Below are 45,289 nucleotides of genomic sequence, written 5' to 3'. Positions count from 1 at the left end.
CATGTGCCCGCCCCCTGAAAATCAATCTCGTTTTCAGGGCCTTGCCGCACATTTTTTTGCCTTTGTCAAGGCTTTTTTTCTTTTGGAATTTATTGGTTAACTTAATGGCATTGCTCAAATTGAGACGTATTTCGACATGGTTCTACCTGTCACCGGGGGTCGTGGTCATCAAGCGGTACAACTCCGTATCCCTGGGAAACTCGTTGGCGAAGGGGACGATGGAGCCGCCCACGCGGATCAGGCCGTGGCCTGCCTCGGCGCTGGTGATGTAGGACATTTGATTGGTGGAGATATTCAGCAGCTTGGCAAGCTCGGCCCGGTCGGTGGCCGCCTGGTTCAGCAGCACCAAAAACTCACTGTTGGCGAACATAAGCCGGGCGGTGTCGGAGCGCAGACATTCCTCCACATTCTGCGTGGCGGCGGTCATGGCGGCGGCGTATTTTCTGAACCGCTTCCAGCACTTATACAGGAATTGCGCGGAGTAGTAGTAGCGGAAGAAAAGGTAAACCTCGTCCACGAATACCCATGTGTATTTCCCTGCCAGACGGTTTGCGGCCACGCGGTTCTGAATGGTCTCCAGTGTGACGTTCAGCGCCGTGGGCTTGAGCTGCTCCCCCATTTCGTACAGGTCGAAGGAAATGATCCGGTTGGCAATATCCACGTTGGTCTCGTGGGCGAACATATTCAAGCTGCCCTCCACAAACAGCTCGGAGGCCAGGGCCAGTTCCTCCGCCTCCCGTTCCGGCTGGCGCTTCAACTCGTTTCGCCAATCGGACAGGATGGGCTGCCGGGACTTGCCGCCGCTGGCGATCAGCTCATGGTAGACATTGGCGGTGCAGCGGTCAATGATAGACTTGTGGAAAGCCCCCAACTGGCCCGCGCCCATCTGCTGTTCGCAAATGCTCATAAGCAGCTCGGACTTCATGGCTACGGGGTTTTCGCCGGTGCCGTAGCCCCTGGTAATCTCCAGAGGGTTGATGTGGTGGGGGCTGTTGGGGGAAATCTCGATCACGGCCCCGCCCAGGGCACGGGTCAGGTCGCCATATTCTCGCTCGGCGTCGATGATGATAATATCATCACTGGTGGACAGAGCAATAAAAGTAATGGCCTCCTTCATGCTGAAGGATTTGCCGGAGCCGGACACGCCCAGGATAAAGCCGTGGGGGTTCAACAGCCGCTTTCGGTTGCAGATCAGGAGGTTTTTGCTGACGGCGTTGACGCCGTAGTAGATGCCCCCGGCATCCTGTATCTCCTGGACGCGGAAGGGCATGAGGACGGCGGCGCTCTCGGTGGTGAGGGTACGGGTGGTCCTGACCCGGCGCAGGCCATAGGGCAGGGCGGTGTTCAGCCCGTCCTCCTGCTGGTAGCGCAAGACGGAGAACTGGCAAAGGCTCTCGTTACCGATGGCCTGCAAGGTCTCGGTGTCCGCGTCCAACTGCTCCAGCGTGTCGGCCATGTGGACCAGGGTGACATTGGCGAAGATCATGCGCTGGTCGCGGGTGCTGAGGTCGTCCAGGAACTCCTTATTCTCTGCCCGGAGCTGTTCCAGCTCATAGGGGACGGTGGCGGTAAAGTTGTTGTTGGCGTTCTGCTTCTGCTGCCAGCGGGTGATGTCGCTCTCCACGCCCAGGATGCGGGCCTGCATTTCCTTCACGGCCTCGTTGGTGGGAATGGGCAGAATGTCGATGGACAGCATAAGGTTCCGGGAGAAGTCGGACAGGTCGGTAATCATGCGGTCCTTGATGTAGCTGGCGTACTCCCGGAGGAACAGGACGCGGCCCACCTTGCCGCCCAGCTCGAAGTGGTCCGCTTTGAACTGCATCCCGTCCGGGGCGATGGCGTCCTTGAAGTGATGGCCCCGGCGCATGGCGGCGGAGAGGTCGAATTGAAAGTCCCGTTCCTCGCTGGGCCGGAAGAAGTCATGGAAGATCCGCAGGCGCTCATGGTTGTCCAGGGGCTTGGCCCCGCTGTCCAGCTTGCCAAAGCTCTTGGACAGGTCAATATCCACCCGCTTGAAAAAGGTACGGGCCTCGTCGATGCTTTTCCGGGCAAAGGAGACTGCATGGAACAGGCAGTACAACAGGAGCGGCGGATACACGTCATCCCCGCCACAAAACAGGCTGCGGCCCCCGGACGGGCCTCTGGCCGCCGCCAGCGGGTGGCCGCCTACTGCCGGGTGTCCACCGACAGCGAGGAGCAGCTCACCAGCTACACCGCCCAGAAAGCCTACTACACCCAGAAGATCGATGAAAATCCTGATTGGGAGATGGCCGGTATTTTTGCCGATAAAGGCATCACCGGCACAAGCATGAAAAAGCGGGTGGAGTTCAAAAAGATGATCGCCGCCTGCAAACGGGGCCGGATCGACCTGATCCTCACCAAATCCCTCTCCCGATTCGCCCGGAACACGGTGGACTCCCTGGAGGTGGTGCGGATGCTCCGGGCCAACGGCATCGGCGTGATTTTCGAAAAGGAAAATATCAATACGTTGACTGAGTCCAGCGAGTTCCTGCTCACGCTGTTCAGCGGCTTTGCCCAGGCGGAGAGCGAGTCCATCAGCAAAAACGTGATCTGGGGCATTCAAAAGAGCCGGGAGGCGGGGAACGTCCCCTTCCAGTATCAGAAACTGCTGGGCTACCGGCGGGGGCCTGACGGTCAGCCGGAGATCGTGCGGTCGGAGGCGGAGGTGGTGAAACGCATCTACCGCCGCTACTTGGACGGGTGCAGCTTGGCACAGATCAAGAGGGAGCTGGAGGCGGACGGCGTACCCACCGCCAGCGGCATCCAGGGCTGGACGTATCAGGTGGTGCGCAATATCCTGACCAATGAGCGCTACATTGGCGACGCCCTGCTGCAAAAGACCTACACCACCGACTGCATCAGCAAGACGGTGAAGAAAAACCAGGGTGACCGCCCCATGGTATATGTGGAACGGAACCACCCCGCCATCGTCTCCAAGGCTATGTTTTATCAGGTGCGGGAGGAGATGGCCCGCAGGGCCAGCAAGCGGAAGGTGATGCAGAAAACAGGTAAGACCGAGCAGGGCAAATACTCCGCCAAATACGCCCTGTCCGAGCTGCTGGTGTGCGGGGAGTGCGGTACACCGTACAAGCGATGTAGGTCGGCTTGGCGCGATCCAGCAGGATGAGGAGCAGCGGGCCGGACAGGAGGCCAGACTGCGGGAGCTGGCGGAATGGCTGAAAAAGCAGAGGTCCGAATTTACTGAATACGATGATACCATCACCCGCAGGTATGTGGAGAGGATCACTGTTGTGGATGCCGAAACCATCCGTATCAAATTCAAATATACCAACGTTGAGATCGACAGGACGATTAGAAAATAACAGGAGAATACACCATGGAAATTTACATCACGGGAGACCTCCACGGGGATCTCCGCCGTTTCCAGCCGGAAATCTTCTACGAGCAGGAGGGCCTTACAAAAGAGGACCTCGTACTGGTGGCAGGTGACTTCGGCTGTGTGTGGCACGGCGATGAGCGGGATGACGAGGGCCTGGACTGGCTGGAGAGACGGCCCTTCACCACGGCCTTTGTGACCGGGAACCACGAAAACTACGACGCCCTGCGGAAATATCCGCTGGCGGAGTGGCGAGGCGGAAGCATCCGGCGAATCCGTCCCTCGGTGATCCTGCTGGAACGGGGCCAGATATTTGACCTGGGTGGAAAACGATTCTTCACCATGGGCGGGGCCAGCAGCCATGACATTCAGGACGGCATCCTGGAGCCGGACGATCCTCTGTTCAAGAAAAAATGCAGGGAGTTGGACGCCAGGGGCGCGATGTACCGGGTGAACCACCTGTCCTGGTGGAAGGAGGAGTTGTCTGTGTCCACATTGTCATTAATGGCAATCAGCCGCACTCCCCTTTGGCGAAGAATTTCCATTACCTGACCGACTTTCAGATAGTCACGTCCGAGACGACTCATGTCCTTGACGATGATACCTGTTCCACTTATCGGGGGAAGAAAGGTTGCTCTGCACACTATATCCGGGCCGTGGTCCTGGAACGGCTGGTGCTTCAAAACCTGCAAAGGGTAGTGGCCTATGCCCAGGAGGACGAGGACGAGTTTGTACGGCGTGTTATGGAGAACAAGACCGCCGTACAGCGGGCGGAGCAGGAGCAGGCCAAGCGAACCCTGGAAAAGCAGGAGCGGCGGATCAACGAATTGGACGCCATCATTCAGAGGCTCTACGAGGACCACGTTATGGGCAAGCTGAACGCCGAACGGTTTGCAAAGCTGTCCGAGGGCTACGAGAAGGAACAGGCGGACTTGAAGCAGTCTGTTGGAAACCTCCGGGCTATCGTAAATGCCGCCGAAACCCAGGCCGTCAATGTTAAGAGCTTTCTGAAAATTGTAAAGAAGTACACCGAGCCCACTGAACTGACCCCAGCAATACTGCGGGAGTTTGTAGAGAAGGTGGTGGTTCACGCTCCGGACAAGTCCAGCGGACACCGTGTCCAGCGGATTGACGTACATTACACTTTCATTTTGTGAGATCGACTTGTCCCCGGAGTACAACAAGTATGAGAAAGAGACAACCGCATGACGCTCTCGCATCATACGGCTGTCTCCCGCCAGGAAAACTTCTTTATCGGGGTTCCCCTTAAGGTCTCCGCTTTCTTTCAACATAATTAGATTTCCTATATTATTGTTCGGGAGTGATATATTCGGGTCCGCAAGCCAAGAGAATCTGCCAGTAAAATATACTAAATACAGTTCTATCTGAGGAAAATTACTGTTTTCAAATGTCAGCTCAAGAGACAGCCTCCAACGCGCACTTTACCTTGCACAATTTCCAAGGGGCATCCTGCTTAATACGTATTTTTTGCGTTAGGGCGTCTTCAGTATAGGAGCAGAACCTAAAAGCGTATTCATTCTTTTCCGGCGTCCCTTGATGAGAATGAAGGATCGCCATTACAGATTCAGGCTCTGCGGCCCCGCACGTTACCAGGGCATGGCTGAGGTTTGAACGCAATGAGCAGAAATCCCCGTCTTGAAAATCAGGAGACAGGGCAACTTTCATCAGTTTTTCCAGCAGCGAGAGAAATCTAGGTTCACGCAGCGTAGAAATTGCCTGTGTTGGTCCACTGAGGGAATCGATGCGTTTCTCTGGAATCGTCTGATTCTCTTCGGCTAATCTGATATACTCACACAGCGCTATCTCGCTTCCAAGGGCAATCAAATGCGCCGTTAGCTCGGAGGAAGGTGTGACCTGGAATTGCCGCTCCATTGCGGCGCGTAAATGGGCTTTCGAAAGATCGGGGCAAAGCCGTTCTATATTCAGTAATGTGTTTTCATCCGCAAAGGGAAGTAGCTCTTCCTGAATACAGTGGGCACCAAAAATCTTGTATAAATACTCTATGGCGGCTGTTTTTGCTGACTCGTCTTCTTTTACAGCTTCAACAGCGGCTTGTCGAATCTCCTCACAGCCATAATTCATGCAGTATTGGATATGATCCCGCAGAACAAGTCCGTGGACTTTTTGTGCCTTGATGTTTTCCACGATACGTTGCAGAAGCGTTTCCACTGGAAGATGTGCTTTAAGAAACGAATACTTTTGAGTGTCATCATCTTCGGAAAAGCAGAAATACGGAAGCTCTGACATCTGCAAAAGGATCTGTTCCTCTGGTACAAGTTCCAAGTATACGGTGAGGGAAACCACCGCGACAATAAAGCGGGGGGCTTGAGCTGATGTCCCGCTGTATGTGACAGCGTTTTCCAAAAGTCCCTGCTCATACAGGGGCTGAATCATTTGACGCAAGACTGATTTTTGCTCATCTGAAACCTGAAGGTTTTTCACGTTCCGGATGGATAAATATGCCTCCAATATCACAAACCGATTCCAGCCAAGCGATTGAATGGCATCCTTCGCTTTTGTCGATTCTTGAACATGACGATGCAGACCGTAATTCAGCTTCATGAGCAAGGAGTCGAATTCATATTCTCCAGGTAAATAGATCAGGTCTTTCACTGTGGGATCTGGAAGCTGTGCCTTTTGGATGGAAAGCGAAAGTAGTTCCTCCGCTTTTGCTTTGTCAAACAGGATATTAAAATATTCATGCCTCCGTGTCTGCTCCAATCTTTCGTAATCAATACGAGGCATCCTCTCCGGGAGGGCGACGCCGTCAATTTGCAGAATCAATTCTTTATATTTCTGGTATTGCGCGTCGTCGGCATGTCTTGCCACAAGTTCCTGAAACAGCGTGTGGTCTTCCAGCTTCCCATTGCGGTATGCTTTGGCTGCATATGACAGATTTTCCGGCTGATAGAATAGTGCGTCCAAATCATAATAGCGCTCCGCAGCGCCGCAAAGTTCAATCACAGCGTTTTCGATGGTGCCGGTCACTTCAAAAAAGTGAGCAATAGCGCGCATCTCCCTTTGTGAACAGTGCCTTGCCAAGGAAATGTAACAATTGATTAGTACCTGGTAATACTCCGTTTGACCCTGGGAAAATTGTTCTTCCGCCTTCACACAAAGGGCTTCAAAAACCTCATCCTCTTCATATATGCACATTGGTCTTTTCTGCGACAAATACTGGAGGGCCGTCTGGATGCTCTCCGGCTCTGTTAACGCCTTCAGCCCATCCACTAAGGCGATTGTTTCATTGGATATTCGGTTATTGCCATGAGTAAAAGCGATGCCGTCCAGGAAAAATTGAACATGCGCGTTATGCTGGCCGGAGCGGGTTAGCAGCTGATACATTGCCCAACGGACTTCGGAATTAGAACAATCGCCGTACTTTGTGGTCAATTCAGTTGCAATCTCAGGTGCAACCAGCCTCAGGCTCGACAGGGCTTCCAGAGCGTTATAACAAAGCCCTTCATTGCCGTTGACAGGAGATGTACAGCAAGCCAGCAGAGCCTGCGCTGTTTCAACCTGACGGCCAAAGAGGCGAGAGAAATGCCTTAGCAGGTGAAGCGCGGAAATCTGAGACACTCTATGTACTGGATGACGGATTTTATCCAGCAGGAACTCCAGCGACTCGTCACAGCAGGCAAACATAGCCAATTGTTCCAAATTTAACAGGCTGTCGCTGAGCCAGAGCATCTTTTTCTCCCGCTCCAGAAAGATTGTCTTAAAAATACTCACCCGAACATCTAACTCCAAGTGGTCCGGTTCAAACTTCACCAGTGCGGAAGGGGCATGCTCCAGGGTCCAAGATTTTACATCCCATTCCTGCACAATACTGGCAAAAAATCCAAATGTATTCACCCAGGACATTTTGATACCCTGCCCGTCGCTGAAATATTGGATTGCTTCTTCCTGCGGCAGGGTGGAGAGAAATTTTGCGGCTAAATATTCCTTGAAGTTATTGTGAGAAAAACACCAGCGTGTTCCTCCTTTTCGGAGCAGGCCGCTGTATTTAAGCAGCTTACGGTCCTCCAGTCCGAAAAGCTCCTGATATTCTACGACGTCATCCAGAGCTGATCTTTGCATCAGCTGCATGGCAAACGCGGCTTTTTCCAAGAGAACGAACAAATCCCGCCGCCGCTCTTCCAGGTCTCCCTGAAATTTCTGGTCATCCAATTGGAAACTCTCCGTGATCAGATAGTCCATGACTTCCGCTTTGCCGGGCAGTTGGCCGTACTTTTGATAGAGCCGGACCAATCTCGTTAAATAGAAGGGATTTTGCAGAAGATATCCGGTTTCAGACTGTTTGGCAGCCTCTATAAAACGATCTATATCGACAGCCTGCCTGGATAAAAATTCCTGAATATCGGTGTCCGTCAAGTCGTCCAAATCATAGACTTGGAAGCCCCGAAAGGTTTGAGACCGGTTTTCAACTTCCGCCTTGCAAAAATTGCTGCGGGAGGAAATGACCACTTTGACAGACGGATGATCCCTTAGAAAGGACTGAAGCCTCCGCATAAACTCGCTGCGCTCGTTTTCCTGCATCTCATCGTAGCCATCAAAAAGCAGCACAAGATATTCCGGCGGCAAGACCCGATAAGGTTCCGGCAGAAGCGCGCAAATGGTTTCTCCGCAATATGGGCCCAAAGAGTAAAGGAACGGAAACAGCGGAGTTTTGGATAGAACACCAGCTAGGTTTTGAAGCTCAATACTTTTGCCATGTCCCGCGTCGCTTAGAATCAAGAGCTGATCGCTTTCCTCTAAAGCCTCTGTCAGTGAGAGTGATTTCTGTGCTTGAAAAGATCTCTCAAATGTGTCAAGCATTGCGACTGCGTGGGGAACAACCTTCCGCGGAATATAGTCACTTGGTATGTCGTAGAGCTTTTTGGAAACCCTGTCCGGCGAAACATAAGGAACTGTTGAGCCGCAAGGCACCAGTGCTTCTATTTCCTGCAGGATTTGTTTCGTATTTTTTTCAATTCGTCGATTGCCGCTGTGGAGCACCCGTTCTCCTATACTCATTTGTTGGAGCACGCAAGATTCTAATTGGGTGACATAGCCTAAAAGTATTTTTTCTACATCGCTCCTATAGGGCAGAGTGTCGCTATTCGCTTTGAAAAAGGCCTCGATGAATTCCGCTTTCTCCTCAGATGAAAATAGAGAGTTCCCTAAAACATCTGACTTCTTTCCGGCAAGATAGGGTTCCACCTGATCTGCGATTGGGGCCAGTTCTTCCGAGAGCGATGAGAAGTCAACAGTCCCGCATAATTTTTTCAATTTGTAAGACTTATAGAATTTAGGCCCTGCCTGGACTGCGTCTCTGATTCCAGATGCTAAGGTCACAAACGAACCCAAGTGTCCTGCTATTTCCAGAATACCCATTCAAATATCCCTCATTTCTAATCTGCGGAACAGAAACAGTCTGTGTAATAAAGAAGACTAAACACATCGTGTCTGTTGGCCGTATAAAAAGAAAACCCTCAAAACGAGAACATCATAGATTATAGGAGATACAGACGAAAAATTCAAGGGTTCATGCTATGAAAGGATGTGCTTGTGGTCATATGTTATAATTGCTTTATTACGTTAGGGGAGGACTGAAACAATGCCGGTTCAATATCCAGAAGTATTTAAGATTAATATCATTCGACGCTATGAAAGCGGTGAAAAAATTAAAGATCTAAGCCAGGAATTACATATCTCCCAGAGCACTCTCTACCGTTGGCGCAAAGAATATCGGACCATACAGGCACCCGGCCATTCCTATACACCGGCGGAGTTTGATTCGCTTTCCAGGCGGTTACAGAAAGCGGAACATGAGCTGGAAGTTATTAGGCTTTCTAATTATATCACAGAAGAACCCCGACAGAAAAGACTTTCAACATTAGAAGAACTCTACCATCATCCAGATAATTCGTATAGTGTACATGAATTATGTGATGCCCTTAGTATCCCATGAGGCACCTTTTACAACCATATTTTTCGTAGCGCAGATCAGAGTAAATATAAAGATGAGCAAATGAAGCTTATGTTAAAGGTACAGCAAATCTTTGATGACAGCAAACAAAGATATGGAGCGGAGAAAATCCGGGTTATCCTCGCGGAAGACGGCATCCGGACGAGTGCGAAACGGATATCATCTATCATGCAGGAGCTGGGACTGAAAAGTATCCGTACAAATGCAAAGAAAGATTACAAAAAGCGCCAGAGGAATGCGAAAGAGAATTTGCTGAGGCAGCAGTTTTCCACAGACCGACCTAATCAGGTACGGGTCGGTGATTTTACCTATTTCCGAATCAATGGACATTGGCTCTATTTTTGTATGATACTGGATCTGTATTCCCGAAAGATCGTGGGTTACCAGGTATCCCAAAACCCCAGCACGAATCTTGTCACGGCGACATTTAAAGGGGCATTTAAGGATAGAGACCGCCCCGAGGGGCTGACCTTCCATAGTGATCGAGGAAAACAGTACACATCTAAGACGTTTGCCGCTCTTGAGGCAATGTGGTGTGAGGCAGTCCTTTTCTGCGTCGGGGAGGCCCCATGACAATGCCGTAGCGGAGACCTTTTTTGCCACGTTTAAAAAAGAAGAGGCGTATCGCCGTGAATACACCTCGGAGCCGAGCTTCTGCAAAAGTGTAGAGAAATATGTCCAATTTTACAATGGAGCCCGTCCTCATAGGACTTTAAAGCACAAAACGCCGCAGGAATATGAAGATGCCTACGAGGAGTCTTTTCAATAAAATTGTCCATATAGCGTTCTTCTGTTGAAAAAAGTTGTGGATTTTGGAAATTTCGGAAGTTTGACGCATGAGGCGAAAAGCAGAAAAACCCTGCATTTACAAGGCTTTTAGAGCAAAACGACTCCCGCTTTTCGATAAAAATGTTCGAAAAGCGGGAGTCGTTCAATCTGTCTGCTGCCGCTTGAAATACTGAGCTACCTCGTCGCCGAAGCGTTTGATGTGGAGGAGCATATAGGCACCGGCACCGTCCTCGTCCCGCCGGGTTAGATACCCCATGATTATGTGGTGCTGATTGATTCTCTCCTCCAGGGAGGACTCCGTGACCATGGAGGACACATACGTCCACTCTGCGACCCGGAGAATCTGCCAGGCCCGTTTCAGCGACGGGCTTCCCGCGGCGTCCATGATTAGCTCGTGAAACTCCATATCCAGGCGCACAAACGCGCCCAGATCGTGGTTTTGATCCATCTCCTGGAGAAGCTGTTCCATCTGGAGGAACTGCTCCTCGGACGCCAGCTTAGCGGCACGCCGCGCCGCGTACTCCTCTAAAAAGGCGCGGATATCGAAGATGTCCTGAATTTCCTTTACCGACAGGTTGCGTACGAAGGTCCCCGAATAGGGCCGCTCCTCCAGGAGACCGATGGCCGAGAGCTCCAGCATAGCCTCGCGCACGGGTGCCTGAGACACGTTCAGTTCTCGGGCCAGGCGCGTCTCCACGATTCTGTCTCCGGGACGGTAAACCCCTTCCACAATCTGCTGCTGGATGTAATTTTTGATATTGCTCCGCATGGTTTCCTTCATGGCAGGCCGCTTTCCAGCGGCTTTTTTTGTTCTCATGTAATCGTCCTTCCCATTCGGAGATGCCACGGCGGGCACCTGTTACTGCCATTGTATAAGAAAACCGGTCAAAATGCAATCGCCTCTATGAGAAAGCCGGCGTACCCGGGCGGAAAATCGATTTTATGGAATTGAGGTCAAGCAAATGCTTGAATGGGTTGCTGCGTGCGCACGTGTTTTTGGACGTATTGACATAAATTTGTTAATATTTCAGTGCTCTTTTTACAAAAAGAAGAAAGCGATTCGACAAAATCTTGACAAAGTCGCAGAACGTGCTATTATGTTTTATAATAGATAATCGATTATTTGATATCACAACTTGCTCCCGCGAGAAAATCTAAGAGGAGGATACAGAAACCTATGCGCCAGTTATCGTCAAATGTGTATACTGAAACCGAAATCCGGGGGTGCGATCCCAGCATCGTCCTGACTCGGGAGGGTGCCGTCTTCATTGACACCGCCCAGTGGATTACCAACCTGGAGCAGATGATCGCCTTTGCCGAGGAAAAGGCCGGGACGATCAAGTACCTGGTCAACACGGAGAGCCATGTTGACCATATCTTCGGCAACCACTGGCTGAAAAAGGCCGGAGCCACCATCATCGGCCAGGAGAAGATTTTGGACGGCTTCTTCAAGATTCCTCCCGCCTTCCATATGGCGACACACGAGTACAACGTGGACATCATCCGGCGGCAGGACCCCGGCGCCTTGGACCGGATGCCTTCCGAGGAGGAGTATCTCGTGGCGAAGCCGGACATCACCTTTACGGACAAGCTGACCTTTAGGCTGGGAGACCATACGTTCCGCTGCGTCCATACGCCCGGCCACTCCCCGGAGCAGACCAGCGTTTATGTGCCGGAGGAGCGCTGCGTGTTCGTGGGCGACAACATCTTCAATGACTGCCAGATTTGGTTGCATAGCGTGGATTTCGACGATCTTTTCCACAGCCTGGACTGGCTTCAGGGACTGGATGTGGACTACATAGTGCCCGGCCACGGCCCGGTGCGGGGCAAAGAGTGCATTGTGGAGAACAAACAGTTCCTGCACGCTTGGTTGGACGCCGTGGGCGAGGGAATTGTCAAGGGCTGGAGCAAGGAGGAGTGCGTGGAGCGCATCAGCTTCGCGGATCGCTGTCCCGTGGACATCGGCCAGTCGGAATGCATGGAATACGTCCAGACCAATAACGTTCGGAGATGCTACGACTACCTCACGCGCAGTGTGGAGCGTTAAGGAGGGGACCATGATAACAAAACGACCCGCCGCGATCATTGGCAAGGGCATGATCGGCATCAGCCTCGCTGTGCTCTTTACCGGCAACGGCATTCCCGCCATTGTCCTGGCAAAGAACAGCGAGGCCGGGCTGGAGAAATACCGGACCTATTACCGGGACCTGATTGCCCAGGGCTTGGTGACGGAGAAGCAAGCCGCCGCCTGCGAGAAACTGCTGTCCTTTACAGAGGACTACGCCGGACTGCGTGAGGCGGAAATCGTCTTTGAATGCGTCACGGAAAAGCTGGAGGTTAAGCACGAGGTCTACCGGAAGTTGGAGGAGGCCTGCCCGGAGCTAAAGGCCGTCGCCTCCACCACCTCCGCCATCTCCCCGGCGGATTTGGCGAAGGGGATGCGGCGGAAGGAAAAGGTCATGGTGGCCCATCCCTACAACCCGCCTCATGTGGTGCCCTGCGTGGAGCTGGTGAAAAACGATTTTACCGACCAGGGGGCCATCGACGCCGTGGTGGAGCTGCTGGAGTACTGCGGCAGAGAGGTTTGCAGAATGAACAAGGCGGCTCCTGGATTCATTGCCAACCGGCTCCAGCACGCGCTGTACCGGGAGGCGGTGTACATGGTGGAGCAGGACATCTGCTCCCCGGAGGACATCGACAAGTGCATCCGCTCGAGCTGGGGGCCCCGGTATACCTCTATCGGCCTGTTCGACCATTTCGATTATGCCGGACTGGACTTGATCGCCAACATTGAGCGCTATCTCTATCCCGACCTGTGCGATACCAAGGCGGTGCATCCCTCCCTTCAGGAGCGGCTGGACCGGGGAGATCTGGGCTATAAGACCGGCGTGGGATATTACGACTGGCGGGAGCGGGATATGGACACTTTCCGCAAGAAGACCAGTGATCCCTATCTGCGCTTTTTCAACTGGAGGCTGCCGGAGGAATGAAAGCGTTGGTGAAAACAAAAGCCGGCCCGGACGGCATGCGCTGCATGGAGATTCCGGAGCCGATTCCCGGCGGAGACAACCTAAAGGTAAAAGTCTTCGCATGCGGGATTTGCGGGACGGACATTCATTTGCTGCACGACAGCTATCCGTGCCGCCTGCCGGTCGTTAGGGGGCTTGAGTTTTCTGGAGTTGTAACGGAGGTTGGGGAAAATGTGAGCTAATTCCGGCTGGCGACAGGGTGGTCACACTGACCGCGACGGATACCTGCGAGGAGTGCGAATGATGCCGCCAGTATGGACATTGATATGGATAGGAATCTGTGGATTGCCCACTGGGGCGGCTGGTGCGTTGGGAAATGGGATCTCCGCACAGGGGAGCTCCTGGAAAAGGCGGAGGTGCCGGCATGCCGGGCGGTCGGCTGCGCCTTTGGAGGAAAATTGTTACGTGCAGCGAGACCCTGCCGTCAGACGGCGGCGAACAGCCGGACGCAGGGTGCGTTTTTGTGGCGCGCGGCCTTGGCACGAGAGGGCTTCCCTTCCACCGCTTCAAGGGAGAGGGAGGCAGGCGGTAATTCGCTTTTGGAGAAAAGGCACCGCCTTTTGCTTGGAGACAATATTGAGTTTCCGGCGGGGAGGCGCGCCCGCTCCGGTGAGCGGGCGCGCGGGGAATTTCCCGCCGGTGAATGGGAGGGATTTTATGGCAGACGCGGTTAAGATGGAGCATATCTGCAAAAGTTTTTCCGGAGTCCATGTGCTTGAGGATGTTGAGTTTTGTCTGAGGAAGGGTGAGATCCACGCACTGATGGGGGCGAACGGTGCGGGAAAGTCCACATTGATCAAAATCCTGTCCGGCGCCCACAAGAAGGACAGCGGGACCATCCTGATTGATGGGGAAGAGGCAGACATTCAATCGCCGGTGAGCTCTAAGGCCCACGGCATCCAGTGCATTTATCAGGAGCTCTCTCTGGCGCCCGATCTTTCGGTGGCCAACAACATCTTTCTCGGACAGGAGAAGATGAAGGGACGGCTGCTGGACCAAAGGGGGATTAACCGGGAAGCCGCCCGCATGATGGAGGACCTGGACCTGCACGTGGACGTGCGGATGCCGGTGAGCCAGCTGGGCATTGGCGAGCGGTTCTTCACGGAAATCTGCCGCTGCCTGGTGGGAGATGCAAAAATCGTCATTCTGGACGAGCCCACCTCTGCCATGACGCCCAAGGAGTACAAGCACTTTTTGACTACTATAAAGACGCTTCGCGAGAGGGGCATTTCCATCATATATATCTCCCATCACCTGGATGAGATTTTCGACATCTGTGACCGCGTCACGGTGCTGCGGGACGGCAAAAATGTGACGACCACGGACATTGCCGACTTGACGATGCAAGAGCTGATCTTCCAGATGATCGGCAAGGACGTTGTCAGCGGCAGGCGGATGGTTCAGGAGCGGGATTTCGGAGGCTCACCGGTGATCCTCCGGCTGGAGCATGTAACGACCCAAAAGCTCAAGGATGTGTCTTTGGAGCTTCATGCGGGGGAGGTCCTGGCGGTGTCCGGTCTGCTGGGTGCCGGGAAGACGGAGCTTGCCGACGCCGTTTTCGGCGAGGACAGCCTTCTGTCCGGGCAGATTTATTTGGATGGGAATCCGGTTAAAATCTCTCATCCCCAGGACGCGATGCGGCTTGGCATTGCCCTGGTCAACGAGGACCGCAAGGGTAAGGGGCTGTTTCAGGACAACTCCATCAAGCGGAACATCTCCATCTCCAGCCTGGAGCAGATGCTGCAATACAGGGTGTTTGTCGACCGGAAAAAAGAGGCCGCGCTGGGAGCGGAGATGACGGAGAAGCTCTCGGTAAAGTGTGCCGGGCCGGAGCAGTTGGTGCGGTATCTCAGCGGCGGCAACCAGCAGAAGGTGGTCCTGGCCAAGTGGCTGCTGCGGAATCCCCGCATTTTGATTTTGGACGAGCCCACCCGTGGAATCGATGTTGGCTCCAAGGATGAGATATACAGCATGATTGCCTCCCTGGCGGAACAGGGAATCGCGATTTTGCTGCTCTCCTCTGAAATGCCGGAGGTGCTGTCCATGGCACACCGGATTGTGGTGCTCAAGGACGGCGAGGTAAGAGGCGAGCTTCCGGGGAATGGTACGACGCAGAATGAAATTCTAATGATGGCGGCAGGAGAATGAGCGCTATGGTAAAAGTAAAAGAATTCGTGAAGAAAAATACGCTATTTATTGTCTTTTTGGTCATCTGCGCGATTTTTTCCGTTGCGACAGATAGCTTCCTGACAGTGAGCAACATCACGGACGTTGTTCGCACTAACACCATCAACGGCCTGCTGGCCGTGGGCCTGACCTACGTGATTCTGTCCGGCGGGATCGACCTGTCCGTAGAGGCCACCGTCTGCCTGGCGGGACTGGTGGCGGGATATCTCAGCCCCATGCCAGTAGTGGCTGTTCTGGCGGGCGTTATGGTGGGCGTCGCGATCGGCCTGTTTAACGGCTTGATGCTGGAGAAGAGCGGCGTCCAGCCCTTTATCTTCACCTTGGCCATGAGCCGGTTGCTCCGGGGCGTCGTGCTGGCGATTACAAAGGGAAAAAACTACTACACCATCGATTCCAGCTTCACGGCAATTGTACGCAGCAGCGTTTTCGGTATTCCCTCACTGATCATCATGTTCGTTGTGATTGTGGTTATCACGTACTTCGCGTTGAACCGCGCCCGCTATGGCCGCTATATCTACGCGGTGGGTAGTAATGAGGAGGCGGCCCGGCTCTCCGGTATCCGGACGCACCGCATCAAGGTCTCCGCCTATGTAATTGCCGGGATGCTGTCCGGCTTGGCCGGTGTGCTCCTGACCGCCCGCCTGTCGGGCGCGGAAACCAACGCCGGCGACGGCTGGTCGCTGGACGCCGTCTCCGCCGTCATCATCGGCGGAACCAGCCTGCGCGGCGGCCGCGGCGGCATCCTGAATACGCTGCTCGGCATATTCATCATCGCGGTGCTGAACAACGGCATGACCTTAATGGGGGTGCCTACCAACTACAATCAGCTGATAAAGGGGCTTTTGATGCTGGTTGCCGTCCTTTTGGACATGAGCAACCGCAAGAAATCTTGATTGCGATGCTGTGCATCTGATCAATAAATCAAAAGAAGGAGAATTGTATGAAAACGACGAGGAAAATCTTGGCCATGGTTCTGTCTCTGTGCATGGTATTGGCTCTGGCCGCCTGTGGGAACTCCGCGAAGGACACCGCCCCCGCAGAGACACAGACGCCCGCCGCCGACGCGCCGGAGAGCGGCGGTGGCAAAACCTACCACATCGGTATGGCGTTGGACACGTATTCCAACGCGATCAATGCTGAAATCGCCCGGATCTTTGAGGAAGTCTGCAAGGAGCGCGGCTATGATGTGACAATCACCGACGCCGAAGGCGATTCCTCCAAGCAGCTGGCAGATATCTCCACCCTGGTTCAGAAAAAGGTGGACGGCATCATCGTCCTGCCCGTCAGCAGCAACTCCGTAGATGAGGGCATCATCGCGGCCTACGACGCCGGAATCCCCATTGCCACTGTCCTGCGGGATACGCCCAATGTGGCCGATAAGTACGTCTGCTTCTCCGGCACCGACGACGTGGAACTTGGATCCATCGGCGGCCAGTGGATTGTTGACGCCACCGGCGGAGAGGGCAAAATCGTCTATATCACCGGCCGCACCGGCGTCTCCACCGCCGAGAACCGTACCGTCGGCTTCCACCAGGTGGTTGACCAGCATCCCGGCTTGGAGATCGTTGCGGAGCAGGACGGCAACTACAACCGCTCCGACGCCATGACCATTATGGAGGCAATTTTGCAGGCTAATCCCGAAATTGACGCCGTCTGGTGCGCCAACGACGAGATGGCCGGCGGCGTTTGCCAGGCGATTTCTGCGGCGAACCGACAGGGCATTCTGGTGGGCGGAGCGAACTTCCAGTCCGACGCATATGATCGCCTGATGTCCGGCGAGCAGGCCGCCGATATTACCACGCCCTGCGCCATGGTCATTCCTGCCATCGACGCCATTGTCACGGTGCTGGAGGGCGGCACGGTGACGGAGAAAACGCAGTACTATCCCCTTGACCTGGTTACCAAGGAGAACGCCGATCAGTTCAAGGACCAGCTCTATTGATGCGGTAAACGCAAAGGGCCGGCGGGGATCCCCGCCGGCCCTCTCTCGTTTGAAGGTTTGTTTTTGCCAATTCCCGCGCCAGCCGGCTTTGCGGCCGGTTTTTCGATATCGCCGCTTAGGAGGAAGCGCTATGTCTAGCTGCGCTGTCACGCTGACGGCAAACGCAGACGTTGTTCTGGAGTGGAGGAGCCACGTGATCTGGGTCGATGCGCTGCACGCCATCTTTTGCTGTGCCACCTTCCTTTTGCAGAGGACGACACGAATGGCTATCTGGACGCCGCTTTCCGCGCCGCCCGGATCATAGACCTGCCGGACATCCGGCTTTTGACCCGGCCCCTCCAGCGGGAGGAACTATAAAGAAGAAGCCGCGTGTGTCAATCACACGCGGCTTCCGTTTCATCCTGCCCGTAAAACATGGTATCCAAAATCTCCTCCCCCGTGATCGCTCCGAAGCAGTCCCGCAGCGGATACCGCTCCAGCACCGCGGCGATATCCTCCCGGCGGAAAAGCACACCCTCAAGCTCCTTCTCCAATGGCTCCAGAGAACAGCGGGAGAGAAAATCCCCCCGGAACGCGGCCCCAGTGATCCGTCCCTCCTTCACGGAGACCCGGGCCTCCAGGCTCCCGCCGTCCCAGCGGCGCTTGTTCACCATGTCATAGGCGGGTGAGCGTCCAAAGTTCCACTCCCAGGCGTCATACCGGCTCCGTTTCAGCGCTTCCACAGCCTCCAGCTCCTCCGGCGACAGGGCCCCGGTCACAAAGCCCTCTCCCGCCAGGGCCGTTTTCAAATAAGCCCAAAAGGCCGGCAGATCCATATCCTCCCGCAGAAAATCCCGGATGTTCCCCACCCGGCTCCGGACGGACTTGGAACTCTTGGAGCGGAATTTCTCCGGGTCCGCCCGCAGAGCCCCCGCCACCATGTCCGGGTCCGTGTCGAAGAGCAGCGTCCCGTGGTGCAAAATCCGGCCGTTCAGCAGCCTCTGGGCCGTACCGGAAACCTTCCTTCCCTCCACCAGGATGTCGTTCCGTCCGGAGGCCTCCGCCCGGAGGCCCAGGCCCTGAAGGGCGCTGGTCACGGGCTTGGTAAAGCGCCCCATGGTCAGGTTCTCCGCCTCCCCCGCGTCGGTGATAAAGGAATAGTTCAAATTCCCCAGGTCATGATACACCGCGCCGCCGCCCGTGGTCCGCCGGACTACCCGGACGCCGTGGGCCTCCACAAAGGCCCGGTCGATCTCCTCCTCCGCGTTCTGGTTCCGGCCGATCACCACCGTGTTGTCATTCTGCCAGAGAATGAGGTAGTCCCCTTCTATCCTATGGGCCAGCACATATTCCTCAAAGGCCAGATTGTAAAAAGGGTCCTGGGAACCCGTCTCTAAATAGGTCACGCGCATATCCATGGGTCTTCCTTCTTTCTCAAGGCTGAACGCCTCGGATAAAGCCGTCCATCAGTCCCGTCAAATGCTCCTCGATGGTGGCGGCCGCCGCTTTTATGTCCCGGTTTGCAATTTCCTCCAGCAGCCGCTGGTGCCCCTGTTGGAGCTGCTTCAAGCTCTCCGCGTCCGTCAGGGCGGAGACGCTGAACCAGTTCCGCATGTTGCACTGCTCCCATAGCCGCAGCAGCACATGGTTTCCCGTCGCATTGATAATAGCCCGGTGAAAATCCGCGTCACGCCCGGTAAAGTGCCGCAGGTCCCCCTGCCGGGCGCAGTCGTCCATCTCTTCCAAGATCGCTTGAAGCTGGTCTGTCAATGCGCCCAAAGCCTCATCGGACAGCTGCCCGATTGCGTCCCGAATGCTCTTGGACTCCAGGCAGATGCGGACGCTGTAATTGTCCCGGATGTCCTTTTCCGTCAGGGTTCGGACCCGGGAGCCCTTAAAGGGCACCGTCTCCACCAGGCCCTGGGCCTCCAGATCCCGGATGGCCTCCCGAACGGGCCCCTGCGAAACGCCCAGTTCTCTGGCCCAGAAGGTCTCGATGATTTTATCGCCGGGGCGGAGCTCCCCCTCAAAAATCGCGTCCCGGATGGCACTGCGGATCTCCTCGCGGAAAACCTTGCGCTGTGGAGGCGAGGCGTTTACTCTCTCCATATCGAACCACCTTATTGATAATTGATAATTCTATTATAAGGTCCGCCCCGCCGAAAGTCAACCGCCCCTGGTCTTTTCACATATCCCACAAAAGAGCGTTCGAGATTTCGTCATATTATAAATTATAAATTATTGATAATCTATAATATGCGTGTTAGAATGAAACCATCTTGAAAAGCGGAGGTGTCCCTTCTATGATCGACAAACAGACCGGTCTTTGGATCTACAACAAGATGAACGAGATCCGGGACTTCGAGGAGACGGCGTGGACGCTGTTCACGGAGAATAAGCTCCGGGGCTCCGTTCACCTTTACACCGGCGAGGAGGCTGTGGCGGCATCCGTGTGCGCCCAGCTGACGGACGAGGACCTCATCGCCTCCACCCACCGGGGCCACGGCCACTGCATCGCCAAAGGTGCGGAGCTGGACCGGGCCCTGGCGGAGCTGATGGGCAAGTCCGACGGCTACTGCAAGGGCCGCAGCGGCTCCATGCACATCGCGGACTTCTCCAAGGGCAACCTGGGGGCCAACGCCATTGTCGGCGGCGGCATCCCCATCGCCACCGGCGGCGCCCTGGCCCTGAAGATGCAGAAAAAGCCCAACGTGGCGGTGGCCTTCTTCGGCGACGGCGCCAGCAATCAGGGCACCTTCCATGAGTCCATCAACCTGGCCGCTGTGTGGAAGCTCCCCTGCGTCTACGTGGTGGAGAACAACCAGTTCGGCATGACCGTCCCCGTGTGGCAGTCCACCTCCGTGGAGGACATCTCCGTCCGGGGCGCGGCCTACGGCATCCCCGGCGAGACGGTGGACGGCAACGACGTAGTGGCCGTCTACGAAGCCTTCGCCCGGGCCAAGGAGCGTGCCCTTAAAGGCGGGGGGCCCAGCATCATCGAGTGCAAGACCTACCGCTGGCGGGGCCACTGGACCGGCGACCCGGAGGTCTACCGCACCCGGGAGGAAGTGGAGGACTGGAAGGAGAACCGGGACCCCATCAAGCGCTTCCGGGACTACCTCATCAAGCACAAGCTGGCCTCCAAAAAGGAGCTGGGCGAAATTGACCAGGCCGCCGCCAAGAAGATGGAAGCGGCTGTGGAGTTCGCCATGAACAGCCCGGAGCCCGATCCGGCCCATGTTCTGGACGACGTGTTTTATGAAGGGTAAGGAGGGATTTGACAATGGCTAAACTGACTTACGCCCAGGCGATCCGGAAGGTAATCCAGGAGGAGATGCGCCGGGACGAAACCGTCTTCGTCATGGGCGAGGACGTGGAAAAGCTGGGCGGCGTCTTCGGCACCACCCGGGACCTCTATAAGGAATTCGGCACCGACCGCATCCGCAACACCCCCATCTCCGAGTCCGCCATCGTGGGCGCGGCCCTGGGCGCGGCCTGTGCGGGCATGCGGCCCGTGGCGGAGCTGATGTACTGGGACTTCGCCTTTGTGGCGGCGGACCAGATTTTCAACCAGATGGCAAAGACCCGCTATGTCTTCGGCGGCAACGCCAAGATTCCCATGGTCCTCCGCAGCCAGCAGGGCACGGGCCGGGGCAATGCCGCCACCCACTCCCAGTCTTTGGAGAGCATCTTCATGCACATTCCGGGCCTGAAGGTGGCCTGCCCCTCCACCCCCGCCGAGGCCGCCGGCCTCCTCCGCACCGCCATCCGGGACGACAACCCCGTCTGCTTCTTCGAGCACAAGGCCCTCTACATCACCAAGGGCGAGGTACCCGACGACCCGGAATTCATGATTCCCTTTGGCAAGGCCGACGTGAAGCGGGAGGGCACGGACGTGACCATCGTCGCCAACCTCCTCTACGTCGGCCGGGCCCTGGAGGCGGCGGACGAGCTGGCGAAAGGCGGCATCTCCGCCGAGGTTATCGACCCCCGAACCCTGGTGCCCTTTGACTATGACACGATTGCGGACAGCGTGAAGAAGACGGGCCGCCTGGTGGTGGTACATGAGGCCCACCAGACCAACGGCTGGGGCGCCCAGGTGGTGTCCCAGGTGGGGCAGATGGTCTTCCCGTACCTGGACGCCGCCCCGGTGCACATCGGCGCCAAGGCCTGCCCCCTGCCCTTCAACCCCGGCCTGGAGGCGGCGGTTATCCCCAGCGTGAAGGAAATTGTGGATGCCTGCAAAGCCGCGTGCTACCGCTGAGAAAGGAGCTCTGACTTATGGCAACAATCGTTATCATGCCCAAGCAGGGCCTCATGATGGAGGAGGGCACCATCACCAGCTGGCTGAAAAAAGAGGGCGAGGCCGTTACAGCCGGAGAGCCCCTCTTTGAGATGGAGACCGACAAGCTGACCATCACCATGGACGCGGAGGCCTCCGGCACCCTGCTGAAAATCCTCCACCCCGAGGGGGACGTGGTGCCCATCACCCAGCCCATCGCCGTCCTGGGCGAGCCCGGCGAGGACGTTTCCGCCCTGGTGGGCGGGGACGCGGCCCCCGCTCAAGCCGCCGCTCCGGCGGAAGCTGCCCCCGCCCCGGCCGCGGAAGCTCCCGCCGCGCCCGCCGTGGAGCGGGCTCCCGGCGAACGGGTCTTCTCCTCTCCCCGGGCCCGGCTCCGGGCGGAGGAAAACGGCGTGAACATCGCCGCCGTCCCCGGCTCCGGCCCCGACGGGCTGGTCATTGAGCGGGACGTAAACGCCTACATGGCGAACAAGCCCGCCGTCACTCCCCTGGCGGCGAACATCGCCAAGGCCCAAGGTGTGGACCTCTCCGGCGTCACCGGCACCGGCTCCAACGGAAAAATCAAGGTCTTCGACCTGCCCGGCGGCTCTCCCGCTGCGGCTCCCGCCGCCCAAGAGTCCCCTGCGGCTGTCCAGCAAAGCCGGGACACTCGCACAGAAAAAATGTCCGGCATGCGCAAGGCGATTTCCCGGAACATGCTGGCCAGCAAGGAAACCAACGCCCAGACAAACCACCGGATCAAAGTGGACATGACCGCCGCCATCGCCCTGCGGAAGCAGTACAAGGACCTGGGAATCAAGATCTCCTACAATGACATCATCGTCCGGGCCTGCGCCAAGGCCCTGGCGGATATGCCCATTGTCAACGCTTCCGTGGAGGGAGACAGCATCCTGTACCACGACTATGTGAACGTGGGGACCGCCGTCTCCGTCCCCGGCGGGCTGATCGTCCCGGTCATCAAGGACGCGGACATCATCGGCCTGAGCGGCATCGCCGCCCGGTCTGCCGAGCTGATTGAGAAGGCCCGTGACGGCAAACTCACCGACGCGGACTATCACGGCGGCACCTTCACGGTCTCCTCCCTGGGGATGTTCGATCTGGACGACTTTGTGGCCATCATCAATCCGCCGGAGTCCGCCATCCTGGCGGTGGGCAAGATCGCCAAGACCCCGGTGGTGGTTACCAATGAAGAGGGAGAGGGAGAGGACGCGATTGTTATCAAGTCCATGTGCGCCCTGTGCCTGAGCTACGACCACCGGATCATCGACGGGGCCGAGGCTGCGAAGTTCCTCCAGAAGGTGAAGAACTACCTGCAAAACCCCGTACTGCTCATTTAAGGAGGGCCGACATATGCAGAAATTTGACGCGGTCGTCGTGGGCGGCGGCCCCGGCGGCTATGAGTGCGCCATCCGCCTGGCCCAGAACGGCCTGAACACCGCCCTGGTGGAGGAGGCGGAGCTGGGCGGCACCTGCCTAAACCGGGGCTGCATCCCCACCAAGACCCTCCTTCACTCCGCCGACGTGTACTATGAGGCGAAAAACGGGGCCGCTTTCGGTGTCACCGCCAGGGACGTGTCCTTCGATTACGCGAAAATTATCGAGCGGAAAAACGCCGTCTCTAAGCAGCTGAGCAACGGCATCGGCTTCCTGGAAAAGAGCCACGGCGTTACCGTCATCCGGGCCCACGCCACCCTCACCTCCCGGACCACTGTGGAACTGGACAATGGCGAGACTCTGGAGTGCAGACACCTGATCGTAGCCACCGGCTCCAGCCCCGCCCGGATTCACATTCCCGGCGTGGACCTCCCCGGTGTGGTGGATTCCACGGGCCTCTTGAACATGACCGCTTGCCCCAAACACATCGTCATCGTGGGCGGCGGGGTCATCGGCATCGAGTTCGCCACCTTCTATTACCGCCTGGGCGTGAAGGTCACCGTGGTGGAGATGCTGGACCGGGTGCTGGGACCCCTGGACAAGGATATCACGGACTTTGTGGAGGCCGAGCTGAAAAAGAACGGCGTGGAGCTGGTCCTGGGCGTCAAAGTGGAATCCATCGAGCCCGGCCTGAAGGTGAATTACGCCTCCGTCAAGGACGGGGCCAAGGGCACGGCGGAGGGCGACGTGGTCCTCATGGCCGGAGGCCGGATTCCCAACACCAGGAGCATCGGCCTGGAAACCCTCGGCGTAAAGATGGACCGGAAGGGCTTTGTGGAGATCGACGGCCTCTGCCGGACCAATGTCCCCGGCGTGTACGCCATCGGCGACATCAACGGCAAGATGCAGCTGGCCCATGTAGCCTCCGCCCAGGGCCTGCTGGCTGCCGACCACATCGCCGGAAAGCCCTGCAAGCAGCTGAATCTGAACCGCATCCCCTCCTGCGTCTACTGCAATCCGGAAACGGCCATGGTGGGCCTCACCGAGGAGCAGGCCCGGGCCGCAGGCAGGGACGTGGGCACCGGCGTGTTCAATCTCTCGGGCAACGGCAAAGCCCTGACCATGGGGGAGAACAAGGGGCTGGTAAAGTTCGTCTTTGATAAAGCCACCGACGAAATCCTGGGCTTCCATGTCATCGGCCCCCGGGCCACGGACCTGGCGGCGGAAGTGGCCGCCGTGATGGAATGCGAGGGCACGATTTCCGAAATCGGCAGCACCGTCCACCCCCACCCGACGGTGAGCGAGGTGGTCATGGAGGCGGCCCACGCCTGCCATGGAACCTGCGTCAACGCGCCGAAGGTTCGCAGATAAGTGGAACAGGGCTCCGGCAAAGGCCGGGGCCCCGTAAAAATACGACAACCATGCCTTAAACTCGTCCAGCGAAATGACCTCCCGGTCACAGTCCCTCTTACTGGTTTTTGCCGCTTTGTGCCAGTCGGCAAACTGCTCCTCCGTGAGCTTCCCTGCCTTGATCCAGGCGAAGCGGCGACGGTACTCCCGGAAAACCTGATCGCTCCTGCGGCTCTCCGCCGCCTCTGAACGGGTGCGGTGCTCCGGCAGAGTTTCCCAGATGCGCTGGGACGGCTGCAATACTCCGCTGTAATCCGCCCGGTGATGGGGGAGTACCTCCCGCAGTTCCTGCATCGGCGAATAGGGATTTCCCGTTTGACGCACTTCCGGAGAGAGAAGTCTATCAAGTCACGGATGTTCGGAAAAAGAAGCAAAAAGCTCTCTATGACGCGCTGGCGGATGTGGCAGCTCTGGCCCAAGCCAAGGTGCTCTACGAGGAAGGACTGTCCGGCATGGAAACGGAGTTCTCCCGGTACATGGAGGCAGAGGCTGTTCTGGAGCAGGGCGGTGTTCCTCGTGAACAGCTCACGGCGCAGAGGACGGTATCCGTAAAACAGCTGCAAGAAGAACCAACAATCGGCAGACTGTCAGACAGAATTGGGACAAGCAGATGCCCAGCATGATATAACTGGGCATGCCCGTTTGATTTAGATTAGATGGTACCTGCTCCGCAGATACCGCTTCGGGCTTAGTTTTCTCAATAACGTTTACCGTTTCAAGTTCTCCGATCATGGTCTGATACCCCTGCTCTGGATGCTGGAGCAGAACCCCGGCCTTCGCACCGTCTGCCTCTGCCTGGATCACGACGAGGCGGGCATCGAGGCCAGCGGACGGCTGGCAGAGCTCCTCCATGAACACGGCTATGACAATGTGGGGATGCTCCAGTCCGAACACAAGGACTGGAACGAGGATCTCAAGGCCCGGCGTGGTCTCCCTGCTCAGGAGGCGGAGGAGCATCCCCAGCTCATTGCCGCTTCGGAGGTCTGCGGCAGGATCGGAGTCTACATGGAGGAGTGTGTCATTCCAGAACGGGTAGGCCGTGAGCTGACAAATGCGCTCTGCGGATATGAGATGAATCTCCGCAGGGACTACCCGGAGGGAGCCATGACCTGCATCGAGCTGGCCTCCGCGCTGGCTCTGTACGCCTATGGCCGGGGGCTGCGTCAGCTGAGTGAACCACATAGCAGTGAGGAACTGTTAGAGCAACTGCGGAGCTGTATCCATCCCCACCAGAATCGGAGCAGCTTGAACAGCCGCACCGCTGTGTTGGCGGAACAGGCTCATGCTGTTTTGAAGCTGGCCTCCAAGCCTGGCATCCGCAGTGAGGCGGAAAAACGACAGCTGACGGAAGGCTGGCTGGAGCTGGCGCTGTCCTGCGCAAAGATATCCGTCAAGTATGAGGCGGACGTTTTGAAACAGCAGCAGAAACAGGAACAAGCGGCACTGCAACAAGAAATGGGGTGAATTTATGACGCCGCAGACGATCATGTTAATTTTACTGGCGGGCGGGATGCTTCTGCTCATCGCCGCCGCCACGCACTTCTCCGGAAGTGGGAATCTGGACAACATCAAGTCCAAGACGGTTGGCGACGGCCAGCATGGAACCGCCCGCTGGGCCAACAGGAAGGAGATCCAGCAGACCTACCGGCACATCCCCTTCCATGTGAGCGAGTGGCGCTCCGGCAAGAATCTGCCTAAAGCACAGGGGCTGGTGCTGGGCTGTGTCGGGAAGAAGAACGCCGTCACTGCCCTGGTGGACACGGATGACATCCACTGCCTGATGATCGGCGCGTCCGGCGTGGGCAAGACGGCGTTCTTTCTCTACCCCAACATGGAGTACGCCTGCGCCAGCGGGATGAGCTTTCTGGCCCTTGATACCAAGGGCGATCTCGCCCGGAACTATGGAGCCGTGGCCTTACAGCACTATGGCTACAAGGTGGCGGTAATCGACCTGCGCAATCCCACCAGGTCTGATGGATACAACCTCCTCACACTCATCAACCGCTACATGGATATCTGCCGGGAACAGCCGTCCAATCTGGCGGCGAGGGCAAAGGCGGAGAAGTACGCTAAAATCCTGGCCAAGACCATCATAAACCCGGAAGGAGACTCTTCCAACTACGGGCAGAACGCATTCTTTTACGATTCAGCGGAGGGGCTGCTCACTGCGGTCGTTCTCCTGCTGGCGGAGTATCTTCCGCCCACAGAGGAGGCTCCCCAGGAGCGCCGGCACATCGTCAGCGTGTTCAAGCTGGTGCAGGATCTGCTGGCGCCCAGCAAGACCAAAGGCAAGAACGGTTTTCAGGTTCTGATGGACTCTTTGCCCGACACGCACAAGGCACGGTGGTTCGCCGGAGCCGCTCTCAACTCGGCGGAACAGGCCATGGCCTCGGTCATGTCCACGGTGCTGTCCAGGTTGAACGCCTTCACCAGCAGGATATTGTTGACGATGGTGACGATCACGATGGACAGCTGCGTCAGAAAGCTGGACGCGCCCAGCGCCATGACCTGCTTCAGCAGCCTCCAGTCCAGCCGGAAGCTGCTGAGGGATATGCGGAAAGACCGGCTTCTGGTCAGATAAGCCGCGCAGATGCAGAAGCTGACAAACTGTCCCAAAATGGTGGCATAGGCCGCGCCCTTGATGCCCATGTCCAGTACGAAAATGGCCACCGGGTCGCCGATGATATTCAGCACCGCCCCCGCCAGCATGGCTCCCATGGCGTACTTGGGACTGCCATCCGCACGGATAATGGAGGCCATCGTATTCTGTGCAAGGGCCAGAGGTATCATCGTATAAATGATGAATCCATAGTCGTGGGCCAGCGCCAGATTTGCGTCAGTCGCGCCAATCAGCCGAAGGAGGACGTCTCCCCAGATGTAGCTGATGAGAATGAGCGTCGCACCGCCCAAAAAGGAGCAGAGGATGCTGTTGCCCACGCTGCGGTGAATGTGTTCGGTTTCGTTTTTTCCCAGGGATACGCTGAGAGCCGCCGCCGCGCCGTCGCCGAAGAACAGCGAAATGCCCCAGCCGATGACTGTGACCGGGAAGATCACACCTGTGGCGGCATTGCCCAGGTAGCCCACGCCGTTGCCCACAAAAATCTGGTCAACGATGTTGTACAGGCAGGAAATAATAAGGGAAAAAATACAGGGGACAGTGACCTTTAAGTAACCGTTCATAACAAATTGGGAAAGGAGCCGTCATGGAACAGACCGTACAGCGGGAACGGAAGATACGCATCATCCCCGCCACGAAGCCGGTATCAACCTCTGGACGGGCCTCCGGCAGCAAGCAGCGGGTGGCCGCCTACTGCCGGGTGTCCACCGGCAGCGAGGAGCAGCTCACCAGCTACACCGCCCAGAAAGCCTACTTCACCCAGAAGATCGGTGAGAACCCCGATTGGGAGATGGCCGGTATTTTCGCTGACAAAGGCATAACCGGCACAAGCATGAAAAAGCGGACGGAGTTCAAGCGAATGATCGCCGCCTGCAAACGGGGCCGAATCGACCTGATCCTCACCAAATCCCTCTCCCGCTTCGCCCGGAATACGGTGGACAGCCTGGAAATGGTGCGGATGCTCCGGGCCAACGGCATCGGTGTGATCTTTGAAAAGGAAAATATCAATACGCTGACGGAGTCCAGCGAGTTCCTGATCACCCTGTTCAGCGGATTTGCCCAAGCGGAGAGCGAGTCCATCAGCAAAAACGTGATCTGGGGCATCCAAAAGAGCCGGGAGGCAGGGAACGTCCCCTTCCAGTACCAGAAGCTGTTGGGCTACCGGCGGGGGCCTGACGGTCAGCCGGAGATCATCCCGGAGGAGGCGGAGACGGTAAAGCGTATCTTCCGCCGCTACTTGGACGGGTGTAGCCTGGGCCAGATCAAAGCGGAGCTGGAGAAGGACAAGGTTCCCACCTCCTGCGGGGTTCAGAGCTGGACATATCAGGTGATCCACAACATCCTGGTCAATGAAAAATACATTGGCGACGCCCTGCTGCAAAAGACATATACCACCGACTGTATCAGCAAGACGGTAAAGAAAAACCAGGGAGAGCGCCCCATGGTGTATGTGGAGAACAATCACCCGCCCATCATTCCGAAAGAGATCTTCTATCAGGTACGGGAGGAGATGGCCCGCAGGGCCAGCAAGCGGAAGGTGATGCAGAAAACGGGCAAGACCGAGCAGGGTAAATACTCCGCCAAATACGCCCTGTCCGAACTGCTGGTGTGCGGGGAGTGCGGTACGCCATACAAGCGGTGTAGCTTGTTCCATTGCCCATCCTCCTAATTTTCACCGCAAAGCTGCTGCCCCTGCCCACCTCGCTGTCAACAGAAATATCGCCGCCCACAATATCTACCACACGCTTGACCAGGGCCAGCCCCAGGCCGTTGCCCTGCGCGGCGTGAGAGGTGTCGCCCTGATAGAACTTCTCGAAAATGCGTTCACCTACCTCTGGAGGGATACCACAGCCAGTGTCCGTGATCCGCACCACAGCAAAGTCCTCCACCCCCTCCAAGCTGACCGCAACACGCCCGCACACCGGAGTGAATTTCAATGCGTTGGAGATGAGATTATTCCATACCAGCATCAGCAGCTCCGCATCGGATTCAATCAGCACATCCTCCGCCAAATCAGTTTCCAGCTCAATATCCTTTCCCTCCCAGGCATCCTCAAAAGATAAAAGGCACTGGCAAAGCTGTTCTCCCAGATCATAGACCGTTTTTTCCGGGTAAATCTGTTGATTTTCCAGCTTGTTCAGCTTCAGAATATTTGTGATGAGGTCCGACAGGCGGCAGGATGCGTCCACAATCGTTTTGGCGTATTCTGCCCGCTGCTCCTCCGGAAGATTTGCCTGCTGAAGCATGACCGCGTAATTCTGAATGACCGCCAGAGGTGTTTTCAATTCATGGGAAACATTGGCGATAAAATCCGTGCGCAGCGTCTCGATGCCGGACAGTTCCTGTACCATGCGGTTAAAATAGTTAATGGTGACATTAAAGCTATCTTGGGCGTTCAGTCCCCGGACCGGCTGGATGCGTACCGACAGATCGCCAGCCATGACCTTCTCCGCAGCGGCGGCAATCCGCCGGACAGGCCGCGTAACGGTATACCAGCGCCGGACACCGTCAATCAATGTGCAAAGCAGACTGATGAGCACCACATTGCCAAAGGTGAGCTTTGCCGCGCTTTCGATATTTTCCTTGGAGAACACGACTCCCATGCTCCGCTGCATCTCAAGCAGGAACAGCTCCAGACAGCAGGTGGCCACAAAGGAGATCAGCAGAAAAAACGGAACACAGTTCCAGACCGAACGGAGCAGGAGAAGAATTCGGTCTTTCCTCATTTCAACACCGCCTTATAGCCCAGTCCCCGCACGGTGACAATTTCAAAGGCATCACAACCCGAAAACTTGTCCCGCAGCTTGGTTATATACACATCCACAGCCCTGGGCGCGGTGGACGTCTCCACATCCCAAAATTCGTCCATGAGCTGTGTGCGGGTGAACGCCTTTTTCGGGTAGGAGAGCAGCTTATAGAGGATGTTAAACTCCCGATGGGTAAGGGGGCTCTCCGTTCCATCCAGATAAGCCGTGCGCTCGTCCGCGTCCAATACCAGACCGCCTGCCTCCAGCCTGTGGCTGCTGGCGATCCTGGCCCGCCGCAGCAGCGCCCCGATCCGGAGAAACAATTCATCCAAGTGGATGGGTTTCACCATATAATCGTCAATGCCCGCTCGGTAGCCCCGTTGCTTGGAGGCGAAATCATCCCGCGCCGTCATGAACAGGATGGGGACGTTGGTGTCCAGCTCCCGCACGGTCTGGGCAAATTCAAAGCCATCAACGCCAGGCATCATGATATCGGAAATAATCAAGTCAAAGGCAGCGGCATACATGGCGTCATAGGCATCGGTGGCGTTCAGGCAACCGGCCGCCTCATAGCCGCTCTGATTCAGGAATGTGCAGACCGACCGGTTAAGTTCCTTGTCGTCCTCAACCACCAATATTTTGAACATAAGCGTTCCTCCACAAGCTGTTTTGCCTATTATAGCATAGAACTGTTAAAGTTTTGTTTGCGTTTTTTACGCTTTTTCAAAAATTTATAAAAAATCTGACCTGCGCCAAGCGGAATGGCACAGGTCAGACCGGCTGTCAGGGTTCTTCTATCTTTTTACCTGCCGCTATCCGGGCTGCCTGCTCAGATGCGCGTTTTTCCGTCTCCGCCCGGGCGCTTTCCTCACGGGCCGCCTGCTCCGCTGCCAGCCGCTCCTTGGCCTCCTCAACGGTCTCGCCCTCATGGGTCAGGTACTTTGCCACAAACCAGTCCTCTACCTTTTGAAACCCACCGACGGCCCCCGCCTCAATTTTCTTGTAGCCGCCCACCACGCCGTCCTCGATCTTCTGAAATCCGCTGGTGACAATTTCTGCAATCTCCCCATTTGCGTTTTTCAAATCTGCCATTTTGATTTCCTCCTGGTATATTCAATCATTTTTCCGAAAATGGGTAGCCGCTGTAATCATAGCGGCAACAGCCGCAAAAGCGGCGCCGATAGCTGCGGCAATAGTAAACGCTTTTTTCATGAGTACTTCTCCTTTGTTATTTCAAGCCCTTGCAGACGGGAATCAGGCACAACAGCAGAATGATGCCAACAATTCCCACCGCAATGCCAGGGATCATCATGTTCCAAACCATGGTCATGCACATTCCAATGCCGAATACGACGGTGGAAAAGATACCAAACAATGTAGTCGCAATAGCTTTGCCGCTGAATACGATGGCAGGCTTGCCGTCCATTTTGCGGCGGACGAGCAGCATAACCAGCAGCACCACCAGCCCTACGGCCCCTATTACAACGCCCTGAGTCATGGCGTTCCACTCCGGCAGAAGGGCCATGCACATCCCCAAGGCGAACAGGATGCCGCCCACCACACTCATCATCAGGGTCACAAAATCCTTTTTCTTCATGTCTGAAAACCTCCGGTCGTTTTGATTTCAAGTGCGGTTACACTTGTTGGACGTATCATACCCCCCGATTGTTTTTGCAAGGTTTGAAAAGTGTTTGAGAATTGTTAAAATACAAAAAAGCACCGATGTGACTGATAGAAATCACACCGGTGCTTTTCTATTTATGGCAGCAGGGTACTCTCCAGGTCCGCCAGCATCAAATCCAGCGCGGTGACGCCGCCCTCGGCGGTGTACCACACAGCGGGATGGTCCAGATACACAATGTGCCCGTTTTTGTAGGCATCCGTTCCCATGACCAGCTCATTCTCCATGATCTCCTGGGCGAGCTGTGCGCCCTCTTTGGCAAGGGCGGTGTCACGGTCCATGACAAAGATGTACTCCGGGTTTTTGTCCACGATGAACTCAAAGGACGCCTCATTTCCGTGGGTGGAGGTATCAATGTTGGCATCCACGCCCACATTTTCAAATCCGATCTCCACGCCGATGATGGAGCAGCGGCCATCGTTGCCCAGGACGTTAAAGCCGCCGCTGGTACACAGGCCCACAATAGCATTCTTGCCCTCGGCAAAGGCTTTCAGCGTCTCAAGACGGCTGTCAAATCCCTCCATCAGCGCTGCTACCTGATCTTCCAGACCAAACATGGAAGCAATGGTGGCGGCATTTTTATGGACAGACTCCACCACGCCAAGGCTGCTGTCGGTAGCCAGATAGACCACGGGCGCGATTTCGCTGAGCGCGTCATAGGACTTGCTCAGACGCCCGCCGATGAAGATCACATCAGGCTCACAGACCATGACCGCCTCTAAATCGGCTTCTTTGATAGTGCCGAGGTTGGCAATATCATCACCCGTCACATAGCTTTGCAGATAGTCCAAGTGGATAGAGGCGGAGCCGACCACACGATCTCCCACGCCCAACGCATCCAGAATGTCCAGACTGGCCATATCCAGAACGGCGATGCGCTGGGGGTCATAGGGAACTTCCAGCTCCGCAGACTCCCGATTGCCGTTCAGGCTGGTGATGGTGATGGTTTCAGGAGCGGCGGGAGTTGAGGGTGTTTCAGAGGGAGCCGATTGATCGGAAACCGGAGCTGTACTGTTCTCCTGCTGGTTCGTATCAGGCGCACCGCCGGCCTGTCCGCCGCAGGCGGCGAGGCCAAGCACAAGCATGGCAGAGAGGAACAGGGACATCAATTTTTTCATAGTGTAATTCTCCTTTTCAATAAAAGTACCGAAAAATATGGGGGCTTAATAGTAGATGGACAGCGGACGGCCCGCGATCTCCATAATCTCAAAGTCCACGCCGTACACCTGGGATAGATTTTCCTTGGTCATCACCTCCTTTACCGTGCCGAACTTGGCAATCCTGCCGTCCTTAAACGCACAGATATAATCAGAATAGAATGCCGCGTAGTTGATCTCGTGCAGCACTAAAATCACCGTCTTGCCCAGCTCATCGCAGAGGCGACGGACGATTTTCATCATGTTGGTGGCGTGGTAAATATCCAGATTGTTGGTCGGTTCATCCAACAGAACATACTCTGTGTCCTGGGCAATCACCATGGCGATATACGCCCGCTGGCGCTGGCCGCCGGAAAGCTCGTCAATAAACTGATCCTCAAAGGCCCCCAATTCCATGTAGGAGATGGCCCGGTCGATGATCTCCTGGTCCTCCGCCGTGGTCCGCCCCCCGGAATAGGGAAAGCGTCCAAAAGTCACCAGCTCCCGAACCGTCAGCTTCATCTGGATATTGTTGGTCTGTGTCAGGATGGCCAGCCGTTTGGACAGCTCCCGGCTTTTCCATTTCCCGATGTCCGAACCTTCAAAATCCACCGTTCCGCCGTCCCGCGCGATCAGCCGGGAGATGATGCCCATGACGGTTGATTTTCCCGCTCCGTTGGGTCCAATCAAAGAAATCACTTTCCCTTTGGGAATGGCGAAGCTGACCTGGTTTACCACCGTTTTCCCATCGTACCGCTTGGTCAATTCTTTTACCTGCATGGTCAAGTCCTCCTGTTGGTAAGAAGTAAATAGAGGAAATACACGCCGCCGCCCACTGTAATAAATACGCTGACCGGGATCGTATAAGAGTAGGCGTGTTCCACAAGGAGCTGACCGCCCACTAATACGATCATGCCGAACAAAGCGGAGCCGAGAATCAACTGCGTGTGGCGATAGGTTTTCAATAGCTGCCGGGACAGGTTGGCGATGATGAGGCCAAGAAAGGAGATGGGGCCAACCATGGCGGTAGCCACAGCAATGCACAGCGTGACCCCCAGCAGCAGGCGGCGGACGCACCGGTCATAGTCCACGCCCAGGTTAATGGCCTGATCCTTCCCCAGCGTAATCACGTCCAGCAGGGCCAGCTCTCTCCGAAGGGCAAAAACAATAGCCGCCAGCACGAACAGCGATATGACAATGATCTCTGAGTTGATGTTGCTGAAGCTGGCCACCAGGGTCGCCAGAAGATTGTCGTACTCATTGGGGTCCATCACGCGGGTGAGGGTACTCTGGATGCTGGAAAAGAAAGAGGATAAAACTGTGCCGATGAGCAGTACATAGAGTACATTGTGCTTTGTCTTTTTGAACAGGAAACTGTAAACCACCGTTGCCACTACGCCCATCAGCACCAAGTCCACTGCAAACGAGCAGTTTGCGTTTGCGGCCAGAATACTGCCGGACCCCGCCGCAAAGACAACGGCGGTATGGATCAGCGTATAGAGGGAGTTCATACCCAGCAGGCAGGGGGTTACGATGGTATTGTTGATAACAGACTGAAACACGATAGACGCCCCGCCAATGGCAAAAGCGGTAATGAGCATAACGATCAATTTGGGAGAGCGTATCTTCATCGCATACTGAAATAGCTTTGCGTTGTCAAAATGTACGCCCACCAGCATATACCCTGCGGCGCACAACAGGACGAGCGCGGCAAGGACCGCCAACTTCTGCCGGTTGGCGCGCACTGCCTTTGTATTCATGCCGCACCGCCCCCTTTCCTGCTCAGGCGAATTGCTTTCCGCCCATGGCTGAGACGATAGAGCAGCAGGGCCACAAAAAGGACGCTTCCAATGATGCCGACGATCAATTCAATGGGCAGCTCATACGGAAAGATCACCATTCGGCCCACCATGTCGCACACCAGCACAAATAACGCTCCAAACAGGGCCGTATCGATCAATGTACCACGGATTTTATCTCCCTTGAACATCGCCACCAGATTGGGGACGATCAGGCCGATGTAGGAGATGGAGCCTACCACCACAACGATGGAGGCGGTGATCATCGCGGCAATCGTCAGCCCCAGGAACAGCACAAAGTTATATGGAACGCCGAGATTTTGTGAAAAGTCTTTCCCCATACCCACGATGTTGAAATGATTTGCAAACAAAAAGGCCAGCACCACCAGCGGAACCGTCAGCCAAACGATCTCATACCGTCCCCGCAGGACCATGGAGAAGTGGCCTACCAGCCAGGTAGAGAGCGCCTGCGTCATTTCATACTTGTACGCCAGATAATTTGTAATGCCGCCGATCACATTGCCGAACATGATGCCCACCAGCGGAACCATCACCACGTCCTTAAACTGGATGCGCTGAATGAACCAGACGAATATCCAGGTGCCGAGGACCGCAAAAGCAAAGGAAAATATGGCCCTCCCCCATAGGGTGGAATTGGGCATGAACAGCAGCGCCAGCAGGATACCGAACTGTGCGGAGGAAATGGTGGCCCCTGTGGTCGGAGAGACAAACTTGTTCATGCAGAGCTGCTGCATAATCAGGCCCGCCACACTCATGCCGATGCCGGTACAGAGAATTGCCAGGAGACGGGGCAGGCGGGAGATCAGGAATACTTCCAAATGCTCTCGGTCCCCCTGCAAAAGCCCTGATAAATCTACGTCCAGAACGCCAATAAACAGCGACCAAACGGCCAGCACCAGGAGCAGAGCGAACAAAACAATCGTAGTCAAATGTTTTTTAATGACAGCCACCTCCGCGAAAGTTAGTTATAGCTAACTATAAGGTACAAAGGAATGCGTCAGACGGCAATCTGAGAGACTCGCCCATCACGACGCACAGCGAAGTCAGTATAACACACTGGATTAGTCATACACAACCGCATGATTGAACAAGAAAAAAGCGGACAGAATGTGAAATTTTATCTATTATCTCTATAACCATCCAAGAAAAAAGCATCATATAAAATTTCCAATTTGTCCCTTGACAAAAGTAGCTGACTGTGTTAACGTTTGCTTTGTAGTTAGCAATACCTAACCAAAGTAGCAAGACGACCTCCTACTTTCTTTCTTCCCCCAAGGCTATCTCCCCTTGGGGCTTCTCTGACCGGAAAAGTTAGCTATAGCTAACTACAGCCAAAAATATTCTATAAAGGAGTGTTCGACATGAACAAGATCGCAATCGTATTCTGGAGCGGAACCGGCAACACGGAGGCTATGGCCAATTACATTGCCGAGGGCGTCCGGGCCGCTGGCGGCGAGGCGGAGCTGCTGGGGCCTGGGGATTTCTTGGCCAGTCAGTTCTCCGCTTACAGCGCCGTGGCCTTTGGGTGCCCCGCCATGGGCAGCGAGGTGCTGGAGGAGGCGGAGTTCGAGCCGATGTTTTCCGCTCTGGAGGGTTCCCTCGGCGGCAAGCGGATCGCGCTGTTTGGCTCCTATGGCTGGGGAGACGGCCAGTGGATGCGGGACTGGTGCGCCCGCTGTGACGATGCCGGGGCCAACCTCTTGGACGAAAACGGCCTGACGGTCAACGAGGCCCCGGACGCAGAGGGCGAGGAAGCCTGCAAGGAACTGGGCCGGAAGCTGGCGGCGTGGTGAGCAAGGACATTTCCCGGACCTTTGAGGCCGTGTTGGTCCGGCATTGCGCCCCCACGCTGGCGGGGATGAAACCGGGAAGCATTTTCTGTTTTCATCATTGCTCTCTGGAAGTTTCCCGACAGAAGGTTTGCCAATGGAACAAACAGTTGGAACCCTTTGGCCTTACCGTTCAGATACTTTTGGAGCGGCCCGGTTCCGGTTCGGTAATCGTCTTTGTGTACCGGCATGACCGTTTGGAACAAATGCTGTCTGACGATGCTTACCAGAGCTTTTTGGCGGAGGCCGGATATGAGAGGACAAACCTGGACGGTCTGCTGGAACAGCTTTCATACCGTCTGCGGACGCAGCCGGAGTTTCCCCATGAGATCGGCGTATTCCTGGGATACCCTCTCCGGGATGTGATCGGCTTTATTGAAAACCATGGCCGGAACTTTACCTGCTGCGGCTTCTGGAAATCCTACGGCGATCCGGCGGAAATGCAGGTGTGCTTCGCCTGCTACCGCAGGTGCATCCAGACCTATGTAGCCATGTTTGAGCAGGGAATCCCCATTGAGCGGCTGGCAGTCCCGGCATAAGAGGTGGTGATCAAAGTGGAATTACGGGCTTCCGGGGAGGACTATCTGGAAGCGGTCCTAATTTTAGGCCAGCGCATGGGACAGGTGCGGGCCATTGATGTGTCCCAATACCTGGGCTACGCCAAGACCAGCGTCAGCCATGGACTTCGGCTTTTGCGCCAGGGCGGGTTCCTCACCAGGGACGCGGACGGCTACCTGTACTTGACCGAGGTGGGCCAGGAAACGGCGGAGAAGATCTACGCAAAGCACCGCTTCTTTACCCAATGGCTGATTGATGCGGGCGTTGCGCCGGACACCGCAGAGAAAGACGCCTGCCGCATGGAGCACGCCATCAGCGAGGAAAGTTTTCGTAAGCTGATGCAGGCGCTGGAGCATCCGCAGGAAACTCCTTAATGCGGCATGATTGAATCAAAAGTTTGAAATAGCATACGGTTCGTCTTGACTCCCCGGGTTTTTGACAGATATAATTCACTCAATCCAAGCAAACGTTCATTCCTCATATACCAGCAGTGCCAGCAAAAACGGCGGTTTTCCGTCAGGTGGAGGTGATTCCGATGAAGCAGCACCGGTTCTGGGCCTGGGGCGCCGTCTTTTGCATGGTCATGGTGATGCTCACAGGGTACAAGCGCAAGTAAGAAAAAAATCAGGAGGAACTTCTATGGATTGTGATAAGTGTGTCAAAAACCTGGCTGTCTTTGCGGGCGGGGTACTGTTCGGCTCTGCCGGACTGAAGCTGCTGTCCAGCCGGGATGCGAAAAAAGCCTACACCCACGCCACAGCCGCCGCTCTGCGGATGAAGGAATCGGTCATGGAAACCGTGACCACTGTGCAGGAGAACGCTGCCGACATATTGGCCTCGGCCAAAGACCTCAACGCCCAGCGGGCGGAGCAGGAAGCTGCGGGTGTCTCTGGACAGGCGGAAGAGGCCTGACCCATACACAGGACAGGGGGCCGCGGCCTCCTGTCCTTTGCCCTTGGAGGTTGCAATGAAAATCATCATCAAACACCAAAGCCGGGGCCGTATCCGGGTCCAGATGGCCCAGCCCCGAATGTCTCTGGAGCAGGCCGATCTGCTGGAGTGCTATCTCCAAAAGCTGCCCGAGGTTATCCGTGCTTCCGTCCATGAGCGGACCCGGTGCGCCATTGTGGAATATCAAGGTTCCCAGACGGAGATTCTTTTGGCGTTCAGCCGGTTTTCCTATGAGATGGAGAACCTCCATCCCCCTGTCAGCAGCAGCCGCGCACTGAACCGGACGTATGAGGAAAAGCTGGTGGGCATGGCAGCGGCGAAAGCTGTCTCCGTCCTCTTTTTTCCCTCTCCGCTCCGGATCGCCTATACCGTTTGGAAAGCGATCCCGCACCTGTTTCGGGGTGTGCGCTGCCTCCTGCGGGGACAGATGGTTGTAGAGGTTCTGGATGCCCTCTCTATTGGAATCTCCCTGCTCCGTGGTGATTTCACCACCGCGTCCTCGGTTCGGTTCCTCTTGGGCCTTGGCGAGCTGCTGGAGGAATGGACCCACAAAAAGTCTGTCAGCGATCTGGCGCAATGTATGTCACTGAACATCGACCGGGTGTGGCTGAGAACGCCCCAGGGGGATGTCCTTACGCCGCTGTCCCAGATCCAGACGGGCGACCAGGTGTGTGTCCGGCTGGGCGGTCTGATTCCTCTGGACGGAGTGATTACAGAGGGCGAGGTCATGGTCAATCAGGCATCTCTCACAGGGGAATCCATTCCGGTCCCCAAGCGGGCGGGCATGACTGTTTACGCTGGGACAGTGGTGGAGGAGGGCGAGTGCGTTCTCCAAGTCTCCGGCCAGTCAGGCAGCAGCCGGTATGACAAGATCGTGGCGATGATCGAACAGTCGGAGTCCCTGAAATCCACAGCGGAGAGCCGCGCGGCAAATCTGGCGGACCGGCTGGTACCCTATACCTTGGCGGGCAGTCTGCTCACTTATTTGCTGACCCGGAATGTCTCCCGCGCCCTGTCTGTTCTCATGGTGGACTTCTCCTGCGCCCTGAAGCTGGCAATGCCCCTGGCTGTCCTCTCCGCCATGCGGGAGGCCGGCGGGTTCCATGTGACGGTGAAGGGCGGCAAGTACCTGGAAACGGTTGCCCAGGCGGACACGGTGGTCTTTGACAAGACCGGCACACTGACCCATGCCTGCCCGGTGGTTGCGGAGGTCATTCCCTTCGGTGGGCAGGACGAGGCGGATATGCTGCGGTTGGCCGCCTGCCTGGAGGAGCATTTCCCCCATTCCATGGCTAACGCGGTCGTCCAGGCCGCGCGGGAGCGGGGGCTGTCCCATGAGGAAATGCACTCCGAGGTGGAGTACATTGTGGCTCACGGTATTGTCAGCGAAGTCAATGGCCGGCGTGTGATTATCGGAAGCACCCACTTTGTCTTTGAGGACGAACATTGTGCCATTCCAGAGGGGGAACAGGAGCGTTACGATTCTCTGCCAAATCAATATTCCCATCTGTATCTGGCCATCGGCGGCGTGCTGTCCGCTGTGGTCTGTATCTCCGATCCCCTGCGACCAGAGGCGGGATCTGTGATCCGGCAGCTTCGCGGGTTGGGCATCCGGCGGGCCGTTATGCTCACCGGAGACAGCGAGCGCACCGCCGCCGCCATTGCCGCAGAGGTAGGGGTGGACGAATACCATGCGGAAATTCTGCCTGCGGATAAGGCCAGCTTTGTGGAGGCGGAACGGGCGAAAGGCCATACGGTCATCATGATCGGGGATGGCATCAACGATTCCCCGGCACTGTCCAAGGCCAATGTGGGCATTGCTATCAGTGACGGCGCGGCCATTGCCAGAGAGATTGCGGACATCACCATTGCGGCGGATGATCTCCATGAGCTGGTCAGCCTGCGGCGGATCGCTGGCAAACTAACCGTGCGTATCCGCTCCAATTACCGCTTTGTCATGGGCTTCAACGGCTCCCTGATTGCCCTTGGAGCATTTGGCGTCCTGCCTCCGGCTACCTCCGCCATGCTGCATAACCTCTCTACGTTAGGCGTCAGCCTGCGGAGCATGACGAATCTGCTGGAGCCAAGTTGAAACAGCATAGGGAAAACCGGCCCCATAAGCCTTGGGGCCGGTTTTCCCTATGCTGTCAGATTGATTTCAAAGGACAATTTTCACAGCTAATGTTGTCTTTTCCACCAGCGGCATGGGCTTTGATTTTTTCAAAAGTCTCATCACTCAGATCATGCTCTACTTTGCAGGCGTCCGCCGCCGCTGTCTCCGGGGAAATGCCCAACTGAATAAAAACCTGCGTCAGCAGCTTGTGCCTGTCATAGATACGCTGGGCAATTTCTTCACCGGGAGGCAAAAGCGTAATATAGCCGTCATCGTCCATGTGGATATATCCGTTCTCCCGGAGATTTCGCATTGCGATGCTGACGCTGGGCTTGGAAAAGCCCAATTCATGGACAATATCAATGGAGCGCACCATCCCATGATCTTCCCGGAGTTTTAAGATCGCCTCTAAATAGTCCTCAGCCGATTCGTGGATATTCACAAAAAATCCTCCTTCCACGGAAACCTCTGTGCATAGGTTAGCACATTCTAACCAAAAATGCAAGTTTTTTTGAAAAGGGTCTTGACATTGGCAGTTAGCGGTAGTAAACTAAGGCCGATTTCAAGGTTAGAATTTACTAACCATGTCCCGGAGGAGGCGAGGCAATGATGCCGCTGACAATGGCAAAGGCAGGAGAAACCGCGACTATCCGCAAAATCTCCGGCAAGGACGAGGTGCGCCAGCATCTGGCGGAGCTGGGATTTGTGGTGGACAGCGATGTGACGGTGGTCAGCGAGATTGGAGGAAATCTGATCGTGCAGGTAAAGGACAGCCGCATCGCGCTGGATAAGACCATGGCAAACCGCATTATGGTTTAAGAAATCAAAAAGGAGGAGAGCAGCATGAAAACATTAAAAGATGTGAAGGTGGGCGAAACCGTGACTGTGGCGAAGCTCCACGGCGAAGGCCCGGTGAAGCGCCGGATCATGGATATGGGCATCACCAAGGGTGTGGAGATTTTCGTCCGTAAGGTGGCGCCCCTGGGCGACCCCATGGAGCTGAACGTCCGGGGCTACGAGTTGTCTGTCCGCAAGGGCGACGCGGAGATGATCGAGGTCAACTAAATTTTTTTGACCATAAGTTAGGCTTATCTAACATTTGAGAGGAGAGAATCGAAATGGACATCAAAATTGCCCTGGCGGGCAATCCCAACTGCGGCAAGACCACGCTGTTCAACGCCCTCACCGGCTCCAGCCAGTATGTGGGCAACTGGCCCGGCGTCACCGTAGAGAAGAAGGAGGGCCGGTTGAAGGGTCACAAGGACGTGGTGATCCAGGACCTGCCCGGTATCTACTCCCTGTCCCCCTACACCCTGGAGGAAGTGGTGGCCCGGTCCTATCTGGTAAACGAGAAGCCGGACGCCATCCTCAACATTGTGGACGGCACCAACATCGAGCGAAATCTGTACCTCACCACCCAGCTCATCGAGCTGGGCATGCCCGTGGTAGTGGCGGTGAACATGATCGACCTGGTGCGGAAGAACGGCGACACCATCAACCTCAATAAGCTGGGCGAGGCCCTGGGCTGTGAGGTAGTGGAGATGAGCGCCCTCAAGGGCGAGGGCGGCATGGCGGCGGCGGAAAAGGCCGTGGCCTTGGCCCAGAGTAAGCAGACCGGGGAACTGCCCCATGTGTTCACGGGCAGCGTGGAACACGCCCTGGCTCACATCGAGGAGTCCATCCAGGGCAAGGTATCGGAGGGCTACCTCCGCTGGTACGCCATCAAGATTTTCGAGCGGGATGAAAAGGTCCTGGAGGAGTTGAACCTCTCCGCCGACCTGAAAGCCCACCTGGAACAGCACATCGCCGACTGCGAGAAGGAGCTGGACGATGACGCAGAGTCTATTATCACCAATCAGCGGTATTCTTACATCAACTCTGTGGTCACCAAGGCGGTGAAGAAAAAGGCGGCAAAAGGCAGCCTGTCCGTCTCGGACAAGATCGACCAGATCGTCACCAACCGTATCCTGGCCCTGCCCATTTTTGCTGCGGTCATGTTCTGCATCTATGCCATCGCCATGGGCGGCTGGGCTATCTCCATCGGCACCATGGGGACTGATTGGGCTAATGACGTCCTCTTTGGCGAGTGGGTCCCCGGCCTGTTTGATACTATCCTGGGCGCTTTGGGCGTAGCCGAGGGCGGCTGGCTCTACGGCTTGATCCAGGACGGCATTGTGGCCGGCGTGGGCGCGGTGCTGGGCTTTGTGCCTCAAATGCTGGTGCTGTTCCTGCTGCTGGCTATCCTGGAGGACGTGGGCTATATGGCCCGTGTGGCCTTCATCATGGACCGCATCTTCCGCCGCTTTGGCCTGTCCGGCAAGAGCTTCATCCCCATGCTGGTGGCAACCGGCTGCGGCGTCCCCGGCATCATGGCCTCACGGACCATCGAACAAGACCGGGACCGGAAGATGACCATCATGACCACCGGCTTCATCCCCTGCGGGGCGAAAATGCCCATCATCGGTTTGTTCGCGGGCGCAGTGTTCGGCGGTGCGGCTTGGGTGGCGACCTCCGCGTTCTTTATCGGCATCGCTGCCGTGGTCATTTCCGGCATCATGCTGAAGAAATTCAAGGCTTTCGCTGGGGAACCCGCCCCCTTCGTTATGGAGCTGCCCGCCTACCACGCCCCTTCCGCCTCTAACGTCCTGCGGGCCACCTGGGAGCGGGGCTGGTCCTTCATCAAGCGGGCGGGAACCATCATCCTGCTCAGCTCCATCGTCCTCTGGTTCCTCCAGGGCTATGGCTTTGAAAACGGCGTATTCCAGGCCGTGGAGGACAACAACAGCTCCCTTCTGGCCTCCATCGGCAGCGGTGTTGCCATCATCTTCGCACCCCTGGGTTGGGTGGGCGATATGGCCTGGAAAGCCACCGTGGCCACGGTCACCGGCCTGATTGCCAAGGAGGAAGTGGTCAACACCTTTGGTGTACTCTATCAGTACGCCGGAGAGGCGGACCTGATGGAGGACGCCAGCGGCATCTACGCCGCCGTGGGTGCGGACTTCGGGGCCATGGCAGCCTATTCCTTCATGATCTTCAATCTGCTGTGCGCCCCCTGCTTCGCCGCCATGGGCGCCATCAAGCGGGAGATGAACAACGCCAAGTGGACCTTGGGCGCCATCGGGTATATGTGCGGCTTCGCCTATGTGGTGAGCCTGATTGTGTTCCAGCTGGGCGGACTGGTCACCGGAGAAGCGGTATTTGGCCTTGGAACTGTTGTGGCTCTGGTATTGCTGGCGGGAATCCTCTTTCTGTTGTTCCGCAAAGGTTATCAGGGCGAGGAAAGTACCCGGCGGCTGACCTCTGTGGCTGCCGCACAGTGAGGGGTAATGAAACATGACTCTTGGAGAAATTGTCGTTCTGCTGGTACTGGCAGGCGTTGTGGCACTGGCTGTCCGGTCTTTGTGGAAGTCACGCAAGTCCGGCGGAGGCTGCAACGGCGACTGCGGGAACTGTAAGGGCTGTCACTGAAAACTTCAAATTTTACAAGACACGGTGAGGAGGCATGGGCAGCGAAATCTGCTCATGCCTTCTCTCATTTGAGGAGGAACCATTCTATGGCAGAATTACGGGAAGCCCATCTTCGCTATCTGCTGGCGATCTACGAATTGGGCAAAAGCACTCCAGACGTGGGGACGCAGGCCGTGGCAAAGGCTTTGAACTGCTCGAAAGCCTCTGTCACGAAAATGATGGCTACTCTGATGGATATGAATCTTCTGGTGCGGGAGAAATACGGAAAAATCTACCTGACAGGTACCGGCTTTCTGCTGGCAAAGGATATGCTCCAGTGTATCGAGCTGATACGTGAACGGCTTCCGGCGATGGGGTTTGATTTGACCGAGGAAGAAGTGCGGGATTTTGTGCGTACAATGGTGGTAAATCTGCCTGAGCATTGCCGGAGGCGGCTGGTTGGCAGAATGTGACAGCGGGAGGATTTGAACGGTTCATTTCGGAGCATAATTTTCAGGTCAGGCAAACAGCCCCGCTTGGCGGAAGCCTTGCGTCGCTGTGCTATTTGGAGGCGAGTATTCAGAAATGACAAAGAATGTGATCCTTGAACTGCTCCTTCCCTTCCTGGGAACTTCATTGGGAGCAGGATGCGTGTTCTTCTTAAAAAGAGGAATGAATCTGCTGGTTCAGCGGGCCTTGACCGGCTTTGCGGCGGGTGTCATGGTGGCGGCATCTGTCTGGAGTCTGCTGGTCCCCGCCATGGAACAGGCGGAGGATATGGGCCAATGGGCCTTTTTCCCGGCAGTTGCGGGGTTCTGGCTGGGTGTCCTGTTTCTGCTGGTACTGGACAGGACAATCCCCCACCTGCACCAGAACAGCAGTCAGCCGGAAGGTCCCCACACCCGCTTAAAACGGACCACCATGCTGGTGCTGGCCGTCACCCTCCACAACATCCCGGAGGGGATGGCGGTGGGCGTGGTGCTGGCGGGTTGGATGGCCGGGAACGATACCATCACCGCCACTGCAACGATGGCTCTGTCCATCGGCATCGCCATTCAGAATTTCCCGGAGGGGGCGATCATCTCCATGCCCCTCCAGGCAGAGGGAGTGGGAAAAGGCCGCGCTTTCCTATACGGCGTACTCTCCGGCATCGTGGAGCCTTTGGCGGCGGTCCTGACCATGCTGGCGGCAGGATTGATCCTGCCCGCTCTGCCTTATCTGCTCGGTTTTGCTGCGGGAGCGATGATCTATGTAGTAGTGGAGCAACTGATCCCGGAGGCATCCGCCGGGGAACATTCCAACCTGGGAACGATGTTCTTCGCGGCGGGATTTACCATCATGCTGGCGCTGGATGTGGCGTTGGGATAAAAGGGGCTTGACAAATTTTCTTCTGTCTGCTATTCTATAACAGTGATATATAACGCCGTTATAAGTGAGGTATACCATGGAAGGACGGAGTGAAACTTTAACCCGTATCCATCAGGCGGCAATGGAGGAATTTCTGGAAAAGGGCTTTGCGGACGCCTCCCTGCGACAAATCGTCAAGAATGCCGGAGTGACGACCGGAGCCTTTTACGGGTACTACTCCAGCAAGGAGGCCCTGTTCACCGCCTTGGTAGAACCTCATGCGGCGGCGGTCATGGGAATGTTCATGCGGGCACAGACGGCGTTCTCCGAACTGCCGGAGGCGGAACAGCCCAGCCATGTAGGGGTAGAATCCAGTGATTGCGTAAAGGAAATGCTGGGCTATGTGTACCAGCATCTTGACCCGTTCAGATTGTTGATCTGCAAGGCCCAGGGCACTGGATATGAAAACTTTATCCACAACATGGTAGAGATCGAAGTGGAAGCCACCCAGCGTTTCATGGAAGTCCTGCGCAGACAGGGCCGGGACATCCCAGAGCTGGACGATCAGCTCTGCCACATCATTGCCAGCGGGATGTTCCACGGGATATTCGAGGTCGTGGTCCACGATATGCCCTATGACCGGGCAAAGCACTATGTCAAACAGCTCCAGGATTTTTTCC

Annotated in this window: 43 protein-coding genes and 6 pseudogenes; 33 read left to right on the top strand and 16 right to left on the bottom strand. The window is 56.2% G+C overall.

The genetic code is table 11. The features are described 5' to 3' along the window. Window positions 1–142: 142 nt before the first annotated feature. Window positions 143–2,098, bottom strand: a complete 1,956-nt coding sequence (locus Q1M04_RS11280) for a VirB4-like conjugal transfer ATPase, CD1110 family (RefSeq protein ID WP_300346734.1) — start codon at window positions 2,096–2,098, stop codon at window positions 143–145. Between Q1M04_RS11280 and Q1M04_RS11275 the strand changes: the two genes are divergently transcribed. Together Q1M04_RS11275 and Q1M04_RS11270 are read left to right on the top strand one after the other, a co-directional pair. Further along, entirely contained in the window at window positions 2,063–3,148 is a 1,086-nt protein-coding gene (locus tag Q1M04_RS11275) for a recombinase family protein (protein WP_300346732.1), read from the top strand. The two genes, Q1M04_RS11280 and Q1M04_RS11275, sit on opposite strands and share 36 nt — an antisense overlap. 210 nt (window positions 3,149–3,358) lie before the next feature. Then, a pseudogene (locus Q1M04_RS11270) lies at window positions 3,359–3,787 on the top strand (metallophosphoesterase family protein); the annotation flags it as partial. Window positions 3,788–3,843: 56 nt separating this feature from the next. Here Q1M04_RS11270 and Q1M04_RS11265 read toward each other — a convergent pair. Then, a pseudogene (locus tag Q1M04_RS11265) lies at window positions 3,844–3,960 on the bottom strand (recombinase family protein); the annotation flags it as partial. Window positions 3,961–4,101: 141 nt separating this feature from the next. On the opposite strand from Q1M04_RS11265, the gene Q1M04_RS11260 reads away from it, so the two are divergent. Continuing rightward, a complete protein-coding gene (locus Q1M04_RS11260; protein ID WP_366140829.1) occupies window positions 4,102–4,515 on the top strand; it encodes a DUF4368 domain-containing protein in 414 nt (137 codons plus the stop codon). A gap of 259 nt (window positions 4,516–4,774) precedes the next feature. On the opposite strand, the gene Q1M04_RS11255 is transcribed toward Q1M04_RS11260, so the two are convergent. Continuing rightward, window positions 4,775–8,755, bottom strand: a complete 3,981-nt coding sequence (locus Q1M04_RS11255; RefSeq protein ID WP_300346728.1) for an NACHT domain-containing NTPase — start codon at window positions 8,753–8,755, stop codon at window positions 4,775–4,777. Window positions 8,756–8,978: 223 nt separating this feature from the next. Here Q1M04_RS11255 and Q1M04_RS11250 point away from each other — a divergent pair, with 223 nt between their 5' ends. From Q1M04_RS11250 to Q1M04_RS16175, 3 genes and pseudogenes are all read left to right on the top strand, one after another. Continuing rightward, window positions 8,979–9,332, top strand: coding sequence for a transposase (locus tag Q1M04_RS11250; RefSeq protein WP_300346725.1), 354 nt, complete (start codon window positions 8,979–8,981; stop codon window positions 9,330–9,332). A gap of 15 nt (window positions 9,333–9,347) precedes the next feature. Next, window positions 9,348–9,923, top strand: a pseudogene (locus Q1M04_RS11245) (IS3 family transposase); the annotation flags it as partial. Beyond that, entirely contained in the window at window positions 9,829–10,119 is a 291-nt protein-coding gene (locus Q1M04_RS16175) for an integrase core domain-containing protein (protein ID WP_366140828.1), read from the top strand. The pseudogene Q1M04_RS11245 and the gene Q1M04_RS16175, both read left to right, overlap by 95 nt. A 162-nt stretch (window positions 10,120–10,281) precedes the next feature. On the opposite strand, the gene Q1M04_RS11240 is transcribed toward Q1M04_RS16175, so the two are convergent. Continuing rightward, a complete protein-coding gene (locus Q1M04_RS11240; protein WP_300346722.1) occupies window positions 10,282–10,956 on the bottom strand; it encodes a GntR family transcriptional regulator in 675 nt (224 codons plus the stop codon). 360 nt (window positions 10,957–11,316) lie between these two features. Between Q1M04_RS11240 and Q1M04_RS11235 the strand changes: the two genes are divergently transcribed. From Q1M04_RS11235 to Q1M04_RS11205, 8 genes are all read left to right on the top strand, one after another. Continuing rightward, window positions 11,317–12,186, top strand: coding sequence for an MBL fold metallo-hydrolase (locus Q1M04_RS11235; protein WP_300346721.1), 870 nt, complete (start codon window positions 11,317–11,319; stop codon window positions 12,184–12,186). Window positions 12,187–12,196: 10 nt separating this feature from the next. Further along, window positions 12,197–13,129 (top strand): 3-hydroxyacyl-CoA dehydrogenase family protein, encoded by a 933-nt coding sequence (locus Q1M04_RS11230; protein ID WP_300346719.1) that lies wholly within the window; start codon window positions 12,197–12,199, stop codon window positions 13,127–13,129. Beyond that, the gene (locus Q1M04_RS11225; RefSeq protein WP_300346717.1) at window positions 13,126–13,350 is read left to right on the top strand and encodes an alcohol dehydrogenase catalytic domain-containing protein; all 225 of its coding nucleotides are present in this window, start codon (window positions 13,126–13,128) and stop codon (window positions 13,348–13,350) included. The genes Q1M04_RS11230 and Q1M04_RS11225 overlap by 4 nt, the downstream gene beginning before the upstream one ends. 72 nt (window positions 13,351–13,422) lie before the next feature. Beyond that, a complete protein-coding gene (locus tag Q1M04_RS16170) occupies window positions 13,423–13,842 on the top strand; it encodes an SMP-30/gluconolactonase/LRE family protein (RefSeq protein ID WP_366140827.1) in 420 nt (139 codons plus the stop codon). Further along, a complete protein-coding gene (locus Q1M04_RS11220; RefSeq protein WP_300346714.1) occupies window positions 13,826–15,316 on the top strand; it encodes a sugar ABC transporter ATP-binding protein in 1,491 nt (496 codons plus the stop codon). The genes Q1M04_RS16170 and Q1M04_RS11220 overlap by 17 nt, the downstream gene beginning before the upstream one ends. Window positions 15,317–15,321: 5 nt before the next feature. Then, a complete protein-coding gene (locus Q1M04_RS11215) occupies window positions 15,322–16,248 on the top strand; it encodes an ABC transporter permease (RefSeq protein WP_300447828.1) in 927 nt (308 codons plus the stop codon). A 47-nt stretch (window positions 16,249–16,295) separates the two neighbouring features. Beyond that, entirely contained in the window at window positions 16,296–17,297 is a 1,002-nt protein-coding gene (locus tag Q1M04_RS11210; RefSeq protein ID WP_300346710.1) for a sugar ABC transporter substrate-binding protein, read from the top strand. A 225-nt stretch (window positions 17,298–17,522) separates the two neighbouring features. Further along, window positions 17,523–17,654: a hypothetical protein gene (locus tag Q1M04_RS11205; protein WP_300447825.1), complete on the top strand. Its 132-nt coding sequence runs from the start codon at window positions 17,523–17,525 to the stop codon at window positions 17,652–17,654. Window positions 17,655–17,671: 17 nt separating this feature from the next. On the opposite strand, the gene Q1M04_RS11200 is transcribed toward Q1M04_RS11205, so the two are convergent. Next, complete coding sequence (locus tag Q1M04_RS11200; RefSeq protein WP_300346708.1) at window positions 17,672–18,694, bottom strand: lipoate--protein ligase; 1,023 nt, start codon at window positions 18,692–18,694, stop codon at window positions 17,672–17,674. A 16-nt stretch (window positions 18,695–18,710) separates the two neighbouring features. After that, entirely contained in the window at window positions 18,711–19,385 is a 675-nt protein-coding gene (locus Q1M04_RS11195) for a GntR family transcriptional regulator (protein WP_295756446.1), read from the bottom strand. A gap of 194 nt (window positions 19,386–19,579) precedes the next feature. Between Q1M04_RS11195 and Q1M04_RS11190 the strand changes: the two genes are divergently transcribed. From Q1M04_RS11190 to Q1M04_RS11165, 6 genes and pseudogenes are all read left to right on the top strand, one after another. Continuing rightward, window positions 19,580–20,545, top strand: coding sequence for a thiamine pyrophosphate-dependent dehydrogenase E1 component subunit alpha (locus Q1M04_RS11190; RefSeq protein WP_300346705.1), 966 nt, complete (start codon window positions 19,580–19,582; stop codon window positions 20,543–20,545). A 14-nt stretch (window positions 20,546–20,559) separates the two neighbouring features. Continuing rightward, complete coding sequence (locus tag Q1M04_RS11185) at window positions 20,560–21,540, top strand: alpha-ketoacid dehydrogenase subunit beta (RefSeq protein ID WP_300346702.1); 981 nt, start codon at window positions 20,560–20,562, stop codon at window positions 21,538–21,540. Between the two features lie 17 nt (window positions 21,541–21,557). Continuing rightward, on the top strand, window positions 21,558–22,916 hold the full coding sequence (locus Q1M04_RS11180; protein ID WP_300346700.1) for a dihydrolipoamide acetyltransferase family protein: 1,359 nt from the start codon (window positions 21,558–21,560) through the stop codon (window positions 22,914–22,916). A 13-nt stretch (window positions 22,917–22,929) separates the two neighbouring features. Next, window positions 22,930–24,324 (top strand): dihydrolipoyl dehydrogenase, encoded by a 1,395-nt coding sequence (lpdA, locus tag Q1M04_RS11175; RefSeq protein WP_300346698.1) that lies wholly within the window; start codon window positions 22,930–22,932, stop codon window positions 24,322–24,324. A gap of 792 nt (window positions 24,325–25,116) precedes the next feature. Next, window positions 25,117–25,827, top strand: coding sequence for a toprim domain-containing protein (locus Q1M04_RS11170; protein WP_300447818.1), 711 nt, complete (start codon window positions 25,117–25,119; stop codon window positions 25,825–25,827). A 46-nt stretch (window positions 25,828–25,873) separates the two neighbouring features. After that, a pseudogene (locus Q1M04_RS11165) lies at window positions 25,874–26,791 on the top strand (type IV secretory system conjugative DNA transfer family protein); the annotation flags it as partial. 74 nt (window positions 26,792–26,865) lie between these two features. Here Q1M04_RS11165 and Q1M04_RS11160 read toward each other — a convergent pair. Further along, window positions 26,866–27,543, bottom strand: a pseudogene (locus tag Q1M04_RS11160) (MATE family efflux transporter); the annotation flags it as partial. A 23-nt stretch (window positions 27,544–27,566) separates the two neighbouring features. On the opposite strand from Q1M04_RS11160, the gene Q1M04_RS11155 reads away from it, so the two are divergent. Then, complete coding sequence (locus tag Q1M04_RS11155) at window positions 27,567–28,649, top strand: recombinase family protein (protein WP_300447815.1); 1,083 nt, start codon at window positions 27,567–27,569, stop codon at window positions 28,647–28,649. A gap of 55 nt (window positions 28,650–28,704) precedes the next feature. On the opposite strand, the pseudogene Q1M04_RS11150 reads toward Q1M04_RS11155, so the two are convergent. The 8 genes and pseudogenes from Q1M04_RS11150 to Q1M04_RS11115 form a co-directional block, all read right to left on the bottom strand. After that, window positions 28,705–29,583, bottom strand: a pseudogene (locus Q1M04_RS11150) (HAMP domain-containing sensor histidine kinase); the annotation flags it as partial. A 119-nt stretch (window positions 29,584–29,702) separates the two neighbouring features. Next, window positions 29,703–30,374 (bottom strand): response regulator transcription factor, encoded by a 672-nt coding sequence (locus Q1M04_RS11145; RefSeq protein WP_300447812.1) that lies wholly within the window; start codon window positions 30,372–30,374, stop codon window positions 29,703–29,705. 136 nt (window positions 30,375–30,510) lie between these two features. Beyond that, window positions 30,511–30,819 carry a hypothetical protein gene (locus Q1M04_RS11140; RefSeq protein ID WP_366140826.1) on the bottom strand — a complete coding sequence of 103 codons (309 nt, stop codon included), beginning with the start codon at window positions 30,817–30,819 and terminating at the stop codon, window positions 30,511–30,513. A gap of 136 nt (window positions 30,820–30,955) precedes the next feature. After that, window positions 30,956–31,324, bottom strand: coding sequence for a hypothetical protein (locus Q1M04_RS11135; protein ID WP_300447809.1), 369 nt, complete (start codon window positions 31,322–31,324; stop codon window positions 30,956–30,958). Window positions 31,325–31,485: 161 nt separating this feature from the next. Further along, window positions 31,486–32,526: a siderophore ABC transporter substrate-binding protein gene (locus Q1M04_RS11130; protein ID WP_300447806.1), complete on the bottom strand. Its 1,041-nt coding sequence runs from the start codon at window positions 32,524–32,526 to the stop codon at window positions 31,486–31,488. 45 nt (window positions 32,527–32,571) lie between these two features. Then, window positions 32,572–33,324 (bottom strand): ABC transporter ATP-binding protein, encoded by a 753-nt coding sequence (locus tag Q1M04_RS11125; RefSeq protein WP_300447803.1) that lies wholly within the window; start codon window positions 33,322–33,324, stop codon window positions 32,572–32,574. A gap of 2 nt (window positions 33,325–33,326) precedes the next feature. Further along, a complete protein-coding gene (locus Q1M04_RS11120; protein WP_300447800.1) occupies window positions 33,327–34,304 on the bottom strand; it encodes an iron chelate uptake ABC transporter family permease subunit in 978 nt (325 codons plus the stop codon). After that, a complete protein-coding gene (locus tag Q1M04_RS11115; RefSeq protein WP_300447842.1) occupies window positions 34,301–35,260 on the bottom strand; it encodes an ABC transporter permease in 960 nt (319 codons plus the stop codon). Before Q1M04_RS11115 ends, Q1M04_RS11120 begins: the two co-directional genes overlap by 4 nt. A gap of 465 nt (window positions 35,261–35,725) precedes the next feature. On the opposite strand from Q1M04_RS11115, the gene Q1M04_RS11110 reads away from it, so the two are divergent. The 5 genes from Q1M04_RS11110 to Q1M04_RS11090 all read left to right on the top strand — a co-directional run bounded on the left by Q1M04_RS11110 (window position 35,726) and on the right by Q1M04_RS11090 (window position 39,794). Further along, the gene (locus Q1M04_RS11110; protein WP_160573181.1) at window positions 35,726–36,157 is read left to right on the top strand and encodes a flavodoxin; all 432 of its coding nucleotides are present in this window, start codon (window positions 35,726–35,728) and stop codon (window positions 36,155–36,157) included. Continuing rightward, window positions 36,151–36,732, top strand: coding sequence for a DUF3793 family protein (locus Q1M04_RS11105; protein WP_300561492.1), 582 nt, complete (start codon window positions 36,151–36,153; stop codon window positions 36,730–36,732). The genes Q1M04_RS11110 and Q1M04_RS11105 overlap by 7 nt, the downstream gene beginning before the upstream one ends. Before the next feature lie 15 nt (window positions 36,733–36,747). Then, window positions 36,748–37,125, top strand: a complete 378-nt coding sequence (locus Q1M04_RS11100) for a metal-dependent transcriptional regulator (RefSeq protein ID WP_300347292.1) — start codon at window positions 36,748–36,750, stop codon at window positions 37,123–37,125. A gap of 265 nt (window positions 37,126–37,390) precedes the next feature. Next, on the top strand, window positions 37,391–37,663 hold the full coding sequence (locus Q1M04_RS11095; protein WP_300347290.1) for a DUF6110 family protein: 273 nt from the start codon (window positions 37,391–37,393) through the stop codon (window positions 37,661–37,663). A gap of 55 nt (window positions 37,664–37,718) precedes the next feature. Then, window positions 37,719–39,794, top strand: coding sequence for a heavy metal translocating P-type ATPase (locus Q1M04_RS11090; RefSeq protein WP_300347288.1), 2,076 nt, complete (start codon window positions 37,719–37,721; stop codon window positions 39,792–39,794). 55 nt (window positions 39,795–39,849) lie between these two features. Here the strand turns inward: Q1M04_RS11090 and Q1M04_RS11085 are convergent, their stop codons facing one another. After that, on the bottom strand, window positions 39,850–40,257 hold the full coding sequence (locus tag Q1M04_RS11085; RefSeq protein ID WP_300347286.1) for a metal-dependent transcriptional regulator: 408 nt from the start codon (window positions 40,255–40,257) through the stop codon (window positions 39,850–39,852). Between the two features lie 164 nt (window positions 40,258–40,421). Between Q1M04_RS11085 and Q1M04_RS11080 the strand changes: the two genes are divergently transcribed. The 7 genes from Q1M04_RS11080 to Q1M04_RS11050 all read left to right on the top strand — a co-directional run. Next, on the top strand, window positions 40,422–40,634 hold the full coding sequence (locus Q1M04_RS11080; RefSeq protein WP_300347283.1) for a FeoA family protein: 213 nt from the start codon (window positions 40,422–40,424) through the stop codon (window positions 40,632–40,634). 24 nt (window positions 40,635–40,658) lie between these two features. Then, window positions 40,659–40,880: a FeoA family protein gene (locus Q1M04_RS11075; RefSeq protein WP_300347281.1), complete on the top strand. Its 222-nt coding sequence runs from the start codon at window positions 40,659–40,661 to the stop codon at window positions 40,878–40,880. A gap of 53 nt (window positions 40,881–40,933) precedes the next feature. Continuing rightward, a complete protein-coding gene (gene feoB, locus Q1M04_RS11070; RefSeq protein WP_300447790.1) occupies window positions 40,934–43,135 on the top strand; it encodes a ferrous iron transport protein B in 2,202 nt (733 codons plus the stop codon). A gap of 13 nt (window positions 43,136–43,148) precedes the next feature. Next, window positions 43,149–43,283 carry a FeoB-associated Cys-rich membrane protein gene (locus tag Q1M04_RS11065; protein WP_300347278.1) on the top strand — a complete coding sequence of 45 codons (135 nt, stop codon included), beginning with the start codon at window positions 43,149–43,151 and terminating at the stop codon, window positions 43,281–43,283. 86 nt (window positions 43,284–43,369) lie between these two features. Next, window positions 43,370–43,735 (top strand): MarR family transcriptional regulator, encoded by a 366-nt coding sequence (locus tag Q1M04_RS11060; protein ID WP_300447786.1) that lies wholly within the window; start codon window positions 43,370–43,372, stop codon window positions 43,733–43,735. Window positions 43,736–43,847: 112 nt separating this feature from the next. Next, complete coding sequence (locus tag Q1M04_RS11055) at window positions 43,848–44,630, top strand: ZIP family metal transporter (protein WP_300447783.1); 783 nt, start codon at window positions 43,848–43,850, stop codon at window positions 44,628–44,630. A gap of 76 nt (window positions 44,631–44,706) precedes the next feature. After that, window positions 44,707–45,289: TetR/AcrR family transcriptional regulator (locus Q1M04_RS11050; protein WP_300447780.1), on the top strand; the 583-nt coding region annotated here is incomplete at its 3' end.

Source organism: uncultured Oscillibacter sp., from assembly GCF_950073225.1.
GTDB lineage: Bacteria > Bacillota > Clostridia > Oscillospirales > Oscillospiraceae > Oscillibacter.
This window is presented reverse-complemented; position numbering and strand designations above follow the sequence as displayed.

Coding starts and splice junctions, on each gene's coding strand:
- Q1M04_RS11275 (WP_300346732.1), top strand. CDS start 2,063: ATGGAACAGGCAGTACAACAGGAGCGGCGGATACACGTCATCCCCGCC.
- Q1M04_RS11260 (WP_366140829.1), top strand. CDS start 4,102: ATGGAGAACAAGACCGCCGTACAGCGGGCGGAGCAGGAGCAGGCCAAG.
- Q1M04_RS11255 (WP_300346728.1), bottom strand. CDS start 8,755: ATGGGTATTCTGGAAATAGCAGGACACTTGGGTTCGTTTGTGACCTTA.
- Q1M04_RS11250 (WP_300346725.1), top strand. CDS start 8,979: ATGCCGGTTCAATATCCAGAAGTATTTAAGATTAATATCATTCGACGC.
- Q1M04_RS11240 (WP_300346722.1), bottom strand. CDS start 10,956: ATGAGAACAAAAAAAGCCGCTGGAAAGCGGCCTGCCATGAAGGAAACC.
- Q1M04_RS11235 (WP_300346721.1), top strand. CDS start 11,317: ATGCGCCAGTTATCGTCAAATGTGTATACTGAAACCGAAATCCGGGGG.
- Q1M04_RS11230 (WP_300346719.1), top strand. CDS start 12,197: ATGATAACAAAACGACCCGCCGCGATCATTGGCAAGGGCATGATCGGC.
- Q1M04_RS11225 (WP_300346717.1), top strand. CDS start 13,126: ATGAAAGCGTTGGTGAAAACAAAAGCCGGCCCGGACGGCATGCGCTGC.
- Q1M04_RS16170 (WP_366140827.1), top strand. CDS start 13,423: ATGGACATTGATATGGATAGGAATCTGTGGATTGCCCACTGGGGCGGC.
- Q1M04_RS11220 (WP_300346714.1), top strand. CDS start 13,826: ATGGCAGACGCGGTTAAGATGGAGCATATCTGCAAAAGTTTTTCCGGA.
- Q1M04_RS11215 (WP_300447828.1), top strand. CDS start 15,322: ATGGTAAAAGTAAAAGAATTCGTGAAGAAAAATACGCTATTTATTGTC.
- Q1M04_RS11210 (WP_300346710.1), top strand. CDS start 16,296: ATGAAAACGACGAGGAAAATCTTGGCCATGGTTCTGTCTCTGTGCATG.
- Q1M04_RS11200 (WP_300346708.1), bottom strand. CDS start 18,694: ATGGATATGCGCGTGACCTATTTAGAGACGGGTTCCCAGGACCCTTTT.
- Q1M04_RS11195 (WP_295756446.1), bottom strand. CDS start 19,385: ATGGAGAGAGTAAACGCCTCGCCTCCACAGCGCAAGGTTTTCCGCGAG.
- Q1M04_RS11190 (WP_300346705.1), top strand. CDS start 19,580: ATGATCGACAAACAGACCGGTCTTTGGATCTACAACAAGATGAACGAG.
- Q1M04_RS11185 (WP_300346702.1), top strand. CDS start 20,560: ATGGCTAAACTGACTTACGCCCAGGCGATCCGGAAGGTAATCCAGGAG.
- Q1M04_RS11180 (WP_300346700.1), top strand. CDS start 21,558: ATGGCAACAATCGTTATCATGCCCAAGCAGGGCCTCATGATGGAGGAG.
- lpdA (WP_300346698.1), top strand. CDS start 22,930: ATGCAGAAATTTGACGCGGTCGTCGTGGGCGGCGGCCCCGGCGGCTAT.
- Q1M04_RS11170 (WP_300447818.1), top strand. CDS start 25,117: ATGCTGGAGCAGAACCCCGGCCTTCGCACCGTCTGCCTCTGCCTGGAT.
- Q1M04_RS11155 (WP_300447815.1), top strand. CDS start 27,567: ATGGAACAGACCGTACAGCGGGAACGGAAGATACGCATCATCCCCGCC.
- Q1M04_RS11145 (WP_300447812.1), bottom strand. CDS start 30,374: ATGTTCAAAATATTGGTGGTTGAGGACGACAAGGAACTTAACCGGTCG.
- Q1M04_RS11140 (WP_366140826.1), bottom strand. CDS start 30,819: ATGGCAGATTTGAAAAACGCAAATGGGGAGATTGCAGAAATTGTCACC.
- Q1M04_RS11135 (WP_300447809.1), bottom strand. CDS start 31,324: ATGAAGAAAAAGGATTTTGTGACCCTGATGATGAGTGTGGTGGGCGGC.
- Q1M04_RS11130 (WP_300447806.1), bottom strand. CDS start 32,526: ATGAAAAAATTGATGTCCCTGTTCCTCTCTGCCATGCTTGTGCTTGGC.
- Q1M04_RS11125 (WP_300447803.1), bottom strand. CDS start 33,324: ATGCAGGTAAAAGAATTGACCAAGCGGTACGATGGGAAAACGGTGGTA.
- Q1M04_RS11120 (WP_300447800.1), bottom strand. CDS start 34,304: ATGAATACAAAGGCAGTGCGCGCCAACCGGCAGAAGTTGGCGGTCCTT.
- Q1M04_RS11110 (WP_160573181.1), top strand. CDS start 35,726: ATGAACAAGATCGCAATCGTATTCTGGAGCGGAACCGGCAACACGGAG.
- Q1M04_RS11095 (WP_300347290.1), top strand. CDS start 37,391: ATGGATTGTGATAAGTGTGTCAAAAACCTGGCTGTCTTTGCGGGCGGG.
- Q1M04_RS11090 (WP_300347288.1), top strand. CDS start 37,719: ATGAAAATCATCATCAAACACCAAAGCCGGGGCCGTATCCGGGTCCAG.
- Q1M04_RS11080 (WP_300347283.1), top strand. CDS start 40,422: ATGATGCCGCTGACAATGGCAAAGGCAGGAGAAACCGCGACTATCCGC.
- Q1M04_RS11075 (WP_300347281.1), top strand. CDS start 40,659: ATGAAAACATTAAAAGATGTGAAGGTGGGCGAAACCGTGACTGTGGCG.
- feoB (WP_300447790.1), top strand. CDS start 40,934: ATGGACATCAAAATTGCCCTGGCGGGCAATCCCAACTGCGGCAAGACC.
- Q1M04_RS11065 (WP_300347278.1), top strand. CDS start 43,149: ATGACTCTTGGAGAAATTGTCGTTCTGCTGGTACTGGCAGGCGTTGTG.
- Q1M04_RS11060 (WP_300447786.1), top strand. CDS start 43,370: ATGGCAGAATTACGGGAAGCCCATCTTCGCTATCTGCTGGCGATCTAC.
- Q1M04_RS11055 (WP_300447783.1), top strand. CDS start 43,848: ATGACAAAGAATGTGATCCTTGAACTGCTCCTTCCCTTCCTGGGAACT.